49 protein-coding genes and 1 pseudogene (1 of these 50 only partly in view) are annotated in these 53,813 nt (G+C 68.2%); 34 read left to right on the top strand and 16 right to left on the bottom strand.

The genetic code is table 11. The features are described 5' to 3' along the window. Nucleotides 1–533 precede the first annotated feature (533 nt). Both Q0840_RS16440 and Q0840_RS16435 read left to right on the top strand, forming a co-directional pair. The gene (locus tag Q0840_RS16440) at nucleotides 534–6,869 is read left to right on the top strand and encodes a chitobiase/beta-hexosaminidase C-terminal domain-containing protein (protein ID WP_298461414.1); all 6,336 of its coding nucleotides are present in this window, start codon (nucleotides 534–536) and stop codon (nucleotides 6,867–6,869) included. A gap of 107 nt (nucleotides 6,870–6,976) precedes the next feature. Then, nucleotides 6,977–10,297 carry an S-layer homology domain-containing protein gene (locus Q0840_RS16435; RefSeq protein ID WP_298461411.1) on the top strand — a complete coding sequence of 1,107 codons (3,321 nt, stop codon included), beginning with the start codon at nucleotides 6,977–6,979 and terminating at the stop codon, nucleotides 10,295–10,297. 35 nt (nucleotides 10,298–10,332) lie between these two features. Here the strand turns inward: Q0840_RS16435 and Q0840_RS16430 are convergent, their stop codons facing one another. The 3 genes from Q0840_RS16430 to Q0840_RS16420 form a co-directional block, all read right to left on the bottom strand. After that, a complete protein-coding gene (locus Q0840_RS16430) occupies nucleotides 10,333–10,683 on the bottom strand; it encodes a hypothetical protein (RefSeq protein WP_298461408.1) in 351 nt (116 codons plus the stop codon). Beyond that, nucleotides 10,577–11,215 (bottom strand): DeoR/GlpR family DNA-binding transcription regulator, encoded by a 639-nt coding sequence (locus Q0840_RS16425; protein WP_298461404.1) that lies wholly within the window; start codon nucleotides 11,213–11,215, stop codon nucleotides 10,577–10,579. The genes Q0840_RS16430 and Q0840_RS16425 overlap by 107 nt, the downstream gene beginning before the upstream one ends. 565 nt (nucleotides 11,216–11,780) lie before the next feature. Then, nucleotides 11,781–12,077 carry a hypothetical protein gene (locus tag Q0840_RS16420; protein WP_298461401.1) on the bottom strand — a complete coding sequence of 99 codons (297 nt, stop codon included), beginning with the start codon at nucleotides 12,075–12,077 and terminating at the stop codon, nucleotides 11,781–11,783. Between Q0840_RS16420 and Q0840_RS16415 the strand changes: the two genes are divergently transcribed. The 3 genes from Q0840_RS16415 to Q0840_RS16405 all read left to right on the top strand — a co-directional run bounded on the left by Q0840_RS16415 (nucleotide 12,076) and on the right by Q0840_RS16405 (nucleotide 18,319). Beyond that, the gene (locus Q0840_RS16415; protein WP_298461399.1) at nucleotides 12,076–16,476 is read left to right on the top strand and encodes a discoidin domain-containing protein; all 4,401 of its coding nucleotides are present in this window, start codon (nucleotides 12,076–12,078) and stop codon (nucleotides 16,474–16,476) included. The two genes, Q0840_RS16420 and Q0840_RS16415, sit on opposite strands and share 2 nt — an antisense overlap. A gap of 96 nt (nucleotides 16,477–16,572) precedes the next feature. Continuing rightward, nucleotides 16,573–17,196: a hypothetical protein gene (locus tag Q0840_RS16410; protein WP_298461397.1), complete on the top strand. Its 624-nt coding sequence runs from the start codon at nucleotides 16,573–16,575 to the stop codon at nucleotides 17,194–17,196. Between the two features lie 112 nt (nucleotides 17,197–17,308). Further along, nucleotides 17,309–18,319 (top strand): WxL protein peptidoglycan domain-containing protein, encoded by a 1,011-nt coding sequence (locus tag Q0840_RS16405; protein ID WP_367183147.1) that lies wholly within the window; start codon nucleotides 17,309–17,311, stop codon nucleotides 18,317–18,319. Nucleotides 18,320–18,658: 339 nt separating this feature from the next. Here Q0840_RS16405 and Q0840_RS16400 read toward each other — a convergent pair. The 3 genes and pseudogenes from Q0840_RS16400 to Q0840_RS16390 all read right to left on the bottom strand — a co-directional run. Next, nucleotides 18,659–19,190: pseudogene (locus tag Q0840_RS16400) on the bottom strand (transposase); the annotation flags it as partial. Nucleotides 19,191–19,496: 306 nt separating this feature from the next. Further along, complete coding sequence (locus Q0840_RS16395; RefSeq protein ID WP_298461392.1) at nucleotides 19,497–20,135, bottom strand: response regulator transcription factor; 639 nt, start codon at nucleotides 20,133–20,135, stop codon at nucleotides 19,497–19,499. Beyond that, the gene (locus tag Q0840_RS16390) at nucleotides 20,132–21,367 is read right to left on the bottom strand and encodes a sensor histidine kinase (protein WP_298461391.1); all 1,236 of its coding nucleotides are present in this window, start codon (nucleotides 21,365–21,367) and stop codon (nucleotides 20,132–20,134) included. Before Q0840_RS16390 ends, Q0840_RS16395 begins: the two co-directional genes overlap by 4 nt. 174 nt (nucleotides 21,368–21,541) lie before the next feature. Between Q0840_RS16390 and Q0840_RS16385 the strand changes: the two genes are divergently transcribed. From Q0840_RS16385 to Q0840_RS16335, 11 genes are all read left to right on the top strand, one after another. Further along, entirely contained in the window at nucleotides 21,542–22,639 is a 1,098-nt protein-coding gene (locus Q0840_RS16385; protein ID WP_298461388.1) for an FtsX-like permease family protein, read from the top strand. Continuing rightward, complete coding sequence (locus tag Q0840_RS16380; protein ID WP_298461386.1) at nucleotides 22,636–23,325, top strand: ABC transporter ATP-binding protein; 690 nt, start codon at nucleotides 22,636–22,638, stop codon at nucleotides 23,323–23,325. The genes Q0840_RS16385 and Q0840_RS16380 overlap by 4 nt, the downstream gene beginning before the upstream one ends. A 5-nt stretch (nucleotides 23,326–23,330) precedes the next feature. Beyond that, nucleotides 23,331–23,666, top strand: coding sequence for a hypothetical protein (locus Q0840_RS16375; protein WP_298461383.1), 336 nt, complete (start codon nucleotides 23,331–23,333; stop codon nucleotides 23,664–23,666). A 646-nt stretch (nucleotides 23,667–24,312) separates the two neighbouring features. Next, nucleotides 24,313–25,413 (top strand): site-specific integrase, encoded by a 1,101-nt coding sequence (locus tag Q0840_RS16370; protein WP_298461381.1) that lies wholly within the window; start codon nucleotides 24,313–24,315, stop codon nucleotides 25,411–25,413. After that, nucleotides 25,410–25,751, top strand: coding sequence for a helix-turn-helix transcriptional regulator (locus Q0840_RS16365; RefSeq protein ID WP_298461378.1), 342 nt, complete (start codon nucleotides 25,410–25,412; stop codon nucleotides 25,749–25,751). Before Q0840_RS16370 ends, Q0840_RS16365 begins: the two co-directional genes overlap by 4 nt. 250 nt (nucleotides 25,752–26,001) lie before the next feature. Then, nucleotides 26,002–27,243, top strand: a complete 1,242-nt coding sequence (locus tag Q0840_RS16360; RefSeq protein WP_298461375.1) for a recombinase XerD — start codon at nucleotides 26,002–26,004, stop codon at nucleotides 27,241–27,243. 291 nt (nucleotides 27,244–27,534) lie between these two features. Beyond that, nucleotides 27,535–28,002, top strand: a complete 468-nt coding sequence (locus Q0840_RS16355; protein WP_298461372.1) for a hypothetical protein — start codon at nucleotides 27,535–27,537, stop codon at nucleotides 28,000–28,002. A gap of 4 nt (nucleotides 28,003–28,006) precedes the next feature. Continuing rightward, on the top strand, nucleotides 28,007–28,774 hold the full coding sequence (locus tag Q0840_RS16350; RefSeq protein ID WP_298461369.1) for a hypothetical protein: 768 nt from the start codon (nucleotides 28,007–28,009) through the stop codon (nucleotides 28,772–28,774). Nucleotides 28,775–29,352: 578 nt separating this feature from the next. Further along, nucleotides 29,353–29,580 carry a DUF2188 domain-containing protein gene (locus Q0840_RS16345; protein ID WP_298461367.1) on the top strand — a complete coding sequence of 76 codons (228 nt, stop codon included), beginning with the start codon at nucleotides 29,353–29,355 and terminating at the stop codon, nucleotides 29,578–29,580. Nucleotides 29,581–29,662: 82 nt separating this feature from the next. Beyond that, on the top strand, nucleotides 29,663–30,049 hold the full coding sequence (locus Q0840_RS16340; protein ID WP_298461364.1) for a DUF732 domain-containing protein: 387 nt from the start codon (nucleotides 29,663–29,665) through the stop codon (nucleotides 30,047–30,049). 368 nt (nucleotides 30,050–30,417) lie between these two features. Continuing rightward, the gene (locus tag Q0840_RS16335; protein WP_298461361.1) at nucleotides 30,418–30,639 is read left to right on the top strand and encodes a hypothetical protein; all 222 of its coding nucleotides are present in this window, start codon (nucleotides 30,418–30,420) and stop codon (nucleotides 30,637–30,639) included. A 168-nt stretch (nucleotides 30,640–30,807) separates the two neighbouring features. Here Q0840_RS16335 and Q0840_RS16330 read toward each other — a convergent pair whose 3' ends face one another. From Q0840_RS16330 to mobC, 3 genes are read right to left on the bottom strand one after another with little or no spacing between them, the layout of a single operon-like run. Then, nucleotides 30,808–31,710 (bottom strand): hypothetical protein, encoded by a 903-nt coding sequence (locus Q0840_RS16330; RefSeq protein ID WP_298461358.1) that lies wholly within the window; start codon nucleotides 31,708–31,710, stop codon nucleotides 30,808–30,810. Between the two features lie 43 nt (nucleotides 31,711–31,753). Beyond that, a complete protein-coding gene (locus Q0840_RS16325) occupies nucleotides 31,754–33,484 on the bottom strand; it encodes a relaxase/mobilization nuclease domain-containing protein (RefSeq protein WP_298461355.1) in 1,731 nt (576 codons plus the stop codon). Next, entirely contained in the window at nucleotides 33,481–34,023 is a 543-nt protein-coding gene (mobC, locus tag Q0840_RS16320; RefSeq protein ID WP_298461351.1) for a plasmid mobilization relaxosome protein MobC, read from the bottom strand. The genes Q0840_RS16325 and mobC overlap by 4 nt, the downstream gene beginning before the upstream one ends. A 228-nt stretch (nucleotides 34,024–34,251) precedes the next feature. Here mobC and Q0840_RS16315 point away from each other — a divergent pair, with 228 nt between their 5' ends. From Q0840_RS16315 to Q0840_RS16305, 3 genes are all read left to right on the top strand, one after another. Continuing rightward, nucleotides 34,252–34,593 (top strand): hypothetical protein, encoded by a 342-nt coding sequence (locus Q0840_RS16315; RefSeq protein WP_298461348.1) that lies wholly within the window; start codon nucleotides 34,252–34,254, stop codon nucleotides 34,591–34,593. Nucleotides 34,594–34,979: 386 nt separating this feature from the next. Continuing rightward, complete coding sequence (locus Q0840_RS16310; RefSeq protein ID WP_298461345.1) at nucleotides 34,980–35,642, top strand: competence protein CoiA family protein; 663 nt, start codon at nucleotides 34,980–34,982, stop codon at nucleotides 35,640–35,642. Next, nucleotides 35,633–36,850, top strand: coding sequence for a hypothetical protein (locus Q0840_RS16305; RefSeq protein WP_298461342.1), 1,218 nt, complete (start codon nucleotides 35,633–35,635; stop codon nucleotides 36,848–36,850). The genes Q0840_RS16310 and Q0840_RS16305 overlap by 10 nt, the downstream gene beginning before the upstream one ends. Nucleotides 36,851–37,060: 210 nt before the next feature. On the opposite strand, the gene Q0840_RS16300 is transcribed toward Q0840_RS16305, so the two are convergent. Together Q0840_RS16300 and Q0840_RS16295 are read right to left on the bottom strand one after the other, a co-directional pair. Continuing rightward, entirely contained in the window at nucleotides 37,061–37,444 is a 384-nt protein-coding gene (locus Q0840_RS16300) for a GntR family transcriptional regulator (RefSeq protein ID WP_298461339.1), read from the bottom strand. A gap of 400 nt (nucleotides 37,445–37,844) precedes the next feature. Beyond that, nucleotides 37,845–38,123, bottom strand: a complete 279-nt coding sequence (locus tag Q0840_RS16295; protein WP_298461336.1) for a hypothetical protein — start codon at nucleotides 38,121–38,123, stop codon at nucleotides 37,845–37,847. A gap of 405 nt (nucleotides 38,124–38,528) precedes the next feature. Between Q0840_RS16295 and Q0840_RS16290 the strand changes: the two genes are divergently transcribed. Both Q0840_RS16290 and Q0840_RS16285 read left to right on the top strand, forming a co-directional pair. Next, the gene (locus Q0840_RS16290; protein WP_298461333.1) at nucleotides 38,529–38,744 is read left to right on the top strand and encodes a hypothetical protein; all 216 of its coding nucleotides are present in this window, start codon (nucleotides 38,529–38,531) and stop codon (nucleotides 38,742–38,744) included. A gap of 46 nt (nucleotides 38,745–38,790) precedes the next feature. Next, entirely contained in the window at nucleotides 38,791–39,057 is a 267-nt protein-coding gene (locus Q0840_RS16285) for a hypothetical protein (protein WP_298461330.1), read from the top strand. A gap of 66 nt (nucleotides 39,058–39,123) precedes the next feature. Here the strand turns inward: Q0840_RS16285 and Q0840_RS16280 are convergent, their stop codons facing one another. Both Q0840_RS16280 and Q0840_RS16275 read right to left on the bottom strand, forming a co-directional pair. After that, nucleotides 39,124–39,288 (bottom strand): hypothetical protein, encoded by a 165-nt coding sequence (locus Q0840_RS16280; protein ID WP_298461327.1) that lies wholly within the window; start codon nucleotides 39,286–39,288, stop codon nucleotides 39,124–39,126. Next, entirely contained in the window at nucleotides 39,285–39,566 is a 282-nt protein-coding gene (locus tag Q0840_RS16275; RefSeq protein WP_298461324.1) for a hypothetical protein, read from the bottom strand. The genes Q0840_RS16280 and Q0840_RS16275 overlap by 4 nt, the downstream gene beginning before the upstream one ends. Nucleotides 39,567–39,808: 242 nt before the next feature. Here Q0840_RS16275 and Q0840_RS16270 point away from each other — a divergent pair, with 242 nt between their 5' ends. Then, nucleotides 39,809–39,967, top strand: a complete 159-nt coding sequence (locus tag Q0840_RS16270; RefSeq protein ID WP_298461321.1) for a hypothetical protein — start codon at nucleotides 39,809–39,811, stop codon at nucleotides 39,965–39,967. 190 nt (nucleotides 39,968–40,157) lie between these two features. Here Q0840_RS16270 and Q0840_RS16265 read toward each other — a convergent pair whose 3' ends face one another. After that, nucleotides 40,158–40,976 (bottom strand): PRC and DUF2382 domain-containing protein, encoded by an 819-nt coding sequence (locus tag Q0840_RS16265; RefSeq protein ID WP_298461318.1) that lies wholly within the window; start codon nucleotides 40,974–40,976, stop codon nucleotides 40,158–40,160. 913 nt (nucleotides 40,977–41,889) lie between these two features. Here Q0840_RS16265 and Q0840_RS16260 point away from each other — a divergent pair. From Q0840_RS16260 to Q0840_RS16240, 5 genes are all read left to right on the top strand, one after another. Further along, nucleotides 41,890–42,231: an STAS domain-containing protein gene (locus tag Q0840_RS16260; protein WP_298461315.1), complete on the top strand. Its 342-nt coding sequence runs from the start codon at nucleotides 41,890–41,892 to the stop codon at nucleotides 42,229–42,231. 104 nt (nucleotides 42,232–42,335) lie between these two features. Continuing rightward, entirely contained in the window at nucleotides 42,336–42,734 is a 399-nt protein-coding gene (locus tag Q0840_RS16255; RefSeq protein ID WP_298461312.1) for an ATP-binding protein, read from the top strand. 563 nt (nucleotides 42,735–43,297) lie between these two features. Then, the gene (locus tag Q0840_RS16250; RefSeq protein ID WP_298461309.1) at nucleotides 43,298–43,828 is read left to right on the top strand and encodes a hypothetical protein; all 531 of its coding nucleotides are present in this window, start codon (nucleotides 43,298–43,300) and stop codon (nucleotides 43,826–43,828) included. After that, nucleotides 43,821–44,276 carry an ATP-binding protein gene (locus tag Q0840_RS16245; protein ID WP_298461306.1) on the top strand — a complete coding sequence of 152 codons (456 nt, stop codon included), beginning with the start codon at nucleotides 43,821–43,823 and terminating at the stop codon, nucleotides 44,274–44,276. The genes Q0840_RS16250 and Q0840_RS16245 overlap by 8 nt, the downstream gene beginning before the upstream one ends. Before the next feature lie 148 nt (nucleotides 44,277–44,424). Next, nucleotides 44,425–46,341, top strand: coding sequence for a SpoIIE family protein phosphatase (locus Q0840_RS16240; protein WP_298461303.1), 1,917 nt, complete (start codon nucleotides 44,425–44,427; stop codon nucleotides 46,339–46,341). Between the two features lie 35 nt (nucleotides 46,342–46,376). Here Q0840_RS16240 and Q0840_RS16235 read toward each other — a convergent pair whose 3' ends face one another. Next, the gene (locus Q0840_RS16235; protein WP_298461300.1) at nucleotides 46,377–46,814 is read right to left on the bottom strand and encodes a GNAT family N-acetyltransferase; all 438 of its coding nucleotides are present in this window, start codon (nucleotides 46,812–46,814) and stop codon (nucleotides 46,377–46,379) included. Nucleotides 46,815–47,569: 755 nt separating this feature from the next. On the opposite strand from Q0840_RS16235, the gene Q0840_RS16230 reads away from it, so the two are divergent. Together Q0840_RS16230 and Q0840_RS16225 are read left to right on the top strand one after the other, a co-directional pair. Beyond that, on the top strand, nucleotides 47,570–48,118 hold the full coding sequence (locus Q0840_RS16230) for a SigE family RNA polymerase sigma factor (protein WP_298461297.1): 549 nt from the start codon (nucleotides 47,570–47,572) through the stop codon (nucleotides 48,116–48,118). After that, entirely contained in the window at nucleotides 48,115–48,744 is a 630-nt protein-coding gene (locus tag Q0840_RS16225; RefSeq protein WP_298461294.1) for a hypothetical protein, read from the top strand. The genes Q0840_RS16230 and Q0840_RS16225 overlap by 4 nt, the downstream gene beginning before the upstream one ends. Nucleotides 48,745–48,803: 59 nt before the next feature. Here Q0840_RS16225 and Q0840_RS16220 read toward each other — a convergent pair whose 3' ends face one another. Then, a complete protein-coding gene (locus Q0840_RS16220; RefSeq protein ID WP_298461291.1) occupies nucleotides 48,804–49,280 on the bottom strand; it encodes a peptidoglycan-binding protein in 477 nt (158 codons plus the stop codon). Nucleotides 49,281–49,360: 80 nt separating this feature from the next. Between Q0840_RS16220 and Q0840_RS16215 the strand changes: the two genes are divergently transcribed. The 5 genes from Q0840_RS16215 to Q0840_RS16195 form a co-directional block, all read left to right on the top strand. Then, the gene (locus tag Q0840_RS16215) at nucleotides 49,361–50,233 is read left to right on the top strand and encodes a hypothetical protein (protein WP_298461288.1); all 873 of its coding nucleotides are present in this window, start codon (nucleotides 49,361–49,363) and stop codon (nucleotides 50,231–50,233) included. An 839-nt stretch (nucleotides 50,234–51,072) separates the two neighbouring features. Then, the gene (locus Q0840_RS16210; protein ID WP_298461285.1) at nucleotides 51,073–51,729 is read left to right on the top strand and encodes an ATP-binding cassette domain-containing protein; all 657 of its coding nucleotides are present in this window, start codon (nucleotides 51,073–51,075) and stop codon (nucleotides 51,727–51,729) included. Between the two features lie 146 nt (nucleotides 51,730–51,875). Next, nucleotides 51,876–52,958 (top strand): hypothetical protein, encoded by a 1,083-nt coding sequence (locus Q0840_RS16205; RefSeq protein WP_298461282.1) that lies wholly within the window; start codon nucleotides 51,876–51,878, stop codon nucleotides 52,956–52,958. A gap of 70 nt (nucleotides 52,959–53,028) precedes the next feature. Next, entirely contained in the window at nucleotides 53,029–53,601 is a 573-nt protein-coding gene (locus tag Q0840_RS16200) for a hypothetical protein (protein WP_298461280.1), read from the top strand. Nucleotides 53,602–53,748: 147 nt separating this feature from the next. Then, nucleotides 53,749–53,813: the beginning of a hypothetical protein gene (locus Q0840_RS16195; RefSeq protein WP_298461277.1), read on the top strand. The gene runs 349 nt beyond the window's last position; 65 of the gene's 414 nt are visible here — the first part of the coding sequence; the start codon lies at nucleotides 53,749–53,751; the stop codon falls past the right edge of the window.

The following is a 53,813-nucleotide window of genomic DNA, read 5'->3' as shown; positions in this document are numbered from 1 at the left end:
GGATCATCCTCACCGGCCCGCTCCGCCGCGTCCGCACCCGAGCCCGGCACGTGGCCGCGGCGGTCTGCGGGTCAGGTGGGCGTGAACCAACGCGCCGAGGAGCGCCAGCCCGTTCACCACAAAACAGCACCCCAATGTCGCAGCACGCCGGTTGCTAACAGTGCGACGTGCCGACAACGGCCACGGCGGCCCGCCTGTCGTCGCTGTGCGTGACCTCTTCGTTCATCCCTCGTGGCTACGCGTTGCGGGCACCACGTTCACGCGCTTTGGAGCGTCCACCGCCAACCCCGTGCGTAGCAGCCGGAGATGGTTGACATTGCCCGTTCCGCCGTGGCACTCTCCGACGTAAGATGGTGACGTAAACATTCTGGCCCGCCTCGGTCATCCGGCGCCTCGGTCATCCGGCTGGCGCTCCGCCAATCTCTTGCTTCTCCGCGATAGGCGCGGGGAACGCCCCCAAAGTCCCGTCACGGCGCCTGTATGCGCCGTCGGCCCACCCGGTGTTTTGCTGGCCCGACTCATGGAGAACTGCAATGACGCAGCGAACGGCGCTGTTTCCCACATCGGACGAGGCGCGGCGGCGCCCCTCGATGACAGCCGCGGCGGTGATGGCCAGCGTGCTGGCCGCCGGTGTCTTCCTGACCCCGTCGGCGGTCGCGGCCGAGGTGACGCCCGACGCGGGCGGCGTCCGCGCCGCGGCGCTGGTCGGCTCGCCCACCACGACACTTCCTGCGACGGTCGTGATCGGTGGTCAGGCGGAGCCTGTCACGTGGTCGGCCGTCGACACGTCGACGCCTTACAGCACACAACAGGTGCTGGGGACGCTCGACGGTGGTGACACCGTGGTCGGCCGTGTTGAAGTCGTGCCGGACAGCCTGGTCTACTTCATCGACTCGGGGAGCACGGACTCGTCAGAGTTTGCCGCCGTCGAACAGCTTGCGGGCGGCGAGGGCGGGACGCTCGTCAACACGGTGAGCGACCAGCAGTTCCTCGACGGGGCGACGTGGGGCTACGACGTCGCGGGCAGCCCGGGGGACAGGGACGACTGGGTATCGAAGACGGACGCGGGCAGCTCGAAGGACGCTACCGGCCTGTACGCCGACGACAACCCAGCCGACTACGTGCTCACCCTCGACCCGGGCAAGTACTCGGTCACGGTCGGTGCCTACGAGTGGTGGAACTCCCCGGGGCGCGTCCAGAAGATCGAGGTGGTCTCGCCCAGCGGCACCGTTACGACGGTGACGCCCGGGATGGCGCTGACCAGGAACGCGATCGTCACGGCGAGTGCGGGTTTCGAGGCAACCGAGGCCGGGCAGTACCGGCTGCGGTTCACCGAGGTCTCCGGCGGCTGGCCGGTCGTCAGCTGGGTCGGCGTCGCCGCGGTGGACAGTCTGACGGTGGCCCCGGTCATCGACCCGTCGTCGGGCACGTTCAGCGGGTCGAAGACCGTGACGATCACGAGCGCGACACAGGGCGCGGAGATCTTCTACACCCTGGACGGGTCGACGCCGACAACGGACTCCACCGCGTACACGGGCCCCTTCGCACTGACCCAGAGCGCGACGATCAAGGCCGTCGCGGCCGTTGGGGACGACGTTAGCGACGTCACCACCGCCCAGCTGACGATCGATCAGTGGGCCGCCACAGCGACGCTGTTCAAGACCGAGGGCGAGACCGTCGTCGACGACGTCAAGGTCATCTGGGACGCGGTCGAGGGCGCGGACCGGTTCGTCGTCCTGCGGGACGGGCAGGCGGTCGGTGAGGCCACCGGTGACACGTTCGACGACTACGACCTGCCCGTCGGTCAGTCGGTGAGCTACACGGTCCAGGCGTACCGCGGGGACACACTGCTGGCGACGTCACTTGCGGCGACGGCGACGCCGTTCACGCCGGCCGGGACCCCCGTCGTTTGGGACAACACCACTGGGGGCAACGACCTGGAGCGCCCCCGTGGCGTCGAGGTTGGTGACACCTACTACCTGTACACGACGACGTCGTCCGGCGGCGCGGTCACGATTCTGGAGTCGACGTCCGCCGATGGTTACCAGTTCGGAATGCCGAGAGAGCTGGTCACCCTCGAGGACACCAAGCTTGAGGGCCTCAGCGCCCGCCTCAACCCCGAGACGGGGAATGTCGTCATCGCGGCGCACGCAGAGAACGCGGCCGACTACACCGAGGCGCGGCTCCTCCTGGCCGAGGTCGTCCCCGGCGGAGAGCTCACCGTCACCCACGACGCGCGTCCCCTGAACCGCGACTCGCGGGACATGTCGATCTTCGTCGACGAGGACGGGACCGCCTACGCGATCTCGGCGACGAACACGAACGCTGACATCGCGATCTACCAGCTGAACGAGAACTGGACCGACGTCGCCGAACTGGTGACGATCGCCTTCCAGGGCGAGCACCGAGAGACGCCGACGATCGTCAAGCACGACGGGACCTACTACTTCTTCGGTTCGCGAGCCTCCGGCTGGTACCCGAGTCAGGCGATGTACGCCTCCGCCGAGTCCCTCGACGGTCCGTGGAGCGGGCTGCGCGAGATCGGCAACGCGGCGACCTACGGCACCCAGTCGACCGGGGTCTCGGATTTCGGCAGCGGCACCTACGCGCTCTACGGCTGGCGGTGGGGCTCGAACTTCGCCCAGCCCGAGCCCACCGGCAACTACTCGCGCCTGCTACCGCTCAGCTTCAACAGCGGGTTCGCGACGATGGAGTACTTCACCAGCGTGGAGTACTACGCCGACCACGGCCTCGTCCCGGTCCAGGCGGGGGAGTACGTCTCTCTCGGCAAGAGCGTGACGGTCTCGGTGGACAATGCCCCGGCGAACAACGACGAGTCGGTGATCACCGACGGCGCAGACCTCGCCGGCACCGGGTTCTTCCGCTCCAGCGGCGAGGGAGCCGCGGACGCCTACCCGTTTGACGTGGTCGTCGACCTCGGCGTCGCCACCCGGATCAGCGAAATCGATACCACGACCTTCCTGTACAACGGCTCCGAGGCCGCCTACAAGTACACGATCTCGGGAAGCCTCGACGGCGGGACGTACACCGCGCTCGTGGACGGCAGCCAGAACACGCGTGTCGGCTACCTCATCGACCCGGTCACCGACCCCAACCCGTACCGCTACGTCAAGCTCACGGTGACAAGCGCGGCGAAGGTCGCCGACGGCGGCGGCGTGACCGGCTGGGGCGACGGGCTGTACGAGGTGGCGGTCTTCGGCGAGCCCACGAGCATGCCGCTCGCGGACCTGCGCGGCGGCACCTACTACAGCGCGCAGAGCGTCACCCTGAGCAGCCCCGACGCGTCCGCGGAGATCTACTACACGCTCGACGGCTCGACGCCCACCGCCGCGAGCACGCAGTACACCGGACCCATCGAGCTCACCGAGGTCGGCGACCACGTCCTCAAGGCGGTGGCCGTGTCCGGCAGCACGAGCAGCCCCGTGCTCACCGCCAGCTACTCGATCCGCTCCGGCAACACGCCGGTGAGGGTGGTCGGCACGCCGGCCTACGCCGTGGTGGTCGGCACCGAGCCGGACCTGCCCGAGACGATCGAGGTCGAGACGGCCGACGGCGGCACCTCGCAGGCTCATGTGACTTGGGACCTGGAGGGGCTGACTTTCACCAAGCCGTACAAGACGTACACGATCTATGGCCAGGTAGAGGGGCTCGACGGCTTCGTCACCGGCACGATCGAGACGCTCGCGCCGAACACCATGTGGTACGTGGATTCGGGTACCGCGGGCACCACGTCGAGCGCCTTCACGGGTGCTAAGTGGCTTCTCGGAGACGCCCTGCTCAACGACGTCTCCGACCAGGCGAAGACGGCGACGAACAGCTGGGGATACTCCGGCCAGGACGGCACGGTGCCTGAGGGCACGACCAAGGAGCTGAACGGCCACTACGGGCGCAACGGCGCCGGTAACCCGATCACCTACACCTTGCAGCTGAGCGAGGCCGGGGACTACACGGTCGCGCTCGGGATCCAGGAGTGGTGGTCGGCCGGTGACCGCCAGGTGCAGGCGACACTGGTCGACGCCGCCGGGGTGACCCACCAGATCGTCCAGAGCAGCGTGGGTGACATCTCGGCGTCCGATCGTTCATACAGCATGGCCGGCACGTTCACCCTGCCCGAGTCCGGCGTGGGTACGGTCCAGCTCCGGTTGACCAACCTCACCTGGCAGGGCGCGACCGTGACGTGGTTCGCAGTCGCCGAGGGTGCCCAGACCTGGGACCTGAGCGCAGACACGGTGGCCGCGCCGACGACCGCACCGAGTGCGGCGGCGATCTACGGCAGCGCCCAGCAGATCACGATCACGGCCCCGGAGGGCGCAGTCGTCTATTACACGACGGACGGCAGCACCCCGAGCCGGGTCAACGGCACGCGGTACGACGGCCCGTTCACGCTGTCCAGCTCGGCGGTCGTCAACGCGGTCGCGGTCGGCAACGGTGTCTCGAGCACCGTGACGACGGCCTCGTACACGATCGTCGTCCACGAGGGGGACTACACCTCGGTGCCGGTGGGGCAGCCATGGTTCGACACCGCCGGCAACACCATCCAGGCGCACGGTGGCGGCTTCCTCGAGCACGACGGGTGGTACTACTGGGTCGGTGAGGACAAGTCCCACAACGGGGCGTCCTTCAACGGCACCAGCCTGTACCGGTCGCAGGACCTGCTGAACTGGGAGTTCGTGGATCACATCCTCCTGCCCGAGGCTGAGGGTCTGGACTGCGGTGTCCTCGGCGCGGCGACCTGCAAGGTCGAGCGGCCCAAGCTGCTCTACAACGACGCGACCGACATGTTCGTCCTGTGGGGCCACTGGGAGACGGCTGACTCCTATTCCGCCTCCGAGGTGGTCGTCGCGACGAGCCCGACCATCGACGGCGACTACCAGGTCCTCTACCACGGTCGCCCCGGCGAGGGTGAGGTCTGGGACCTCGAGCAGGAGCACGCGATCGAGGCGCTGATCGCGACGGAAGGTTCTTACGAGGCTGCCGAGCAGGCCTACATCGAGGCGGGCAACACGCCCAACGGGCACCAGTCGCGCGACATGACCGTGTACGAGGACCCGGACGGTGGCGCCTGGCTCATCTCGGCCGAGGCGCACGAGCAGCTGCGCATCTACCCGCTGACGGACGACTACCTCCACGCGGACTACGAGAACTCCTACCCGCTGTTCAACGGGGAGAGCCGCGAGGCGACCGCGGTCGCCGAGGTCGACGGCGTGTTCTACCTGTTCACGTCGGGTCAGTCGGGGTGGTACGCGAACCAGCTGAAGTACGCATACACCACGGACCTGTCGAACCCGGACGGGTGGTCGGAGAACATCAACGTCGGCAACAACACCACGTTCAAGAGCCAGCCCACGTACATCATGGAGCTGGACACGACGGACGGCGGCAGCTCGTTCGTCTACATGGGCGACCGCTGGGTGCCGTCCGCGCTCAGCATGTCGACCTACGTCTGGCTGCCGATGCAGATCGACCCGGCCACGCACGACGTGACGCTTGAGTACACCGACGCATGGTCGCTCGACACGGAGACCGGTCAAATCGACGCGAGCGGCAGCACTTTGCTCTCGGAGGGCAAGCCCGTCAGTGCCACACCCTCGGGGAGCCTGTCGCCCGGGTACACCGACGCCGTCGCCGATCCGGGCGAGGAGCCGCTCGCCAGCGCAGCGGCGGCAGCCAACGACGGCATCGACTACACGACCAGCCCGTACGACAACAGCCACTACTTCTACCCAGGCGACACCACCACGTACACCTGGCAGGTCGACCTCGGTCAGCCGGAGGACCTGAGCCGTGTCGACATCAGCTGGCGCAGCTACAACGGCTCGGAGGCCTACAGCCAGTACGTCCTGTCGGGCAGCAACGACGGGGTGACGTGGACGACGTTGGCGAACCGGTCCTCCAACCGGACGGTCGGGTTCACGTCTGACACGGTCACGGGTCAGTTCCGCTACGTCCAGGTCGCGGTCGACGGTGTGACCAATGACCACAACGGCAGTGCAGCGGGCTGGGCTGCCGGCCTCGTCGAAGTGCAGGTCTACGGCCCGGCGCAGGCTGAGCCCGTGGACACCACTGCGCTGGACGCGGCGATCGCGCAGGCCGAGGCGCTGGTCGAGCAGACGGAAGTCGTCTACACGGCCGAAAGCCTGGCGGGGCTGCGCGAGGCCCTGGACGGGGCGCTGGCCGTTCGCAGTGGTGAATCGTCCCAGTTGGAGGTCGACACCGCCACGGCGGCACTGACGAAGGCCATCGAGGCGCTGGTCGCGGCGACGACGCCCGAGGCTCCCTCGGCCGTGTCGGTGACGGCGGGAGACGGGTCGGTGCTGGTCAGCTGGGTTTCGTCGGCGTCGGACGGCGGGACGCCCGTCACCGGCTACACCGTGACGACGACGGAGGGTGGCGCCGGCTGCTCCACCACCGGCGCCACGACGTGCCGCGTCGAGGGGCTGACGAACGGCACGGCGTACTCCTTCATCGTGACCGCGACCAATGCGGTCGGCACGTCGGAGGCGTCGTTGCCCTCGGCCTGGGTCACCCCCGAGTGGGCTCCTGGGACGAACGACCAGGTCGCGCTCACGGTGAGCACTACCACGGCGTGCGTCGGGAACGCGCCCCGCCTCACGGTGCACCTGCAGAACAACGAGTCGGTGGCTGTGCTCGCACGGGTGACCACGCCACTCGGCGAGAGCAAGAAGCCCGTCCGGCTTGCACCCGGTGAGAGCACGCAGGTGACGTTCAAGGCGGGCGGGTCGCCACTGCCAGGGGGTACCGGAGTGGTGAGCTCCCACCGGATCGGGGGTGGCGCTGGCTTCCAGTCGGAAATGGAGGTGCGCTGGGACGTACTCGCCTGCCGCTGAGTCTGCAGGGGCACCTCAATCCGCACCGGAGGGGAGCTGGGCTGCCTTGAGCTGCCCCTCCCCTCCGGTGTCGGGCCGTGAACTCGTCAAAGACGATGGAGAGAGTGTTGAGACCCACACCACCCAGGACGCGCGGACGATCGATCGTCGCGGGCGCCACCACCGCAGTACTCGGGTTCGGGCTGCTGGCGTCACCGGCAGCCGCCGCCGAAACCTATCCCGAGCTCACCCCCGAGACGCTCGTAGCGAGCGACTTCACGCTGTACTTCGCGAACGTCGGTGCCCAGGTCGTCGACTCCGTCGCGGACGGCGACCACCTGGGGCTGTACCAGACGCTCACCGATCAGCCGTACAGCACCGACGCCCGCACGGGGCACAGCTGGGGCTACGTCGTCGACGCGACCTCAAACCCGGTGGCCAACACGAGCACCGGCAATGACCGGCTGGTGTCCCTCCGCTACGACGACGAGCCGGCCGGCGCGGACCTGCGCACGCGGCAGGTCGCCTACGCCTTTGACCTGCCGTCCGGCACCTACGACCTCACGGTCGGGTTCTCGGTGCCTTCCGGGTGGGGTGGTCGCCAGGTCGTCACGCGCGCCGAGGGCCAGGACCTGGAGACCTTCGACACCGGCACTGGCCCGCTCGAGAAGAGCTACGCCGACGTGCAGGTGTCCGACGGCACCCTCGACGTCGCCGTGGCCAGCCCTGTTGACCGGACGAGCGCCGACGCCGACCCGATGGTCAGCTACGTCATCGTGCGCGCGGATCAGCAGTGGACGGTCCCCGTCCTCGAGGCCCAGATCGCCCGGTTCGCCCTGAGCGACGAGGAGGCGGCCGGGTACGCCCCGGAGAGCGTGGCCGACCTGCGCGCAGCGCTCGACGAGGCGCGCGCACTCGCGGACGCCGGGTCGACGGACGTCGTCGCGATTGAGGCGGCCTACCGAGCGGTGGCCGTCGCCCACGCCGCGCTGCGACCGATCGTCACGTACGACTCCTTCCGTCCGGGCGAGCCATGGCTCGACACCGACGGACGGGTGATCCAGGCCCACGGGGGCCAGGTCGTCCCAGCCACGGACGAGGCGGGTGAGCGGATCTGGTACTGGTACGGCGAGGACCGCTCCAACGGCTACTACGACAGCCCCGGGGTGCACGTGTACTCCTCGCGCGACCTGTACAACTGGACCGACGAGGGACTGGCCCTGCGGGCGATGAGCTCACCGGACCAGTTCACGACCGACGAGTACTTCGCGGGCCTCTATGCCGACTACACCACCGAGCAGCGCGAGGTGGTGTGGCGGGACCTGTCCACCAATTCCGTCCGCACTGACGGCTGGGCGGCGCCGTCGATCCTCGAGCGCCCGAAGGTCATCTACAACGAGACCACGGACCAGTGGGTAATGTGGGTCCACTCCGATGGTCCGGATTCGCCCACGAGCACCTCGACCTACGCTCGCGCCGAGGCGGGCGTCGCGGTGGCCGACTCGCCCACCGGGCCTTTTCGATGGATTGACTCCTACCGCCTTAACAACGTCCCGAGCGACTCGGTGACGTGGTGCGGCACGGGCGCGGCGTTCGACCCCGCCGGCGGCATGGCGCGCGACATGAACCTCTTCGTCGACGATGACGGCACGGCGTACATCATCTACTCGTCCGAGGAGAACCGGACGATGTACATCTCCAAGTTGGACGCCGACTACACCTACCTGTCCGCTGCACCGCAGGACGCCGTCCAGGGGCGGGACTTCGTCCGGACTCTGCCGTGCAACCAGCGTGAGGCGCCGGCGATGTTTAAGTCTCAGGGGACGTACTACCTCATCACCTCCGGTGCGACCGGGTGGGACCCAAACCCGGCCCAGTACGCGACGGCGACCGAGGTCCTGGGTCAGTGGACCGACCGGGGCAACCCGATCACGGGCGAGGGCGCCGCCAACACGTTCCGGTCGCAAAGCACCTCGGTGATCCCCGTGGACCCCGCAACCGGCAGATTCATCTTCATGGGCGACCGCTGGACGCCCGACGACCTAGCCGCGGCCCCGTACGTGTGGCTGCCCATCCGCTTCGGCGAGGGCGGGACGGTCTCCCTCACCGCGCCGCAGGAGTGGGACCTGACCGACCTCGAGCCCTACCAGCGGTGGACGGTCGACACCGCGATGCCAGACCACGTCTGGCTCGGCGACACGCGCGACCTGCCGGCCGAGGTCCGGGTCACCACCGAAGGCACGTCGGTACAGCTACCCGTGACCTGGGACGAGACCACCGTCACCCAGCCGGGGGTGAGCAAGGTGCGCGGCGTGCTAGCCGACGGGCGCACGTTCACCCGGGACGTGCTCGTCGTCCCGCACGATTTGCGCTACGTAGTGAACGCCGGCGGCGCGGAGACGGCCGACTGGCGGCGCATCGTCGACGTCGCCGAGGCCGAAGGAGCGCTGCTCAACTCGCTGCCGGAGCAGCAGCTCGGAGCCGACCCCGTCACAGGGACCAGCTGGGGTTTCACCGGTGCCAGCGGTACCGCGGGAGACGCGGCGGGGGACATCTACAGCACCCTGCGCTATGCCATGGAGAAGCAGCCGCTCGTCTACACCTTCGGCGGGCTGACGCCCGGCACGTACACCGTCCGGGCCGGGTACCACGACCCGTGGCCACAGGCGAACCGCGCCGCCCGGGTCTCGGTGAACGGGGCCATGGTCGACGAGGAGCGGCTGTTCGCGAGCGCGTACACGTCCGGCACCTACGACGGCATCGTCGTCGGCGAAGGCGGGACCATCACGGTGACGATCGAACCTACGAGGTCACCGGACATCCAGGTCAGCTGGCTCATGGTCTCCGCCGTCCCCGCCCCGGAGCCCGATCCCAAGCCGCGGCCGGTGCCGGAGTTCGTCGACGTGAGGGCGGGTGATGCCTTCTACACGGACATCCGCTGGCTCGCCGAGCGCGGTCTGGCCAACGGCACCCGGGTCGGTGACCAGGTGTACTTCTACCCGGCGCATCCCGTCTCTCGGCAGGCGATGGCTGCCTTCCTCTACCGGTACTCCGGAGAGGAGTTCGTGCCGGACGGCGCACCGACGTTCACCGACGTCGGCCCCGACCACCAGTTCTACGTCGCGATCGAGTGGATGGCCGCGCAAGGGCTCGCCCAGGGGTACGACGACGGGACGTTCGGAGCAACGAAGCCGGTGAGCCGGCAGGCGGCGGCAGCATTCCTGCACCGGTTGGCCGGTGAGCCGGCCGTCGGCGGCACCGGGGGCTTCGTCGATGTGCCCGTCGATGACCAGTTCGCCGAGGCCATCGCATGGACCGCGCGCGCCGGTATCGCACAGGGTTACGACGGCGAGGTGTTCGGCAAGACCCGCCCGGTCACCCGGCAGGCGATCGCCGCGTTCCTCCACCGGTACGACACGTTCGTCGGCGTGCTGCGCATCGACGACTGAGCGTGCACCGGGCGGAGCGGGCCGGTGGATCATCCTCACCGGCCCGCTCCGCCGCGTCCGCACCCGAGCCCGGCACGTGGCCGCGGCGGTCTGCGGGTCAGGTACCACGGACTTCGTCGGCGGTGGGCGGGCTTTCCCAGGCAGTCGGCCCGACGCAGGGTACGGGTGCGAGAATTCGAGGACACCGAGGTGTACAGCGCGGTCGCGTACGCGTAGGAGTGGGCCGACCTGCTGTTGCCCGAAGACGCCCACTTGCTGCGGTCGGCCAGCACCACGACCTCACCGGCACACGCGATGAGGGCACGGTCGGTCTGCGCCTCCAGGAGGTTGGGGGTGGTCAGACCGTCGGCTCCTAGGCCGTGGACGCCAAGAAAGAAGCCGGTCAACCCGCAGTTGCCCCAGGGCGGCGTCGGCCACCGGCCCCACCAGCGCATCCGACGGCGTCCGCACGCCACCGGTCAGCACGACATCCAGACCCTGCGCGTCGCCGGACGACTGCGGCATGCGTCCGACGGCGTGCAGAGCGTCCGACACAGGCACGGAGTTCGTCACGACCGTGAGGGGGCGCAGGTGCGACGCAGCCGCGATGGGCTCGGCCAGAGCGTGCGTCGTAGAGCCTGCCGAAAGGGCGATCGACGATTCGGGGTGACGTGGGCCAGCGCTGCACGGGCGATCACCAGCTCCTGAGCCGCGGCCAGCCCGCGCTTCGTCGTAAACCTCTGCTCGTGCGCGGTGTGCTGGCGGGCTCACCGCGCCCCCATACACACGTCGGACGAGCCCCCGGCGGGCGAGCTCGGCGATGTCGCGGCGGACCGTCATGTCTGAGACGTCCAGCGCGGCCACGAGGTCGGTGACCCGCGCAGCACCGCGCGTGCGGACCTCAGCAAGGATCCGCTCCTGACGCTGGGTGGCGAGCATCCAAGCAGTATCCACGCTGAATCCACTGTCACCGAATAACGCATCCGGCGTGCGCCAGGGGACTTCAGCGCAGTCCAAGTCCCTTGATGGCGGTCGCTGCTCAGGAGCCAGTCGCTCTCGTCGCGCTCTCTGCCCGGCGATGAAGCCCGTCTACACCTGCTCCCCAGTTTGCTAGACAGACTCGCCGTCAACCACTACCGTCAGTGTTTACGCAAACAACGACAGCGTGAACATGCTTGGTGCACGACTCCCCGGAGTGCAACGAACGGAACCAACAGTGACGATGACGTCGCCTCTCTCTCCCGCTTCTGCCGGCGGCCCAACAGCCGCCCTTAGCAGCGTCCGTGCGGGAGCCGATCGCCGACTTTTCCGGTGGGCACAAGCGATCGGCCGCGTGTGACAACCGCGCCCGGCCCGCTTGCAGCGTCGAGGACAGTCGCCACAGATGATGCCGTTCCCCGGCGTGGTAACCAGCGCGTCAGTGGCCACAGCCTCCCGACGCTTCAAGCCGACGACGAGTCGGCGCTTGCAGCGGACCGACGAGTCACCCCCTCGTCGCCAGAACTTACGGCCACCCGAAGGCCGACGGGTACTTATGCACAGCAGCTGAGTGCATCGACACCGCCGGAAGGATCGTGAGCGTCCCGCTCACGATGATCGTCACTTCGTGACGGTCGAAACAAGGAGGGATGGAAAGAACAGTGAGAGACAACGCAGCCAGTTCCCCAAAGAGATTGGCGAGGTCCGCGAATCCACCAGCGCTGCCGACGCCGGCACCAAAGCGAAGGGAGTCGTTCATAAGAAGGGCGAGATCGGGAAGCCGGCGCACTTGCATGCTCTCCGGAATCACTGCGATCACCATGATCGCTGGGCTGAGCGCGCCCGCGATGGCTGAAGACGTGCCCCCCTCCGACGAATTCATCGTCGACAACGCGACGGGTCTCGCGTCTGATGGGCAGCCGATGGCCGGACCGGGCCTGGACAACCGCGACATCGACGGGTACTACTACTCAATCGGAGCTGCCCAGATCGATTCATCGGCCGGTGGCGACAGCCTCTACCTGTACAAGGGGACGGACTGGCGCGACAAGGAACTGGTCGGGAAGGTCGCCGGGCCGGACTCAACCTACACCCTGCCCGACGGCACGGTGACCCACCCGCTGGCGAATGCGAAACTCGAGCGAGTCGATTTCGAGCGCGCCCCGACCGGCAAGTACGTGATCTGGGCTCACTGGGAGCTCAAGGCCACCTACAGCGCGTCCGAAGTGATCGTCCTGGCTTCAGACACCCCTGAGGGCCCGTACGAAATCGTGGCAACACACGCCCGACCCGGCGCGAGCATCAACGTCGGCGGGACCGGTGAGGCCGGCACGACCGACTTCGCCCAGGCGATGGGTGATCGTGTCGGACAACTGCGCTCGGACTTTGACACCCAGAACGCCGCAGGCGTATACGACGGGACGCCGCAGGTCCCCGTGCATGGGCGGGACTACCCCCCGCAGATCTCGACATTCCCCAAGCCGTCCGGCCCCCAGTCTGGCGACTACGATCCCAACAAGCCCGCTTCCCGAATCGAAGATGGTCTGTACGGGACGTCGGTGCAGGAGGGGACGTGGTGGATCTACAACTTCAACGATCTCCGCGACGACATGACGCTCAAGGCGACGGCCGTTCGCATGACCCCCTACGACTCCTCGGCGTACGAGGCTGCCCAGGCGGCGGGTCTTAGCCCGAATGCTGGGTCGTACATTGTGCGTTACCCCGCGGCCAAGTCGGACCGGACCAAGGCTGCCGGTATCTCGACCGAAGGATACGAAGGCAAGCTCGGACAGGCATCCACCAACGACGGTATCGCCCTTCCGACCGATGAAGTGCCTGGAGGCGGCGGGCCGGGTGACACTGAGTCGTTCACCGCGTGCGGCGTGGCAGGTCTGTCCTTCAACGTGTCGTACCAGGAGACCGGCTCCGGACAGTTCGTCTGTGACGGCGACACCAGCAACGAGTCTCGCTGGTCCTCATGGAGTAGCTCCAACGCCAGCGCGACCTTCAAGTACGACGCGGGTTTTGTCACCCTCGACAACGCCCAGGTCGTTTTCTCGGAGCAAGCTCCCAGCGGCATCCGCGTGGAAGGACGCACGGCGTCCGGGTCGTGGGCGAAGCTCGGGGAGACGGACACAGGCGGGCAGGTCGGCACCTATGACGTCGCGCTGGGCGCTGAGCAGCCGGTCGACCGGGTGCGTGTCACGATGCAGGGCCAGTGGATGAAGGCGAACGAGATCACCCTCTCTGTCGTGGACGAGATCGGAGAAGCCTCCATCGACGGCATCACCTTCGGTGATTCGACGGTACGCGGATTCAAGTCCGGCACACCGGACTATTCAGTGGCGGTCGCGGATCTTGATGCGATCGGCGAGGTTGCTGCCGTCAACGCCAAGGGTGTGGTCGACATCGAGCAGCCGACTGCCGACAACGGCTACGTCGCCACCGTGAGTGTGGCGACCAGCGCCGATGATCCGGTGGTGAGCAGGACCTACACGGTCACATTTACCGAGCAGCCCGAAGGCGGGGCCGGCGCGTACGATCCGAACACCGAAGACAACACGATCCCGCTCTTGGACGAGATCGACCAGTCGGGTGTCGTGGCCGAACAATACAACGCGGTTGCAGACGACAGTGACCAGCGGCAGGGCCTGGCAGTTCCCGAGATCTCACCTCGAGTCGACGAGAATCAGGGCGTCAACAGCGACAGCGCTTCGGTCGTCGCCAACGCGGGCGACCGGGTGTATGTCACGGCCGACATCAACCTGCAGAACTACAAGGTGATCGTCACCACCGACGGGTCTGATCCTCGGACCAGCGACACCGCCTGGCAGTGGGACAACCGCTATCACGTGCCGGATGTCGGGATCACCGACGGGCTTGTCATCAAGGCAGTGTCGACGAACTTCGACGAGACGGAATTCTCCGACGTAGCGGAAACCTCCTTCACGCTCGCGGGCGAAGGAACGCAGGAATCCGCGGACGTGCCGGTGTTCGATCCGGTGATGACGTTCAAATCGGGCAACTACGCCCTCCCTGAAGAGGGCGGCATGTTCGGTTACGCAGAACTGCGCGTCTTGTCCCCGACGTACAACGCCGAGGTCTACTACACGATGGACGGCGCCGATCCGGTTCCGGCACGCTACGGCCAGAACATCGGCTTCGGCAGTCGTGACTACGCGATGTTCGTGGACGAGGAAAAGTTCGGTGGCGATGGAAAGCCGTATTTCATCACCGGACAGGACCACATCTACATGCGCGTGTGGGGAATGAACGACGACATGACAGCCGTCGATCCCACCAAGCAGTACGACATCAACGTGGCAGAGAGCCGTGAGGCGCCGCAGGCCATTCGCGGTCCAGGTGGTGAGTACGTCTATCTGCTCACCTCCGGCCAGTCGGGCTGGTACAAGAACCAGGCGAAGTATCAGCGCACGGAGGACATCGCTTCCGGGTTCGCCTCGGAACGTGATGGCAACGGGTATCGCAACGGAAAGGATGAGTGGACGAAGCTGCAGCCCTTCGCCGATAACACGACCTACAACAGCCAGGTCGGTGGTGTGTGGAACCTCGGCACGAAGGACGAGCCGGTGTACCTCTTCAACGGAAGTCGCTGGGCGCTCTTCGACCTGGGCGAGGATCTCGCGGACTCCACGACCGTGTGGTTGCCGCTGACGATCGATGACGACGCTGAAGGTCCTGGCGCTGCCACCGGTGAAGAAGTCGTGATTGGACACGATCGCGAGGGCACCGAGGTGAAAGCGGCGACGTATGCGCCGGCGCCGGGCTTGGTGAAGGTAGATTACTCGCAGAAGGTCCGCATCGACCTCGAAGCGGGCATCGTCGAAGGCGGCGATGGCACCGACGAGATCGTGAAAATCGCGACCGATGAGGCCAACCTCGGCGACATCGATCCGAACAATCACACTCCTCGCGTGATCGACTATCAGGATCCGGGGACGTTCTACGAGTGCGACAAGTTCGACCCGGCCGGGCTCTCCGGCGAGACCGAGTGGGTCACCTGCCCGGGCGGTGAGCTCGAGCAGCAGGGCATCATTCGGAACTTCGGAGTCGATCAGGCCTTCAACGGCCTCAAGACGGACGTCAACAACTACGACGGAACGGAAAGCATCTACAAGGGAAGGAACGAGAAGTTCTTCATCACGCTGGACCTCGGTCAGCAGCGCGACCTCACGTCGATCGCCCTGTCGTTCAAGTCGGTCTCGGGGTCGGACAACGCACACCGCTACGCGGTTCTTGGGTCGAATGACAACCAGAACTGGACCAAGATCGTCGACAAGACCAAGAACGACGTGCCCGGATTCATGGGGGACGACCTCTCGGGGAACTCGTACCGATACGTCAAGTTCCAGAACGCCCAGAGCTACGACGTGGTCCACGGGAGTGGCGGTGATTGGTCGCGGGGCCTCTACGAGCTGGAGATCAGTGCGAAGAAGCTCATCCCGCTCGACGTCGTCGCGCTGGAGGCCGCAGTCGGGCAGGGCGCGCTGTTGTCGGAGATGACCGATACCTTCACTGAAGAGTCGCTCGCGGCTCTGACGGAGGCGCTGGCACCTGCGCGGGAGTTGCTGGACACGCTCCAGCACGAAGGCGAGGAGACTGAGCACACCCAGGGCGACGTCGGTGATGTGGCCACACCACTTATCAACGCGATCCGATCTCTTAAGGGTGTCGATGCTGATTCCGGTGCGGCTTTGGCCGTGGTGGATCTCGCTGAGGCGATCGTCGACGGCGAAGCCGCCCTCGCACAGGCTGACGAGTACACTCATGACTCGGTGAGCACGCTGCGCGGGGCGGTCGACAACGGCAAGTCGGTGCTCGATCGTGCCGATGATCCCGCCACGACGCAAGCCGAGGTCGATGCGGCGGCGGGTGCCATCCGCACGGCGATCGATGGACTCGTGAGCGTCATCGACCTGCAGGTCACCGCTGCCAGCACCGTGAAGTGCATCGCCGGCAAGGCCGTCCTGACGGTCAAGGCCACAAACGATGCGGATGCCCCAGTGGGCCTCGTTGCGACGTCGTCGTTTGGTTCGAAGTCGTTCGCGAATGTGGCTGCTGGGAAGAGCGTGAGCCAGGCGTTCTCGACCCGGCTCACGACACTGTATGCCGGTGAGATCTCGGTGGCGGTGTCGCCGTCGTCGGGTGATGTGGGTGCTCACACGATCGCGGTTCCGTACGCGGGGATCGTGTGTAACTAGATGAGGTTGGGTGCCGGGCGCAGTGGCGCTCGGCACCCGCCTCCAAGCTCGTCAGAATGCTCGACCTACGGGTGGGGCTCAACTTGGAGAAGAACAATGGCAAATAATGGTGTTGTATTGCGGGCATCGGCCGCGGTACTTGGCGGGATTCTGCTGACGGGCGTGGCCGGCGCCGCGTTCGCAGAAGACATCGTGGGTGACCCGGATGATGTCGATGTGAATGTGACGATCGAAGAGATCACCGAGCCCGGGGTGCTAGCGATGACTGTCGGCGGGGACTCGGTGTCCCTCGTGGAGGGCGCGTCCACGGACCCTGGGGTGCGGGAGTTCCGCGGACAACTCCCCACAGTGACGGTGAGAGACACTCGCACGGCGGATGAGATTCCTGACGGGGCGTACTGGTATGTGATCGGCACGGCGACCGATTTCGTCGCCGACCCCGGCCAGGAGTCCATCAGCGCGGGGCACTTGGGTTGGACCCCTGAGGTGGAGGATCCGGAAGGCACCGGTGTGGTTGCTCCGGGTGACACTGTGGACACGGTGCTAGATTCCCCGCCGAACAACGTTGGTCTGGTCGGGCAGGAACTGCTCGCGATGGCGTCGACGTCGGAGGAGGCGATCGGGTCGTGGAACGCGACGGCGGATCTGCTGCTGAAGGTCCCGTCGACCGTGGCACCCGGTGGTTACGCCTCGACCTTGACCCTGTCGCTGTTTGAGTAGACGATCGGACCTGGGGCCGGCGTCCGTCGGCTCCAGGTCCCTCGTTGGAGTAGTTCCATTGTCTTCACAGGTCCTGAACGGACGAACGTCCACGATCAGCGCAGCAATCGGTGTGCTTGTTCTACTCGTCGTACTAGTGCTGCAGCCGGCACCCGCGGCGTTCGCCGAGGATACGTCCGACATTACGTGGTCAGTGAGACCTGCAAACCAGTCCGGGCCAGACGGACGATCCTGGGTTGAGCTCGCCCTCGACCCAGGGGATCAAGCCACCGACTACATTGCGGTGAAGAACTTCAGCGACCAGACCGTGGCCTTTAAGACCGATGCGGCTGACGGGTACTTCACCGATGCTGGCCGCTTCGACATGTTGCCCCCAGGGGAGCCCTCCACGGGGGCTGGAACATGGATCACCGTTCAGGACACCGTCACGGTCGAACCGACCGCGACTGCAATAGTCCCGTTCGTGGTCCGCGTTCCCGAAAATGCAGAACCTGGCGACCATGCGGCTGGTGTCGCTGTCTCTATTCGTAGCGAGATCCTGGACGAGGACGGCGCCCGGATCGGGATGGAAAGCAGAGTCGGCTTCCGTGTGATGACCCGAGTCACCGGCACGATCGACCCTGCGGTGGAGTTGGTTGTTCTCGATGCCCAGTACTCGTTGTCCTGGAATCCCTTCAGCCCGGGCCGTGCCAGCATTACCTTCGAGGCACGCAATTCCGGCAACGCCCGCCTGCTATTGCGGGGCACCGTCGACGCTGCCGCCCGCAGCACGTCTTTTCCTGGAGAATCAGAACCGGAGCAAGAGTTACTCCCTGGTGAATCGCGGACGCTGACGGTCACGGTCGAGCAGGCGTGGCCGTTGTTTCTCATCACCGGTGAGATCGACCTGACCCCGGCCGTCATTGCACTCGACGGGTTAGCGGTAGGCATGGACCCCACCGTCGAACCGATCTTGATCTGGGCGATTCCTTGGCCGCAACTGATGGTGTGCGGCGGTGTGCTTCTCCTTATTCTCGGACTGGTTTGGAGTCGAACCCAGTCCCGCCGTAAGACGGCAAAGCTTGTATCGCTCGCACGTGAAGAAGGCCGACGAGCGGCGCTTCACAACGAAGGGGACGCGTGATCTCGTTCACCAACGACTGGACCCAGAGCCTTCCCCTGACGCTCGACTCATCCGATGCGGGCCTCATAACCGGTGACACCAATGGTTTTGATCATGCGCCGAACAATCAGATTTAGATCAACGTGCTCATCACCGAGTCCACATGACCGCCACACTGCAATCAACTCGCGCATCCACAGGACTCGCGGGGCTCGCGGACCTCGGCGGTGTCGCGCTAGCCTCGATCTTTCATCGGGCCGTGGCGTGAAGGTGCGACACGGCGGCCCGGTGTCGTGCGGGCTGGGGCGCCGGTCCACTGCCGGGGGTGTGCTGGGGTCGTCGGGGTAATGGTCGGCGGTCTTAGCCGGGCGCGAGGGCGCCGAGCTTGGCGAGCCCGGCGAGGGTCAGCTTGGCGAATGGTGCGCGGGCCGCGAGGTGCAGGCGCAGGCGGCACCCGGAGCGGGCCACGGTCGCCGGGATGGTGAAGAGCCGGTAGCGGAGCTTCTTGGGTTCCTAGCGGCGGGCGTCGTGCTCGTGCAGGGCGAAGCATCTGCATCCAGGCGGTGATGTCGGCGGCGAGGGCGACGAGGGCGCACCAGATCCGGTTGGCGTTGAAGGAGTGCAGGGGCAGGTTGGCCAGGCCGGTGTCCTTGGCGATCCGGATGCGCGGTCCTCGACCCGGGCCCGGCGGCGGTCGCGTAGCTCCAGGTCCGCGAGCTGACCGCGGGCGGTGTTGGTGGCGAAGGCGGTGATCCGCATCCCCCTCGACGTCCTCGAACCGCAGCTGCGCGCCGGGGTAGGGCCGTTCCTTACGGACGATGACTCGCATCCCGGGCGGCAAGCCGGTCAGGTCCAGCGGGTCGGTGAGCTCGGCGACCCTCGCCCCGTCGCGGACGGTGTCGTGGGCGTCGTAGGGCCCACACCCCGGTCCGGGATGCGCCGCAGCAGGTCAGGGGAAGGTGGAGAGCAACCCACCTGCAACATCCACGTTGCGGGTGGGCCCAAGGCCAAAAGTACTAAGGCGCGACCATAAGACAACGAATCCGATCAAGTCTCATCGAAACACACCGCTGCGTCGGCGCATCACGGCTGGACCGTAAACGAAGGTGGTCTCAACCCGTCAACGCACCGCCTCGCTTAGCGATCTTGCTGGTCGCCCGGCGGGCTTGTCGAGCGACCGTCGCGGTACTTGGGCCGCTCAGCGGCGCAAGATGCCTCGCTTGGTCGCGGTAGCGACGGCGGCGCTTCGTGAGTCGACGTCGAGCTTGGCGTAGACGTGGGCCAGGTGGGTCTTGATGGTGGCTTGGCTGAGGAAGAGGCGTTGGCTGATCTGCTGGTTGGACAGTCCTTCGGCGACGAGCTGGAGCACCTCGAGCTCGCGGGGGCTGAGTCCGACTCCTGGAGCGCGGAGGCGTTCGAGCAGTCGTGTGGCGATCGCGGGTGCGAGGGCTGACCCGCCCGCTGCGGCGGTGCGGACAGCGGCCGCCAGCTCTTCGGGTGGTGCGTCCTTGAGCAGGTATCCGGAGGCGCCTGCGTCGATCGCGGCCATGACGTCCGCGTCGGAGTCGTAGGTGGTGAGGATGACCACCCGAGGCGCGCCGGGCGTCTGTGTGATCGCAGCGGTTGCTGCCGTGCCTCCCATGCCGGCTCCGAACTGCAGATCCATGAGCATGACGTCGGCGTCGCCGGCGGCGCAGCGCTGGACTGCCTGCTCGGCGGTGGAGCACTCCGCGACGACGACGAAGCCGGGCTCGGTCTGAAGCACCGCACGCAGGCCGGCTCGAACGACGGGGTGATCGTCGGCGATCACGATGCGGACCTCGGCCTCAGTCGTCATGACTGTTCACCGGACAGGGGCAGGGTCACGGCCACTGCGGTCCCGTGACCGGCCGCGGACTCGATGGCGAGAGTGCCGTGGAGCGCAGCCGCGCGTGCGCGCATCGCTGCCAGCCCGAAGCTGCGTGCGCTGTGGCCGTCGGACGCGTCGCGCGTGCCGTTCGGGGTGGGCATGGCGCCCCTGTACGCGCTGTCGAAGCCGCGTCCGTCGTCGACGGCGTCGAGGACGATCTCGGTGTCCATGTAGCTGAGCGTGAGGTGGATCTGGTGTGCGTCGGCGTGCTGGATCGCGTTCGCGACGGCTTGCTGGGCGACGCGTAGGAGGGCGACCTCGTGCCCGGTGGGCAGCGGGACGACTGTGCCGGAGACGGTGAGGTCCACGGGGATGCCGCTGCTGGCGGTGGTGCGCTGGCAGAGCTGTTCCAGGGCGTGGCGCAGCGAGCCGGACTCAAGGTCTGGTGGCGTCCAGTCGTGGACGAAGCGACGGGCCTCGGCCAGGTTCGCCACGGCTGCCTCGCGGGCGGTGACGACCTGCTGGCGAGCAGTGTCGGGGTCGGAGTGAATGGTGCGCTCGGCGGCCCGCAGGAGCAGCTGGATGCTGGACAGGCCCTGCGCCAGGGTGTCGTGGATCTCTCGGGCGAGGCGTTCTCGTTCGGCGAGGACGCCGGCGGCGCGCTCGGCGTGGGCGAGGTCGTTGCGGGTGGCGGTCAGCTCGGCGATCAGGAGCCGCCGCTGCTCGCTCTCGCGGTGCAGCGCCTCGTATCCGCGCACCGTGGCCACGACGACCGCGGCGCCGATGACCGGTCCCAGGACGCCGCCAATCTGCGGACCGTCAGCGTGCCAAGCGGACCCGCCGACCGCGACCAGGCTCGTCACGACCACCGCTGGTAGACCCCAGCGGCCGGCCAGGTGGAGCTCGAGGAAGAACAGTGGGAAGGCGAGCCACACGGCGTCCGGGGTCAGGATCACCAGCCAGAGCCAGGCGGCGAGCAGCACTGCCAGCCACACGGCGGCAGCGTGGGCGGACCGCTTGACCACCGGCATCAGCGCCCCGGCCGCGTAGATCCCGGCCGTCGCCGCAGCGGCCCACACGATGTCGAGGGAAGAGCTGCTGCCCGTCAGGCGCACGGCGCGCACGACCACGACCAGCAGGAGCACCCCAACCAAGGCGTGCAGGAACCCGCGCAGCGTACGCAGCGCGGGCGACAGCGAGGTCGGGTCCAGGGGGTTCACGTCCACTCAGCGTAGGTCGCGCTCGACCCGGGGCCATCGCTCAAAAGGTTGAGCTGACCCTCACCCCTGCGGCGTCGCAGGAGCCCTCTGGGGCGCGATGCGGTGGCCGCTCCGCGCGGCGCACGCTGAGGGAGACGACCTGCCGGTCGTCACCGCAGACAGAAGGGACGCGACGTGTTCGTCGCTTGGAGAGACCTGCGCTTCGCGCGGGGCCGGTTCACGCTCATGGGGGTGGTGATCATCCTGATCACCATGCTCGTCGTCATGCTCTCGGGCCTGACGGCCGGCTTGGGTAGGGAGAACACCTCAGCCGTTCTGGATTTGCCGGCCGACCACCTAGCCTTCGCTGCCCCGCTCGAGGACGGCGACGTGTCGTTCTCCGACTCCACCCTCGAGGCCGAGGCGTGGGAGCAGTGGGCGCAGGTCCCGGGTGTGGAGGCCGCCGAGCCGCTGGCGATCGTGACCACCCGCGTCGAGCACGAGGAGCGGACGGCCGCCGTGTCGGTCTTCGGGGTCCGCCCAGCTTCACCGCTGCTACCAGAGACAGACGCCGGCACGGCACTCGAGGCAGGGACCGTCGTGCTGTCGGCGGGCGCCGCCGAAGCGCTCGACGCCGAGGCCGGTGACACGGTCACCGCCGCGGGCCACGATCTGGTCGTCGGAGCGATCGCCGGGGAGGGCTCTTACAGCCACACCCCCGTGGTGTGGGCGGATCTCACCGACACCCAGCCGCTTCTGCGCGCTGACGACCCGAGCACGCAGGTCGCCACCGTCGTGGCCCTGATCGCCCCCGATATCGACGGCACGGACCTCGCCGCGGCCGACGAGCAATTCGGCACGAAGACCCTCCCACTGGGCGCCACCGCGTCGGCGATCGGGTCGTTCAGCGAGGAGAACGGCTCCCTGCAGCTCATGCGCGGGTTCCTGTTCGCGATCTCCGCGCTGGTCATCGGAGCGTTCTTCATGGTCTGGACGATCCAGCGCTCCGGCGACGTCGCGGTCCTCAAGGCGCTCGGCGCCTCCACCCGCTACCTCCTGCGGGACGCGCTCGGTCAAGCGGTGGTGCTGCTCGTCTTAGGGACCGCCCTGGGAACGGCCATCGCCGCCGGGCTCGGCGCGCTCGTCCAAGGCTCGGTGCCGTTCGTCCTGGACCCCGCCACCGTCCTGCTCCCGGCCGCCGTGATGGTCGTCCTCGGCGCCGCCGGCGCCGCCCTGTCCATCCGCCAGATCACCTCCGTCGACCCCCTGACCGCGCTTGGGAGTGCCCGATGAGCCTGCACCTGACCGACATCACCCTCACCTACCCCGACGGCGCGGGGCGCCTCGTCGCCCTGGACCACGTCACCTTGACCGTGCCCAGCGGGACGGTCACCGCCGTCGTCGGCCCGTCGGGGTCCGGCAAGTCCAGCCTCCTGGCCGTCGCCGCGACCCTGATCCGCCCCGACCAGGGCACGGTCACCGTCGCTGGCACCCCGACCGCGGACCTCGACCGCGACGCCCTCACTCGGCTGCGCCGGACCCTGATCGGCATCGTGTTCCAGCAGCCCAACCTGCTGGGATCACTGACTTCCGTCGAGCAGCTGCAGGTCATGGCTTACATCGACGGCACCACGCCGGCCGCGGCGCGAGACCGGGCCCGCGAGCTCCTCGTCGCAGTCGGGCTGGAGAAGGAGGCCGACCGCCGCCCGCATCAGCTCTCCGGCGGCCAGCGTCAGCGCGTCAACATCGCCCGGGCGCTGATGAACAACCCCGAGGTCCTCCTCGTCGACGAACCGACCAGCGCCCTGGACCACGAGCGCGGCGCCGCCGTCCTGGACCTGATCGCCACCCTGACCCGGGAACGAGGCACCGCCACCGTCCTGGTCACCCACGACCACGACCACCTCGAGACAGCGGACGCCGTCGTCGAGATGCGCGACGGCCGCGCATCCGCGGTCCTTGCCTCCGTTGGAGGCTGACCCCGGTGGAACGGCGCCCGGCCGGAGCCGGGGGACACGTCGGCGACCGCGAGTACGACGTGGCCTCCGGTGCGCTCGTCGTCCAGGTCGCCGCGAGCCACGGCACCGCGGGACTCCTCAAAGTCCTCTCGGTCCTCCACTCGCGCCGGGTCACCGTCCATCGCCTGCAGTACGAGCCGACGTCCCACGAGACGGCACAGATCACTCTGGAGTGCTCACTCGGGCCCACCACGCTGGAGACAGTGCGCCGGAGCGTCGCCAACGCTGTTCCGGTGCTGCGCGCGACGGCCCGGCCTCTGCCCAGCGCGCCCGCTCAACCGGTCAACGCGCAAAGTTCTTAGCTCTCCACCGTGACGCCCGGCGAGGTAGATCGCCCGCCGGCACGCTCGACGGCGCGGTAGATGGTGGAGCGGGAGACGGTGAACAGCGCGGCGAGTTCAGCGCTGGTGGTGCGCCGGTCGCCCGCACGATCGACCGCAGCGACTCCCCGGCGCGCCATCCCGCCCACACCCGATGCTCGACCGACTCCACCAGCGCCACCGCTCAACCTCCCGCACGAATCCTTCCCTGTGGTGCGTTGACGGGTTGAGACCGCCAAGATCAACGAGGTCACGATCGCCGGGGACGTCCGGCGAGGTGGGCCGACTGCTCGTCGACGGCATGTACGTCGAGGGCTCAGCCCCGCGGCGCGAGTGGGCTCATCTAGTGCCGATAACTTATCTTATGACATAAGGTACCCTGCGTATCTCAACAGATGCATCATCGCCCGCCACGGGCTGGCGCCTTCTATAGCAGCTTGCCATCGGCACGCTGACCTGCGGTTCGCTGCGGTGTGACGTCGTGCAGCGGTCGGCGGTGTGAGCGCGGCCCGGGACTTGATGACTGACGTTGCTGGTGTTGCGCGACGCGCTCACCTGCAAAGTTGCACTGTCGATGCATCTGTTGAACGATTGATGCATCTTTTGATACCGGGTTCTGGGGGTTCGGGTGGCGGTCGACGAGGCGGGTCGGGTGCGGCTGGTGGGCGCGGTCCCCCTGCTCCATCCGGAACAGCAGACGGTCGAGGAGATGCTGGACGGCTGGCGCAACCAGCAGCTGTCCCGGAACCTACAGTTCGGCACGATCGACCAGCGCATCCGCTACGTCCGACGCTTCATCGACCACGTCAACGAGTTCCCGTGGAGCTGGACGCCGGCGATGGTCGAGGAGTACTTCGCCGACCTGCGCTCGGTCCGGCGCCTGAGCCACTCCACGCTGCGGGGACAGCAGTCCGCGCTGCGGCACTTCACCTCCTACATCGCCAACCCGGACTACGGCTGGGACGGGATCTGCGAGCATCTCTTCGGCACCCACCCGGCCCAGGTCTTCTTCGAGTGGAACACCGCTCCCCACGTTCAGGAGTACGAGGGTCGCCCCAGCAAGCGCCCCTACACCCGGCAGGAGCTGCAGCGGCTGTTCGACCACGCCGACGACGAGGTCCAGCGCATCGCCGCCTCCGGGAGGAAGGGCTGGCAGCCGGCCTACCGCGACTCCGTCATGCTCAAGGTCGCCTACTCCTACGGCCTGCGGTTCAACGAGCTGCGCCACCTGCAGACGGTCGACTTCGCCACCAACCCTCACGCCCGGCGCTTCGGCCGTTTCGGGGTGTGCAAAGTTCGCTACGGCAAGTCCCGCCGAGCCTCCCCGCACAAGCCACGCAGCGTCCTGACCGTCTTCTCCTGGACTCCCGGCATCCTCGAGGACTGGTTGGCCAACGGCCGCGGCACCCTCGAGACGAACGACCTGTTCCCCAGCGAACGCGGTGGCCTGGTGTCGGAGTCGACGCTGATCCGGCGGCTGCGCCGCTACTGCGAGGAGCTCGACCTGCCCGACGGGCTCGACCTGCACTCCCTGCGGCGCTCCTACGCCACCCACCTGCTCGAGGACGGCTGGGACCCGATGTTCGTCCAGCACCAGATGGGCCACGAGCACGCCTCGACCACCGGGATCTACCAGTTCGTCAGCTCCGACTACCGCACGTCCACCCTCAAGGCCGCGCTGGACCGCACCGTCGGCGAGGCCGTCGGCACCCTGGTAGAACCCTCATGAGACGCACCGTCGACTACACCTGGCGCCTCGCCGAGCTGATGGCCGCCCGCGGCCTGCACAGCACCACAGACCTGATTCCCCTGCTCGCCGAACGCGGCGTCGAGCTCTCCCGCCCCCAGGTCTACCGGCTGGTCAACCAGCGTCCCGAACGCGTCTCACTGCAGTTCATCGCCGCGATCTGCGACATCTTCGGCTGCGGCCCCGAGGACCTCATCACCGTCACCGCCGCCGACGCCCGGAAGAGTAAGACCGCCGGCACCGCCCCGGCGCTGAACGTCGTTGACCTGAACCGGACGGCCCGGCCCCGCCGCGCCCGGGTGATCGACGATGACGACTGACCAGCCCGCCGGGCTCACGCCCCGGTCAACCACCCGAGGCCGGCCCCGCACCACCGGCGCAGTAATTTGCGCCCGCTGCCACCGCGCCGCCGGCAAGGCCCGCACCCGGTGGCCCGAGGGCCCCATCTGCGGGACCTGCTTCTACCGGGCCACCCGCACCCGCGGCACCTGCCCCACTTGCGGCGAGGACCGACTCCTCCCCGGTCCTCCCACCGAGAACGGTGCGCCGACCTGCGGACCTTGCGCCGGCATGGTCCAGGACTTTCACTGCACCCGGTGCGGACACGAGGGCGAGTTCTACCGCCGCGGCCGCATCTGCGCCCGCTGCGCCCTGCGCGAGGACCTCACCGCCGAGCTCGTCACCCGCGCGGCCGAGCCAGGCCCCATGCGACGGCTGGTCGACGCCCTCTGCGCCTCTGACAGACCGGAGAGCATCCTCGCCTGGAAACGCTCCCCCAACGTCCAGGCGCTCCTGCGTTCGCTCACCACCGGCGAGACGCCCATGACCCACGAGGGGCTCGACACCCTCGGCTACCGCCACCACGTCGAGCACCTCCGCGCCCTGCTCATCCACCACGGCCTGCTCGCCCGTCGCGACCCCTACCTCGCACGCTTCGAGACGTGGATCCGGGACAAGCTCGCCCCGCTGCCGCGGCACGTCGCGCAACCGGTCGAGCAATTCGCCACCTGGCACCACCTGAACCGCATCCGCGCCAAGGCCGCCGCCGGCAGCCCCACTCACGGACCGGTCCACGCGGCGAAGCAGCAGATCACCGAGACCATCAAGTTCCTGACCTGGCTCGACACGAGCCACCAGCGCACTGCGGGAACCTGCACCCAGCAGGACGTCGACGCCTACCTCGCCGCCGGGCCCACCACCCGCCACCTCATCCGAACATTCTTCGTCTTCACCCGGAGGACGCGCCTCAACACCGGCATCGAGATCGGCCACCGCACCGCGCAGACCAGTCCCACGCTCGCCCAGGACCAGCGGCTGGCCTGGCTGCAGGAGCTCATCACCGGAGACAGCCAGTCCCTGCCCTACCGCGCAGCCGGCGTCCTTCTACTCCTCTACGCCCAGCCCCTCGTCCGCGTCGCAGCGCTCCGCACCACCGACGTCGAGACACGCGACGACGGCCTCCACCTCCGCCTGGGCAAGCACCCCACACCGGTGCCCGCACCGTTCGCCGACCTGCTCGCCGCACACCTGAACAACCGGCCGAACCTCAACACCGGCGCCGGGCCCGACAGCCCGTGGCTCTTCCCCAGCACCCGCGCCGGACAGCACCTCCACCCCAACACGATCATGGACCGGATCCGTGACCTCGGCGTCAACCTCCGCGGCGCCCGCAACCGCGCCCTCGCCGACCTCGTCACCGAAGTTCCACCACCGCTCGTCGCCGACGCCCTCGGCTACAGCCACCAAATCACGTACAAACACGCGCGAGCCTCCGGCGAACCGTGGGCCCGCTACGCCGGGCGTGGCACTTGACCTTCGTCGAGCAAACTCCGGTCGCACCGGGGGCGGCAAGCAGACAATAATGTTTTCGACTTAATCGAGAGACTGGAGTCCGGCGCCATTCGTCGTCGCTACCACTGCAAACCGGCGCCTAATTACGCGGTCGTGTCGACAACAACTCGGGCCCCGGCCCGGCGCGCGCATTAAAATGTGTGCGAAATCAGGTCAGGATCGAAATGACGAGCACATCACGAAGGCTTGGACCAACCCCTTCGAGTGAATGAGCACGATGACCCTTCAACGCCGACCGTGACGTGGTCAAGTATGCCACCCGTCCACGACACCTTCCCGGAGAGTTCCATGCGACATGTCCTATCTCGTCGAGCAGCCGCGCTCGGCACCGCCCTTCTACTCACGTTGGGGGCTGCGCCCGCCAGCGCTGCCAGCGCCAGCACCGACGGCTCCTTGAGCGCCGCGTCAACGACACAGGCCTCAACTGCCGCCGCCACCATCACGCCCTGGACGACCTACGAGTGGCCCTTCAGCAGTCTCGCGACGTGTCAGGCTCGCGGGCGAACGGTCCTGTCCATCTACGGCGGCAGCCACCACGGGGCCATCCACTCGGTGCAGTGCAACAGCGGGACCGTACCCAACATGTGCGGAACGGTCATTCGCCTGCAGGTGAGGTACGTCAACAACCCGGGCGGACCGCTGGTCGCCGATCCGTCCTCCACCCTCAGCGCTGTTGCTGGTGACCGCCCGAACCCCGATTCGCTCGCGCTGGCCTGCTGACGTTGTGGACCTTCACCCGTGGGTTGTGCAGGCCGGCTCGCAGGCCGAGGTGACCGGTACGGTCGCCCAGCTCACCCGCGGGTACGGGGTCGTCGAGGACCTCTTCAGTGAGGTTCTCGGCGACCCCGGGCTCCACCCGGAAGGACCCTTTTCGGTAGCTGTGAGCGAAGACGCCCACGACGCTGGCCTGTGGCCGCGACTAGAAGGGCGACGAATCACGGTCACCGGGACCTGGGACGGCGCTATACTGGACACCGAGCAAGTCGCAAACGCTACGGCGGCCGCGCCGCCGGGCACCGTAACCCGAGCCGACTCCACGCCCCCTTTGACCCTGCCGGCTGCTCCCCTTCACGGAGACCACGAGCAAGATCTCCGCAGAGCAGAACTTGCTCTGTGGAATGACGGCACTCTGGTTTCGCGGCTCGAAGCGCCTTCTCGCAAACTCGTGTACGCCGCACACGACGTCGCGCGCGCGACTCGCATCCTGCACCCACTCCTGGGCGAGCATCTGGAGGTCGTGCCGAGCCGATGGGACAAACGGATCTTCGACCATAGAGACGCCGCGGTCCGCACGGCCGAGAAACAGGGCCTCTTGATTTACGTCGGCGAGTCGGTGCGGCCTGACGGCTACCGCCGCTGTTTCGTTGGGCTGAGATACGTCACCGACGAAATCGCCGACCTTCTTGCCGTCGTTCCGGACGAGCTGGTCAGCGTGCATGCCCTCCTCACCCCGGCAGGCCGCCCTCTGCCTCCCCGGCCTGAGGACCTGTAGCTCGCTGCGGACGCCGGTCGCCAGGGCGCGGCGCGGGTCGAGTTCGAGTACAGCCGGCGTCGGAACGTCTGACCCCCACTTCGCCGACTACAAAGTCGGCCGCGCTTTCATTGAGGGCCCGGCCCCACGACCAGACCGCAACAGATCGGCCTGGCGGCCTGGCGGCCTGGCTCAACGCGAACTCGCCGCAGTTTGATACGCAGACGTGCCAGTACGCTTGGGGCGCGTCGCTCGGTCTTTGCCTACCGCGAGTCGCAACTGTGGCCGGGCCGTCTCGCCGCCGCTCGCGAACATCGTGACGCTTGGCTGAACGGCTCGCGGCGCGAGTTGGGCTTCGCCACCCTGGTTCTGCAAGACGTCGTAGCCGTGCTCGACTAAACCGGCAACGCATGATCCGCCAGACCCGCATCACGATCGTCAGTTGGGATCCCGTTACGGCGACGGTTACCCCGGTCTCGGGGTCACCCGACACGGTGACACGCCGAGATACGGATGGCGCTGCTTGCGGATGCCTCGGGTAAGGATGGATTGTGTCCGCAGCAACTCACTGTCAGCCCGCAAGAGACAAGGACGACCTGATGGCCGACAAGAAGAACGTGCACACCGTTCCGACCGATGACGGGTGGGCGAACCGTCGCGAGGGCGGGAAGCGTGCATCCAGCACGCACGCCACCAAGGCTGAGGCGCAGGCCGCGGGCCGCGACGCGGCGAAGAAGGATGGCGTTGAGCACCTGATCCACAAGAAGGACGGCACCATCGGGGATCGGAACTCATACGGCAACGACCCGCACCCGCCGAAGGGATGACCGTCTGTAGGGGGTCCAGCGACAGGCGCCGCACCGTCTAAAGCGAGCAGCCGTGCCTCCGCGCGCCGCTAGGTTCCTTGACGTGCCCTCGTCGTCGATCCCGAAGCGCGCCGCAGCTCTCGTGCTGGCACTACTCTCGCTGGCCGGCTGCTCCAGCGACCCAGAGCCCGCCGAGGCTCCGGCGGCCACCGCGAACGCCACCACAGCGGCTCTGCCGCCCGAGGAGCTGTACGTGCAGACGGTGCGCCAGTCCAGCTACGTCGACGACGTCACCGACGAGACCCTGCTGATGGCCGGCGAAGAGACCTGCGGCGCGCTCGACCGCGGCGTCGAACCGCTGGAGGTTCTCGCCCTCGCCACGGAGACCGACCTCGAGGCCGGCAGCGTCATCTTCGGCACCGCGGTGGGCATTCTGTGCCGGGAGCACCTCGAAGCCGCCCAGGAGCTGGCCGAACAGCTCGGCGGGTAACCCGGCTGACACAGGCCCGACCCGGTGCCTTGTCGACCGTGCTCGATGTGGGTGCCGCGGGGCACCATCGGCAGCCATGGCCACACAGGAGATGCGTCGCTGCGCCGGCCCGTGCCGACGTCACACCCTTCACCGTCTGCGCCGATCGCGGTTCGGCGATCGCTGGGTCTGCGCCGACTGCGGTAAGCACCGTGACATCGGCATCAAGCAACCGCGATCCACCAAGCGCACGTAAGGGTGCACCGACCAGCGCGCCGCTCTGAGCCGGCAGCATCGCGTCCCCTTGCTCTCTGAGCACCCTGAGCACCCCTCGCCGACTTACTCCGTTCGGGTGAGCACCGTGGGTGGGCGATGGAACGCTGCCGACCATGAGAGGTAGCGAGATAATCGAGCTGGCGGCTGATGTACTGCCTCGACGGGTAGTGCGCACCGTCGGCTCGGCAACGCTCATCGTGCTGGTGGTCACTGGCACGGCCGACGACTTCGCGAGGTGGTTCGTTCTCGACCGTGCCGCGGCAGTTCAAGAGGCCGTCGTCACCCCGATGCTTGAGCGGCTCATGACCGCATCCGTGCCCGCCGACACGCACTAGACGCCTTGCCCCGGACGTCAGGCAGGTCGGTCGCTTGCGAGAGCATGACCCGGCTCAGTCCCGCGCGGGACGGGAGCTGGTCGAGGTCTTGCGCGCCGCGTTGAAGTTAGGGCTCGAACCCGCAGCACCTGGTGACGGGATGATCGCGCACCGTCATGCGGTGAGTCATCAGCGACCGAGGTCCTGGCTGCGGCCGCTGGTCCTGCTGACCCCGCGCACGACCCGAGCGCGCGCTGCCGGGTGGCTCGAGCGCATCGCCTCTGCGGTCGAGGTCGGGAAGTTCTGGGCTGTCTCTTCGACCGTCTGCCGGATCTCCGCGCTGCCGGTCAGGTCCGGGGCCGGCGCACGGGCATCCGCGACGTCGAGCGCGTCGTTGCCCGATCGCTCAGCCTCGCCTGACGAGCCCGCCCCAGCACGGTCGCGGTTCACCGCGGCGTCCTGCGCCGCGACGCGGTCCTGGTCGGCGGGAGCGTTGGCGAGGACGTCGTCGACGTCGCCGCGGGCGCGCTCGCCCGTGGCCTGCTGCTCCTTCTCAGCGTCCGCCTCGGGCTCTCTGCGTCCACCCTGCTCCGTCCCGGCGCCGGCAACGAACCGCCCCAGCACGTACTCGGCGAAGTCCCTCCGCGCGGGGTCCTGACGCACCTCGGCCAGCGGGTCGTTCTCGCGCAGCGGGCCCACGAACTTCAGTCCGCCGGCGAGGACGTGGTCGACGTCGACGCCGCGGTGCTCGAGCATCCCTTCCTTGAACTTCTCCAGCGCGACCGCGGCCTGAGCGTCGTGGCCTCGCCACTGATAGGCCGCGGCGAAGGTCTGCGCGACCCGCTGAGGGCTCGCCTTCTCCCAGAACGACGGGTCACCGACCTGACTGTGGAACGCTCGCGCGACGTCGCGGTCCGCGACAAAACGGCGCTCATGACTGTCCCGCCCCGTGCGCTGCCGCTCGAGCGCGACGCGGTCGCGCTCCGCACTCACCCGCGCCCCGCGCTCGGCGATCTGCCCTGCAGCCATCACGCCAGTGCGGACCATCCGGTCCACATCGCCCAGCATCTCGTCCTCTTCGTTGACGCTCATCGTCGCTCTCCCCCGTGGTGCGGTGCTGTGCGTTCGGCCGTGCTCATAGCTCGTGGTCCTCGCGCCGTCGGTCGCGTCGCGGGGTGCCGGTGGTGCGTCCCGGTGGCGCTGCGCTGGGGTTGGTACCCGAGGGCCGGCCCGGTCCCACGCCAGGCGCGTCGGGGAACCCCTGTCGCGCGGCGCGCGCTGCTGCGTCGACCGCGGTGTCGTCCTCCGCGCCGGGACTGCTGCCGCGCTGCGCCGGCGCCTGCACAGCCGGTGCCACGACGGTGTCGGCGGCGTGCTCGTCGACGTGCGCGCCCGGCGCCTTGCCGGCGGCGACGAGCTCGCGGCGCACGGTGACCAGGTCCATCCCGGTCCGGGTGCTCAGTCGGGCGCCGGCAACGAGCTCACCACGTGCGGTGTGGGCGTCCTGCACCGCCTGGGTGACGCGGTCGAGCTGGCGCATCACGGCGAACCACCCAGCGGCCGCGTTCGGCGACGCGGCCCGCGCCATCATGGCCGCGTTGCGTGCGAACAGCCCCGGCTCGGGGTTGGCGCCGCGCTGGTCCTTGTCCGGCTGGGCGGACCGCGCCAGGGACTCCGACGCGCGCGCCAACGCCCCCGGCCGATTGCCCTCCGTCTGCAGCGACCACCGCGCGAACACGAAACTCGCCTCGCGCGCGGCGGCCTGCCACGCGACCCGGTCGACCTGGTCGACCTTCGCCAACCGGGCCGTGAGCGCGCTTAGCTGCGCCGCCGCCTCCGGGGGCATCGCGCGCATCGACGTCCACTTCGACGCACCCGTCGGCGCCGTCGCGGTGGTGGCGTGCCGCCACACCGCGACCGCGTCCTGCCCCGCCGCGTCCGACCCATCCGGTGCTGCTCCCCACCGGGCGCGCAGCTGCCCCAAACCAAGGACCCGGTCGATCTTCGACGGTGCCCGCCACACCGGCCGCTCCCCCGGCGCCGGCGGCATCGCCACCGCGTACCCGCGCACCTGGTCGGTGCTCTGCGGTGCGTACCGGGGACGCACCAGCACACCGGCGAGCCGCACCGACCGCACGTACTCGGCCTCCGACGTCGACACCGCCGCAGCCGACCGCAGCCGCCGCGCGAGCGCCGCGGTGTCCCGCTCAGTCGCACCGGTGCGCTGCGCGCGCGCCGCCTCTGCCTGGCTGTACCCGGGCAGGCCGTTCTCGGCGGCGCGGTCCTTCACACGCCGAAGACCGTGCCGCGCCTCGATCGCGTCGACGACGGTGCGCGAGCGCTTGTAGTCGTTGTAGACCGACGCACGCGTGCCGTCCGCGCGGACCAGGTTCACCGCCAGGTGGACGTGGTCCCCACCGTTCCTCGTCGCGCCGTGATGCACCGCGATCCACTGGCACTGCGCACGCCCCGACGCCGCGGTCGCCGGGCCAGCGAAGTCCATCGCGTCGACGTACTCGGCAGCGATGGTCGCCCACGCCTCGTCGGTCAGCTTCCCCTCCGTCGGGTCCAGCGACAACGACACGTGGAACACGTGCTCACCGCGCGCGACCCCGCGGACCTTCTCGTCCTTCTCCGACGACAGCGGCAACCCCTGCTCGCGCCGCACCCGGCGCCAGTCACCGTCGAGGATGATCGACAGCTCCCCGTTCTTACCCGGCCCCCACTCCGTGCCGGCGTACTCCTGCGCGAGCGTCCCCGACGACCCGACCAGGTGCGGGTTGGTGTGCTCGTTCGCCCGCCCCGGCCCGGTCAGGTAGCGCACCAAGCTGTGCATGTTGCTGCCTTTGATGACCTTGCTGATCACGACGCGCCACCGTCCCCGGTGCCGGGGCCGTCATGCTCGACCCCGGCCTCCCACTCCTCGTCGTCATCGGCGTCGACGTCGACCGCACCGTCTGTGTCCGCGCTCGTCGGCGCGACACGGGACGTGAGCGCGTCGATGCGCTCCACGACGCGGTGCACCGCGTCCGCGGCGGCGCGCAACTGCGCGACCGTCACCGCCGGCGCCGGGTCCCCCGCAGCATGGGCGTTCGCCTGACGCGCCAGCTGGTTGACGTTCGCTGCCAGGCCGACCAGCACCCGGCGTGCGGCGGCGAGCTCCTCGCGCAGCTGCTCGTACCGCGCAGCCGCGTCCGTGCCACCGGTCACGACGGCGCGCATGAACAACGCCGGCACGCTGATCTTCTGCTGCCGCGCCAACGCCGTGACGTACGCCTTCTCCTCGGCGTTCATCTTCACCACCGTGCGCAGCGTCCGACCGCCCGGCTCGGTGATGTTGCGACGGCGCGCGCCGCGGCGCGCAACAGCGGTGGCGTCCTGCGCGATGCGGTCCTCACCGCTCATCGCCACGCCTCCGTCCCTGCCGTCTGTCAGCGCCGCGAGACGCTCACCGCCTGTCAGCCCAGTGCAACGACCACGCACCCGCGTGGACCACACACAGTGTGGCCTCCCTTGGGTCCGGCGCGCCAGCGCCGGACGCGGTTAGGGCACCTAACCGTATAACTTGCTCTGCTGTAGCAAGCACAGCGCCGACCCTGGCTGCTCCGCATGGAGCCGCGATACATTCGGGCTATGAAGAACGCGACAAACCTCGACCGGGCCGCCGTCCGGCAGGCCGCTCAGGCAGCACTCGACACCCGGCTCGCCGCCCTCGACACGGCCGTCGACGCCGCCAACCGCGTGAGCGACCTGGCCGCACAGCTCGAGGAAGCGGAAAGCGCGGCAAGCCGCGCCGTCCTCGATGCGCAGCGAGTCGGGTGGAGCACCGAAGAACTCCGCACCTTCGGAATCACCGCCCCCACGTCGACGACGCGGCGCAAGCGCGGCGCCGCACCGCGCGGCCGCGCCCGGCGCACAGCCGACGGCCCGCAGGACTCCCCCGCACCCAGCACGCCCGACGCCACCGCGCGCTGACCCGGTCCACGCCCGGCGTCATCACACCAAGCGCCTCGCCCACCTGTGGACGGCGCCGTGCTCCGCAACGGCCGGCCCCGCCCACAGCTGGACGACGGGACCCCACCGGCGCCCGCACCCAACCGGCGCGCGTCGCCGCCCGTAGGGACGTCGCGCGCGTCCGCGCCGGCCGTGCACGGTCTCGCGGTAAGCGCGGTCACCACCTCGGCGTCCCAGTCCTCCGAGCCGAGCGCGTCAAGGCTGTCTAGCGCAGAGCGCCCCGGGAGCGATGGCGGCCGAGGTGACGCCTCCCGGACGTGGTCCTTAACTCACCGGTTCCCCTGTACGGGGAAAGTTCACCTGATTGGGCCTGAACGGCGCAGCCGTCCCTGTGCTGGGATCCGGCCATGCTGCCCGCCGCGACAACGACAGATGCGCCGATCGTCGACGGACTGAGCGACGGCCATTCACACCGGCGCCGCGTGCACGCGGAAACCACCAGCGCGCAGGTTTTCGCCCGCGACACCCGCCTGCCACCCGGCTCCCCGCTAGTCCACCTTGAACGCGGGCAAGCCGACGCCGTTCGCGGCGCGGTGCGCGCCGGGTACCTGGTGTGCCCGATCGCTGACTGCCCCGACCCGTCGTTCGTCGTGCGCGGTAAGACCCGGCGCGACCACTTCGCCCACCGGCCCGGCGCCGTCAGGCACGCCCCGGAGACCATCGCCCACCACACCGCCAAGAACCTGATCGGCGCGTGGCTGCGCACCGAGCTGCCCGGCGCTGTCGTCCACGTCGACGACCAGGACATCGAGAACGGCCAGCGTCCCGACGTCCTGCTGACCCTGCTCGGCGGGCGCCGTGTCGCCTACGAGGTCCAGTTCGCCCACCTGACCCCCGACGAGTGGCAGCGCCGCCACGACGGCTACGCCGCCGCCGCATCCGCGACGTGTGGCTGTTCGGCGGTCACCGGTACGACCACCCCCCACGAGCCAAGCACCGGTCAGACGACGAAGTTCATCTGCACTCGGTCTTCGCGTCCGTGCTGGCGACCGGGCACCCGATGCTCTTGATCGACCCTGCGGATCAGACCGTCGCTCTGGGCACCGGCCCAGGAGTCGAGGAGCACCTGGCCGCTCGAGGCGTCGAGCCGCCCACCGGGCGGCACCACGCGCACGTGCACCAGCGCTGGGACTTGGACCACCTGCGAGCACCCGGCGGGGTCATCGACGTGCCCGGCACCCGCCGTCAGCTGGAGCAGGCAGCCGCCGACCACGCCGGCTGGGTCAGGCGGGCCGCGGCCCGCCGCGCCGAGCAGGCCGCTGCCGAGCAGGCCTTCGCCGAAGCGCAAGCTCGCCGCGAGCTCGTGCTTGCCGCCGCCCGTGACCTCGCCGCACGCATGGCGGAACGCGAGCTGCAGTGGGCCGCCGAGCGGGCCGCTGCCGAGGCGGCGTACGGACCGCTGCCGAGCGTGGTCGACGCCACTGGCACCGAAGCCGAGCTGACGCTAGGGACCGCGCCGTCCCAGTGGCGATGGCGGGTCCTGCACGCGCTCTGCGAGCAGGGCACCAAGCAGACAGACGTCCGCACGCTCGTGCACCTGATGGAGCCCACCAGCTTCACCGGACAGGACGCACATGACTTACTCAGTCCCTACCTGCGGACGCTGCGGCGCGCCGGGTGGGTGTGGTTCTGGGGTGTGCACGCTCCAGGCAAAGAACGGGTGCATCCCCTGACCCGAGTCGGGCAGCGGCCCGCGGCCGAACCCACCGCCAAGGCGCTGCAGCCGCGCGGACGATCCGGGCGGGTCAAGGGCCCGCCACCGCACGCTCACTCCCCCACTCCCGCCCGCGTTGGCGCGACAACGGCATCCTCGACCACGAGGGGCACCCCGGCACTGATGGTGCGACTGCATGCCGCAGCCTCCCGGCAGACGCCACACCACACGTCCCGGCAGCCGTCCCTGCTGCCCGCACCAACCCCGCCGGCCCCGCTCAGGCGGCGGAACGACGTCATCGACCAACACCCCGAGTACGCACAGTGGGCCGCAGCCCGCGACTGGAGCCGACTGCAGGCGACCGTCGAACATCGGCTACTCGACGACGCCCGGCTCGTGGTGTACCTGGCATGCCACCTGTCACAGTCCGGGCCCGTGCACACGCTCCACCTGACCGACGTCAGCGACGACGACTTCGACACGGTCCTGGCCGCGCTGCAACGCGCGGGCTACCTCGACGTCGAGGAGTACGCCGCTGGCCACCGCAGGTGGCGCGCCCGCTGAGCCGCGAGCACCTGATCGCTCACCGTCGAGGGCTACGGACAGCCCGGGCGGACTCCAGTAAGAAGGGGCGGGCAGGCAGGCGCGGATTCGCGCGCCGGGCCCTGACGGCACCCAGGCGGATCAGCACGAGGGATCGACGCATCTGACGCTCCGAGTCGTCGGGCTCGGTGTCCTGGCTGGTTACGTCTGGATCGGTCCCCTGCCTCTGGCTCACGGTGTCATTGCCTTGCGCAGTGCGGCGCCGGCGGCATCGAGGGTGTAGCCGAGGCGGTGCGCGGTGATGGCGTAGGTGCTTGCTGCATCGGCCAGCTCCTTGGCGCGGTCCTTGTCGTGTCCGTCGGTCTGCTCACGGTCGTCCGTCGGAGCGACCGTGGTGCCCTTCTTCCCGGCGGTGACGACTTTCCCTTCTCGCTCCAGCTCGCGGTAGGCGCGTGCCACGGCGCCGTTGGACAGCCCGAGATGACCCGCGAGGTGGCGGATCGGCGGTAGCCGCGTGCCCTCAGGCAGCGCCCCCGTCAGCACCAGTCGCGTGATCTGCGAGCGGATCTGCTCGTAGTGCGGGACCGGGCTGCGGGTATCAACCTCGATCTCCACTGCCCTCACACCTTCTCGGCCGGGGCGTGCCCGAACTGACGGGCGGCGGCGGTCCAGAAGGGGTTCGTCTGGGACGCCGCGACCACCACCAGCCCGACGATGATTACGACGAGCGCTAGGTCGCCGGCCGTGTCGATTCAGTACCCGAAAACTCGGTGTCAACACACGCGCTGACGCGATCGCTGTGGCCCGCCGCTACCTGTAAGCGCCCCCCTGAGCCGCCGATCTGCTGCTCACGGCTGGGCGGTCTCGACACGCGCGACCACCCTCCGCGGCGGGAGCCGCAACTAGGGCGTGTCACTCGCCGGCACGCCGACCCGAGCCCCCGGCTCCTGCGACGACGGCCTAGCCTCGATGGCTGAGATGCTGCGCGGGGTCGTCGCCCGCACAGCAGGACCGCTCAGATGGTTGTCTCGGCCTGGAATCCGCCGTCGAGACCCGGGTAGATGTTCCACACCCGAAGGTCCTTGCCGCCCTTGCCACTCTTCTCATGCAGCCGGACCACGCCGTCGCGGTCGGTGCCCTCACCCTCGATCACGTAGGGCGTGCCGTTCTTGTCGATCACAATAGACACCGTGCCCAACAGATCGGTCAGATCGCGCACCGGCTCGCCGTCCACGGCACTCACCGGGTACGGAACGCCGGAAACGACAGGTTCGGGCGTGCTGGCGAACGTCATGGTGAGCCTCCTTGCGGGCGTCGGCAGCCGCTGAGCCGCGGCGGCGCCCCGCACGCGGCCGCGGCGCCACAACTGTGCCACGACTACGGCCGCGAAGCGCCCATGCCGGTGCAACGCTGCCCGCCCCCCGCTCCTCTGCCCGCAAACCACCGGTTGCGGAGTCCGCTCAGTGACGCCAGTGAGATCGGCACCCGAGGCTAGTGACACCCTCGGCGGTGAGGGTCAGTCCCTTGCGCCCCCCACAAGCGCAACCTGCACCGAGATGGTGGACTGGCACGACGGTGGCCGCGAAATCACCGATCTGTCAACCGGGCCGTCACCACCGCCGACCTGCACGACAAGCCAGGGCGGTGGCACCCGCCCCACCGAATAACCATGGACCCCTACAGCTGGGAGGTAGACGCCATGAAGTTCGACAAGTCTCAGATCCTCGAGTTGCTGCGTAGCCGAGGTGACCAGGGCGCCGCCGAAAAGGCAGACGCCGAGTTGCCCGACCAGGTCGACACCGACCAGCACGCCGGGCTGCTTTCCAAGCTCGGCCTGGACCCGCAGGACCTCATCGCCAAGCTCACCGGCGGCGCCGGTGGCCTCGGCGGCATGGGTGGCAAGCTCGGGCTGTAGCCCAGGCCCTCACGACAACCCGTCACCCTCACCGAAGGAGATCCTCGTGGCCGACACGACCCGCGTCACCGACGACAGCATCAAGGTCCGCCAGCTCAGCCACTACCAGTTCAGCTTCCGAGCCGGCGACGCCGGCTCGGCCGGCACCTGGTACCTGCAGCTGGTGCTGGACCAGGGCGCCTGGGAAGAGATCATCACCCTCACCGCCGACGACGCCGACAACCTCCAGGACGTGCTGCGCTCCACCGAGACCGTGTACTACGACATCGAGCGGCGCCTGTTCATGTTCGGCGTCACCAAGCCGGGCACCTGATCCGGACGCGCACCACCAAGTGAGGGAGGCGGGGCAAGAGCCCCGCCTCCCTCACGCGTCGATCGCTCACGCACACCTGCCGCCCAGCACAGTTCCCCCGCGACGCTGATCCGGATCGAACCCGATCACCACCGCGTCGTCGGCGACGTAGGCGGAGCCGAAGACCAGCTCGAACGCCTCGTGGGCCCGACCGGTGCTCGCCTGCCTGGTACCGCTCGCGACCGTGCTCATCCCTTCAACCCGCTCGTCGCGATGCCCGCGATGAAGTACCGCTGACCGAGCAGGAAGATGATCGCAATCGGCAGGACCGACAGGACCGACAGGACCGACCCGGTCATGATCAGCGCGTACTCGGCGTTGTACTGCCCGATGAAGCTCTTCAGACCGATCTGGATGGTCCACAGCTCGGGCCTGCGCAGGTAGATCAGCGGGCCGAGGTAGTCGTTCCACACGAACACGAACGTGAGCAGCGTCACCGCGCGACGCTCCCGCTCGTGCATCTTCTGCATGCCGACCTCAGCTCCGTGAACCACACTCAGCGGGACCCGGACCGGAAACACTCCATACGGAAGCCACACCAAACCCTCCGGTGGGCAAGCCGCAACACGAGCGACCCCGTCCGGGGCTACCACCCGAGATTGACCGGCCAACTCAGACCCGGTCAGCGCACCGGGCCACGATTCGCCGTCTCCGTGACCGCCACCGAACGGCAGCCGCCGCGCCGGACCAGGCCGAGGACTTCACCGACGACGTGCGCGCGCAGGCCGATGAGGTCGCTGACACCGCCAGCTCCGCTGCGTGGTGGGGCTTCTTCGGCATGCTGCTCGGCGCCGCAATCGCGGCCGTGACCGGCATGCTCGGCGCCCGCAGCGTGGCGACTCGCGAGGAGAAGCTGGTCGCCACCCGCTGATTGCTCGCTCTCGTGCGAAGGCATCCCTCGGGCCGCCAAGCCCCAGGGATGCCTTCGTTCCAGGAGGCTCTGCGCGCGGACCCGACACCGACGACTGCCCCCCGTGGGATGGGGGCAGCCGTCAACGGTGGCATGGTGGCCGCGCGACGAACCCGGTCACGACCGGGCGCCTGTCCGCGCGGAGACGGCGTCAGAGCCCGGGCGTGGTCCCGCCACGCGTGCCGGTGTCACCCTCGAGCTCGATCTGCTCCTTGCGGACGGACTCGGTGACGGTCTCCTGCTCGGTCACGACGTCCGTCTCCAGACGCACGCGCTCGACCGGGACGGCCTCCTTGGCGACCACGGGGCGCTCCTCGGTCAGGATCACCTCGTGCTCCTCCTCGCTGATCGCCGGCCCGTCCAGGGCGTCGCCGACGTTGGCGTCGGTGATCGGCTCACGCTCGAGGCGGACCTCCTCGCGGGTGACCGGCACGGTCACCGTCTGCTGCGCGGTCACGACGTACTTGCGCAGCCGGGCGCGGCCGGTCTGCACCTTCTCGGTGCCGACGTGGAGGCGCTCCTCGGAGCGGGTCATCGCGCTGTCCGTGGTGGGGCCGGACGTGTCATGGCCGACGGTGCCGTGGGCGTTGACGTCCTGGGTGGTGTCGTGCGTGCCCGTCGTCGTGGTGGTGTCGTCGGAGCCGGTCGTGTAGTCCAGGCCGTAGTAGCGGTAGAGTTCGACCTCCTCGGACTGGGTCAGGTGACCGTTGGAGTCCTCCACCCGCGGGGCGCCCTTGACCTTGGACTTGTCGTAGGGCACCACGATCTGGTCCCCGTTGACGGAGGCCTGGTTCAACGGGATGAATGACTCCCCCGTGCCGAACAGCCCGGTCGTGACCGTGACCCACTCCGGGTTGCCAGTCTGGTCGTCCAGGAACACCTGACTGACCTTGCCGATCTTGTCCCCGCCGTTGCCGACAACCGTGCCACCGGTAGTGAGCAGGTTCTGGATCTCGCCCGTGCTGATCATGGTGCTTCCTCCACTGAGTCGGGAACTGACGTCTTCACCACGGCAACGTAGGCCGCACCACGACGACCTGCGACCGCAGAGCAGCGCGCAGAGGCCGCCACTGACCTCCCTGTCTTCGTCTGTGAGCCGCGGCGTGCCCCCGGGGACCAGGCACAGACCAGGAGGCTCCAAGCGAGCCGACGGTTCAGCTCAGTCGCGCTGCTCAGCGGCTCAGGCCTCGTGTTCTCAACGTGTCGCCCGCACCGAGCGCCAGCGGAAGCCTCCAGTGACGCTCACGCCGAGCATTTCGAGAACGTAGCGACTCATCGCCTCTGTAGCCTCCGGACACGGTGACGGACGACGTGATGTCAGCATGGACGTGTCGCCCATGGCCCACCGTGAGCTTGGCGTGCCCTTATTGCGGTTCCTGCCCTGGTGACGATCCGGTTGGACGCCGTTCCTCGCGACGCAGTCTGCCCGGCTATCCACCCGGCGCCGGGAGGGCTGCACGCCCCAGCACTGCCACAACTCCGGGGTCACTTGGACGCCGGCCGTAGCGACGACCTACATGCTCGTGGTGGCTGGGGCGCGGACGGTGGGCCGACGCGCCCGGTTGATCCGCGAGCTGACCCGATCGTCCAAGCCGTTGTGGGAGTGGTAGCTACGGAGCCGTCATGGGGTCCACCGGGTGCGTCATCCACTGAGTTGAGGCCGCGCTCGGACTAAATCGTCGCGTCGCGGCTACCACGACGGCGCAGACGAGAGCCGTGAGCGTCGGCTGCGTGAGATGGTGAGCAAGCCGTGGACCTCGAACCCACCCACCTGGTGGACCTCGAACCCACCCACCTGGTGGACCTCGAACCTCCATCTGGGTGGCCCCGATGCGATCCATCGAGACCACCTTCGGTCTAGCGGCTGGGGGAAGGGCAGGACCGTGGACCATCCGCAGCCGACCACCCGGTTCGATCTGTCCGACGACTACGGCCATGTTTCCGTGCTGCGCCACGGTGGTCGAATCCGTGTGCTGTTCGCCGGGGAGATCGACCACCGGCTGCTAGACCGGTTCCCTCAGGTCGTCACCGCCGTGCGCGAGGCCCGTGAACCGGTGGATGTCGACTGCAGCGAGGTGAGTTTCTTCGGGGCAGCCGGACTTCGCATGCTGTTCGAGCTCAAGCACGCGGCAGCAGACAAGCGACTGGCGACTCTTGCCACGAACGACCGGGTCGAACTCGTCCTCCAAGCGCTCGACACGAGCGATCTGACGCTCGCGTACTGATGACCGGGCCGGCGCGCCACGACCGACGCCCGCGCCGCCGGTCGCGGGGCCGCTTCGGCAGGCGCACCCTTGGTCCAGCCCACCCCTCTGCGGAACTGGACCCCATGCCACTCACGCTCGAACCTCTTGCCAGTTCCGTGCGCGTCGGCCGCCACTGGGTGCTCGACCAGGCATCGACCGCCCGCGTTCCGCAGACCGCTCTGCCTGTGATCGAGCTGCTCGCCGGCGAAATCCTCACCAACGCGATCCTCCACGGGTCTTTAGGACAACCGGTCACCATCAAGGCGTGCCTCAGTGACGACCTCTTCGGGGTGGCAGTCCTCGACCGGTCCCCCGATCACCCACTGCTACTGCAACCCGACACCACCGCCCCAGGCGGCCGTGGGATCATGCTCATCGACATGCTGGCCACCGAGTGGGGCTGCCACGTACTCGATTCCCACGGCAAGTCGGTGTGGTTCCAACTCGCCGTTAACGTTCAGATGCGCCTCGGCCAGCCATGACGGATTCCCTGCGCTGCCTCTGACGCCCAGACCGGCCCGCCAACGACCGAATCTGACGTGGTCGAACGACCGCATCCGTATGCAGGGCGCATCCGCGCTGCTGCTACGCGATTCCCGGAGCCGACCTGCTCCACAAGAGCGTCGCGGGCTGGCTTACATCAGCAAGCACAGCTCGCGGTGGACGCGCTGCAGTGTGCCCTGAGTCGTCGGAGCACGCCCACCGAACCGTGCGTCGCCGAGCGCCAACGGCTCCTGGGGGTGAGAGCCTTCGGGCCAGCGTCCTGTTCGGGGTCTTCGGCCTCATCCAAGACACGCTCAACGCGTTCACGACCAAGCTACTGGCACTCAAGCCCAGCGCCCCGCTCAAGGCACCCGACCATCCTCCCGCCCCGCACGCCCGAAACCGCCGCACGCCGCGACATCAGCCGGTGTCCGAAAACGACCGTATGAGAGCAGCGCGAGCCCGCCGCATTGCGGGCACAGCTTGCAACCGAGCGCGTCGTTCAATCGGTGCCGAAGTTCGCGGTCGCCTCTGTCGCCATGCAGCGTGGGAGCATCGGCTAGTGAGTGAACAGGTGGCGCTGGTGCAGGTTCGGCTTGTGGGTGTGCCCCTGCCGCTGCGCGCCCGCTCGGTGGAGCACGGGCAAGACCTGCTCCGGAAGTTGGCGTTGGTCCAGATCGCGGCTGGCCAGCCGGACACCCGATCGGTGCCGCAGCGGCTGCTGGATGTTGCCGACGAGCTGGGCACTACCTACGGGTCATTCACCGCCGGCCCGACCGCTGAGATGGACGCCGCGCTGGACCGGGGCGTGGAGACGATGGACCTGACGTACGAGGTCCCAGCGCACGCGCGCGCGTTCATCCACCAGGTGGTCGAAGTTCTGAAGGACGCCGAGGAGTTCTGCCGCGCCGGGAAGTACCTGCTGACTCTGGCCGCGCCCCCAGACGTGGCCGCCTACCGTTCCTGGATATTCGGAAAGTTCGACCGCCAGATCGTCGGGGGCTCGCCGATCTCGTGGGCCGATGCCCGGCAGGCGTCGAACTCACGATGCGACGGACACCTGCAGGATCGCGCGGGGGCGCCCGATGCCTGAGAGCGCACCGCAGCCTTTGGTCCTCTACCCGATCCCGCAAGCTGTGGCGGCTGCACGGCGTTACGTCGCGGAGTGCCTGGCCGGCCTGCGCGCGACTGCGGTGCAGGAGTGCGCTGAGCTCGGCGTCTCAGAGCTGGTCACCAACGCCGTCCTTCACGCGCGCACCCCGTTCACGGTCACCGTCAGACGCAGCCAAAATGGGGTGGCTCGCGTGGAAGTCACCGACGGCTCCGCACTCTCCCCGCAGCAGCGTCGCCTCAGCGCGTTGGCGACGACCGGGCGCGGGTTGCGGTTGGTCGCGTCGTTGTCCTTGGACTGGGGGGTCACTCCGCTCCCAGCAGGCCAAGACCAGGGCAAGACCGTGTGGTTCGAACCGTTGGAGGAAATGACAGCGTCAGGTTTTGCAGAGGCGGACTGGGCCGCCGACATCGAGGCGCTGACGCAGTGAACGGCGCCAGCCCGCCCGGGAAGTTAGGCACTGAGGTGCGGTGGCGTGCGCCGCGGCGCCCGCCGCTGGGCACCGTTGTAGGGGTGGTCCCGGACGGATCCTCACACCCAGCGTGGTGGGGTAGCCGGGTTTCACGCCCGATACTGACATGCTGTACAGGCCCAACCGGGCCGCACCGCACGCCGAGTATGCGGCGCCGTTCACCGGAGTCTCGTTGCTTGATCCCGCGATCTACCGCAAGGTCCTGACCTCACTCCCCGCGCCCGTGCTCCTTCTCACCGCCGACCTCGTTATCGCCGAGGCCAGCGACAGCTACCTGGCTTCGGTGGACCGAACCCGCCAGCAGCTGATCGGTCAGAACGTTTTCGACGCCTTCCCTGCGCCCGCCGGCGAGCCATACCCTCTCGAGGCTTCGATCCGGAGCGTGCTGGCCACCGGCCGGACCCACCACATCCCGCTGCTGCCCTACGCCCTCTCGCCAGCAGCCGACTCCGAGGACGTCGTGCAGCGGCACTGGGCCGTGGTCAACGCCCCGATCCACGACGACCACGGGCGCCTGGTCGGGATCCTCAACGCCGTGGAGGACATCTCCGAGACCGTTCATCACCGCACCCAGAGCGAGCTGGCCCAGGCGATGGCCGAGGACCTGCGCCGTCGGACCGAAGACCTGTCCCTGGACGTGCAGCAGTACTCCACCGCTCTGGGTGCGGCGCGAGCCGATGAGGTCCGCAGCTCCTTGCGTCTGGCCGCCCTGGCCGAGGCAGCCATGCAGGTCGCGGCAGCAGAATCGCTCGAAGCGCTCACCGACGCCGTGGTCGGGCGCGGACTGCAGGTGTTCGGTGCTGACGGCGGCGCCCTGGCCGTGCCCGCCGGCCCGGACACCCTGCGCCTGCACATCACCGAGTCACTGGGCGAGCCGGCCCGTCAAGTCTTCGAGGAGATCGCGACCAGCGGCTCGTTGCCCGCCGCGGTTACTTTCCGTACTGCACGCCCGGTTCTGCTGGGCGACCGGCAAGCGGGCTTGTCCTTCTCGCCCGAGATGGCGCAGGTGTACGACACGGCCGGCAAGCACGCGTGGGCCTCCTTCCCGCTGCAGGTCGGCGCGACCGTCCTCGGCTCTCTCACCGCCAGCTGGGACACCGAGCAGGACTTCACCACCGGGGACGTCGAGCTCCTTCGCGCCTTCGCCGCCCAGTGCGCCCTCGCACTTCAGCGTCTACTGCACCGCGAGCAGGAACGCGAAGCCGCCCGCACGGCCACCCAGCTCGCGCACCGGCTGCAGATGTCCCTACTTACACCACCGATTCAGCCCGACCACCTGCAGATCGCCGTGCGCTATCAGCCCGCCCTGCGCAGCACCTCGGTCGGTGGGGACTGGTACGACTCCTTCACCCTCAGCGACGGCAGCACCCTGCTCACCCTCGGCGACGTCACCGGCCACGACCTACAAGCCGTCGTCGACATGGCCCAGATCCGCAACGTCCTGCGAGGCGTTGCGCACGTCAAGGTCCAACCGCCGGCCGCCATCCTGACCGCCTTGGACAGCGCCCTGCAAGACCTGGCGATCGCCACCTTCGCCACAGCAATCGTGGCCAAAGTCGAACAGACACCGGACGAGGCGGCTGCCGGGCTGCGGACGCTGCGCTGGTCCAGCGCCGGACACCTACCGCCCCTGCTCCTGCACGCGAGCGGCAGTGCCGAACTGCTCGAGCGCCCCGCTGACCTGCTCCTGGGCGTCAACCTGGGCGGCGACAGACACGACCACACCGTCACCCTGCATCCGGGTGACACCGTCATCTTCTACACCGATGGCCTCGTCGAGCGCCGCCACCGATCCCTGAGCGCCACCCTCGACGAGTTGCCAGAGATTGCCGCGTCCCTCGCCGCCGACGGCGCCGCCCTGGACGAGCTGTGCGACGCGCTGCTCCAACGCTTCGGCTCGAGCACCGACGACGACATCGCCCTACTCGCCCTACTCGCACACCCCGAGGACGCACCTCGAACTGTCGAGACCGGCCCCAACACCACCACCGACGATCTCTACGCCTACCAACCCGCGCCTTAACACCCCTCAAGCCCGCGTGTCTCAAATACGACCGCTTACGAGCGCGTGCGGCGCGGCAGCGCAGCTCGGAACAGGATCCCGACGCCTCCGGTGAACTCGACAGTGTGGAAGCGCGACGCCCGGGCCACTTCTTCGAACCCCCACGCGCGATGCAAGGCGACCGAGGCGAGATTCCGGCCGTTGACGACATACCAAGCCGCGTCGGCCCGCTCGCCGATCCACTCCATCCGCGCCTCAGTCAGCGCCGCGGCTACGCCGCGCCGGCGCCACGGCGTATCCACCGTGACACCACCCAGGTAGTGCCCCGCCCCAGCTGGCCCGTCGCTCCAGTCCCAGTAGTGGGTCTTCGCCCAACCCACCAGCTCCTCCCCCGAAGTCGCGACGACCACCAGTCGCTCGGGGTCGACGACGGCAGCGGCCAGTGACTCCACCGGCATCCGGGTCGACCGCACTCGCCACTCGAGCGCAGCCACCGCGGCAGCGTCGGCCGGGCCCGCCGCCCGGATCACCACACCCTCGACCGGCGCACCGCGCTCCCCCGGCCAGTGCGGCGCGTACCCCTGCTCTCCTGCACGTTGCGCCACGGTCTTGCCCTGGCACACATGTGTTGCAGAACGCCGAGATCGACCCTGCGCAACAGCGGAAAAGCCCTCCCAGGGTGCGTTGCGGATGGGTGTACCCCAATGCAACACCGCGACGTAAGCAGGGGCGGGTGTCGATGCTCCCGGGTGTCTGGTGCGAGCGGGCGACCGTGCCGCACATCTTCAACGCGAGGGCACCACCGCCCCGCTGACCCCCTGTGGAGGACGATCACGATGGACCGGTTCTGCGTTGAACACGACGTTACGGCGATCTACGACGAGATGGAGTGCTTCCGGTGCCCCATCGACAACAAGAGGATCGGCCGCATCGTGCGCACCCGATGAGCACCTCGGCCGCCGCCGCCGCCGCGCCCACGGCTCGCCGGGTTCGCAAACGACATCGAGCTCGAGCCGGAAGTCGGTGCCCGGTCACGTCGACGAAGTAGCCGCCCGGGCACCGCGCTCATGGCGTGGTGAGGGCGACTTCGGCCGCTGGGTCACTGCAGTGGCGCAGGGCTGGGTTCGAGGCCGGCCCGCTCGGTCAGTGCCGGTCGCCACAAGTCCTCGCCCACCTCGTGCAACCTTTTCGCCGTCAGATGTCTCTATATAGGTGACAGGACATCCACAACGATCTGGGGGCACGCACCGTGGCTCACGCCGACGAGCAGTTCGAGGAGTTCGTGAGACTCCACGGCGCTGCGCTGCTCCGTACCGCCGTCCTCCTCACGGGCAACCGCGACCAAGGCCAAGACACACTCCAGGACGCCCTCGAGCTCTACCTGCGCCGGCGACCGAAAGGGCGCGTGGAGTTCCCAGCGGCGTACGTCCGGACCGCGATGGTTCACCTGGTCCAGCGCCGACGGCTGGACCGCATCCTGGTCGGCGGCGGCCAGCAGCATCTCGACACGGAACCCGCGCGCAGCGCGGACGTCGACGGCATCGACCTGCGCCAGGCCTTGCTCGCTGCGCTCCGCACCCTCCCTCAGAAGCAGCGCAGCGCCGTCGTGCTCCGGTACTGGGAGGGATATAGCGAGGCCGAGACCGCGCAGATGCTGCGGTGCTCGGTCGGGACGGTCAAGAGCCAGGCCTCCCGAGGCCTCTCGAAGCTGCGCGAGACCTGCGCCGTCGACTTCCCCGAGCGCAGCCAAGGCGACACCACACCACTGATCCTCACCAGCACAGGAGACCTCGCATGAACGGCGACGAGTTCCGCAAGGCCGCCGACGCAGCTACCGCGTCGATCGTGTTCGACTCCCGCGCCGTGCTCGACGGCGTCTACGCGAAGAACCGCCGCCGCACCCGGGGCCGCCGAACGATGGCCGCGGTACCGATCGCCGCAGCCCTGGCGGTGGGCGGCGTCACCCTTCCGTCGATCATCTCCCCGAGCTCGAGCGAGACGGCCGTCGCGGCATACCGGTTCGACACCACGCCGGCCGACGCCCCCGTCGTCGCGGAGGTCGACGGCATCAAGCTGCACTACCTGCCGGATGGTGTGGCGGCCGAGCCGATCTCCCTGGAGAGGTCCCCCTACTTCGGGGGCACCTCGACCTCAGGCTGCTTCGAGGACGCGTGCGTCTCCGGGCTCGGAGTTTCGGTGACCCGCCGGCCCGGGCTCACCCTCGAGGAGCACGTCAAGGTCAACTGGTTCGGAGACCCGGTCGAGACCACTGTCGGCGGACAGCCGGCGCTGGCCAACGGCGTCAAGGCCGATGACGCCGCGGGCCTGGTGTGGTCCCCGGAGGTCGGGGTGGTCGTCGAGGTGCACTTCGGCAAGGGCCGGGCCGCCGAGCTCCGCAAGGTTGTCGAGGCGATGAGCCTGTGAACGCGAGCGACCGGGTGGGCGCGCAGGAGGCGCCCACCCGGTCGGTCTCTGCGGTCTGGTCAGTCCAGCCCGGGGTGCAATGCGTTCCAGGTCAGCTGTCCGATGATGCCGTCGGCGTACAGGCCGTTCGACGACTGGAAGTTGATGACCGCGTTGCGCGTGCCGTTGCCGAAGATCCCGTCGACCGCAATGTTGTAGCCGTGGTAATTGCGCAGCAGGCACTGCGCGTGTGCCACCGCGGCGTGCTGGGTCGAGCCGTAGGAGATGGCCGGGTGCTCGTCGCTGTAGTTGCACAGGCCCAGTGCACTGAACTCACCCGAGGTGCTCTGCGCGTGGTCGGACGGGTACCCGACGGCCATGGGCGTTCCGGTCGGCGACACCGCGGGCGCTGGAGCTGCGACGGCGACCGGGGCTGCTGCAGGGGCGGCGACGATCACCTCTGCGGCCACCGCCGGCGCTGCCGCCGCGGGCGTGGCCATGACTGCCCCGCCAGCGACCAGGGCGAGAACACCAAGGGACTTCCAGACAGCCTTCATCAGACTCCGATCAGCGATTGTTCGCGCCCGGTTGCGGCGCAATTCGAATACTTCCGCGTAGGTTGCAAGGTGTCTAGGCCGTGTCCTCGGTGAGCACTGACGCAATCGGCCCTGCCCCGCGGTTTTCTGCGGCATGGAGTTGTATTCGCTGTTCAGCAGACGTTCCATCGCAGCGGTTTTCTGCCGCAGGCGGCACTGGTGCCACATGGGGCGAGGCGACGGCACTGTTTCTCCAGCAGCCGACCTTCACCTCGGGCACCTGTCGGGTGTACGGCGGGACGCTGCGCGCGGTGGAGGGTGCCCTGGACGGATGCCTGCACGTCACATGCCTCACGCCTGCCTCGCTCGAGCACGCGCTGGGCGTGATCTACGGGCAGTCGCAAGACACGACCTGGAACCGGACGGTGGCGACCGTGGGCAGCTTCCTTCGGTGGTGCGCGGCATCAGGGGTCATCCCAGCATCGAGCGTCCTACCCACATCACTGCCGATGCGACGCAAGGTGACAGCGGAACGGAGTCGCGGCAACACAGACTTGCTCGCATTCTGCTTCGACGAGAACTTGCCACTTCGCGACCGGACGATCTGGTGCTTGACGTTCGACCTGTGCCTGGGCCCCGATGAGGTCCTCCAGCTCGACATCGAGGACATCGACGTCAAGAAAAAGGCGGTGCGCGTAAACGAGTCCTTGCTGTTCTGGCAGCCGTTCAGCAGCGGACTAGTCAGCCGGGTGGTGGCCGACCGACCGGCCGGACCAGTGTTTCTTGCAGACCGTGTCCGCCCGCCATCGGCTCGGCGCCTGTCCTACCGGCGAGCGGCAGAGAGCTGCCGGTTCTTCACCGGCCACCGACTCGGTGACTTCCGGTCCGGCGGGCTCACCTACCTGCAAGAGCGCGGAGCGCCCCTCGCCCTGATCCGCACGCGGAGCACGGCCCTAGCCCGGCCGGCAAGATGAGTTGGCTACGTCATGATATGTCGCACGGCGTTGCGTTGCGGTGTACCCACCGCAACGCCGCGACGTTAGCGACCCGTCTGTGCCTGAAGGCGAGCGGGCGACATCGCCGTGCTCGCCCGGGCGGTAGACGAGGTCCTCCCCATCGCTGCGAAGGGCCGCGCGCCTGTACGACTTTCTCCGGGACGCCTGGCTGCTTCTAGATCTAGAGGGCTCACGAGGGTGCAGTCTTTCCCGGACCGCCCAGAAATGGTCTCGGGCAGCAGGTTTTGGATAGTTGCACAGAGTGCGCCCCGCGTGACGAAGGCGCCCGCCGCGGCGGCCTCGGGTGTGCCTGTGGGTTGCGGTTCCGGTTGGGGCGCAGCCGTTGCGGCACGGCCGGGAGGACCTCCCCGGCCTCAGCCGTAGTCACCTCGGTCTGGGCGGCCCAGCGCCGCAGCGTCTCCCGAACCACCCCTCAACTGGGTCCCGATCTCGACGCTCCCCGCGGTGATCCGTAGTCAGCCACGTGGTCCCCGACCAGGCCAACCGAGGGTGCCTCGAACACCTAGTCGTACTTCTTGGGGATGTCGCCATCCTTCATCCGAGGAAGCGGCATCAGCGCCGCGACGGTTCACCCACGCTCGCACGCGCGCAGACGCGGTCGCCCACCGCAAGGTGAGGACGAGCGCTTGTGCACGTCGCATGACCAAGAGTCACCTCCTACCCACCCCAGTTGCCATGGTTTAGGGTCGACCAACGAGTCTTCATCGCCGCATCTGGGGGCCAAGCCAGTGACTGACGCGCGAATCGCCGCACATGGAATCCAATTCTCCTACGGGCGTGGCGCCCTTGAGCTCAACGTGCCACAATTCGCGCCCGGAGCTGGCATTCACCACATCATCGGCTTGAACGGCTCCGGCAAATCCACGCTTCTAAAATTGCTTAGCGGCGTCCTGAGTCCTCATCGAGGCGAGATTCTATTTGCAGGCCACTCCATCACCGAACCGTCCACCTTCCGCCAGTTCTGCCGCGACTCAGGATACTTGTGGCAGAACTTCCGGCTGCGTGGAGGGGTGCCGACGCGGACGTACTTGGAGTACAGAGCCTGGCTGCACGGGATAGAATCCGCTCAAATACGTGAAGTAGCCCTGCGGGCCCTAGCCGCGGTGGAACTTTCGGAGGCGGCAGAGAAAGCAATCGGAAGGCTATCTGGCGGGATGCAGCGTCGGGTTGGGATAGCCGCCGAGACACTCCACCTGCCGGGCCTACTCCTGCTTGATGAGCCGTCGTCCGGTCTTGACTATCACGCACGAGATCTTCTGTATGTAGCACTTGAGCGGCTCGTCTCCGCTGACTCCACCATCATCACTGTGGCGCACGAGCCAGACGAACTGTCCCGATACGACTCCACCGTCCATGTCATGGCCAACGGCACGCTCGCCACCCGGGAGACCTTTCGCGCCGGTGAGATCACGAGTGAGGTATTGCGTGAACTGACGGAAGGTGCGCAGAGGTGATTCGATCTAGGTATGCCGGGCGTGCAAGCCTGGAACTATCGACGGCGCGGGTTCCGGCCGTTGCGGTTGCGCTTTTGGGAAGCGTCCTAGTATTCGTGGAACCAGCCGCAAATTCACGTTGGATAGGTTTCTTCCAGGACACCGGAATGTACCTGACTGTGTTTTCCTTTGCGATTGCTGGCAGCCTGTTCGCCATCGCTGGTTATTACTCGGGCGCACGTTACTTGTCCCGCGCCACGGAGTTGGCTCGCTCAGTGCGGCCTAGTGGTTCCCTGCTAGGCTTTCATGCCGCTGGTGACTTGAGTTGGCTTTTGGCTGGCCTCGCCACCGTCCATACTGTGGCATACGCTCGCACAGCAGCATCGAGTGGCACGATCTCGGCCCTTGGCTGGAGTTTGACGATCCTGGGGTTTGCCTCCGCAACACTGTGCTACGCGCTCGGATTGCTTTTGGGGTCATTGTTTCGCCGCATGATCGGCATCTTCTTCGTGGCCGTGGTGCCTTACGGGCTCACGCTCTATGCCAACGGCGTTCTCTCGCTCAATCCCTCGCAGCAGCGCGTTGCGCGGCTCGTGGCGCCCTACATCGACCAGACGTGGGGACCATCCGCAGTTCCGTCAGACGGGCCTATAATCCTACTCGGGGCGTACTGCTTGCTCGTAGCGGTGACGTTCGCGGGGCTGGTTGCCCTTCGCCTGAACACCTATGGCGGCGCACCGGAACGGCAGGCGAGGCTTCCCCGCGTGGTCACGGGCGCATTCATCGGTGCAGTGGTTGCCGGTACTGTCACGGCGACCTCGGTGTCAGCAAGCGACTACTTCGAGAACCGGACGACCGGCTATGATTGCGCGGATGACGGCAGGATTTGCGCATGGCACCGCAATGACGCCGAGAATGTAACTATGTGGATTGCCGCCGATGAGCTTATAAGAAGCGCGCTCGCCGAAGTTCCTCACGAAGAGCTCCGCTTCGCGGAGTTCGGCGTTCCAGTGGACGACGGCTGGATCACCCTCTACCCCCCACTCGGCAAGGTTTCCGTGGGGGGGGTCGTCAGCATGATGCTCCCCGAGTATATCTCCCGCCTCACTGCCACCCAATGTGCACCAGAGCGGTCGGCGCTAGCGACCGCAGAGATGATCACGGCGGTCGGCGAAGCACTGGTCGACGAGGGGCGCGGGCCGACCGCTGCACGTGACGACGTTCGACGCCTGCTTGGCGCCTGTGAGTAGGGCCGGCAATGGAGCGGCACTAATCGCCGCTACCTGGCTGCGCCGAGGGAACGCCATCCCGGTTACTGTAATGACGTTGGTCTTGGCCGCGCTCGGACAGATTGTTCCAACGCTTGTCGCGACTCCGCAGTTCAGCGGTGCGCAGGCACCGGTAGCCATGCGGACGGTCGCTGCGATCATCGCCGGCGGCGTCTACGCCGGGCTTCTCGCGAGTGCAGATCCCATCGCGGAGTACCGATCGGCCCGTCGCGTCGGACTTGCCCGACGCGTGGTGGCGGGGGTGGTCCTGTGCTCCGGAGCGGTGGTGTTCGGCCTCACAGTGCCGCTTGGCTGGCATTGGGAAGCTTGCCGTACCTATGTCTTCGTGGCGACCGTGATGGCGCTCGTGGCCAGGTACGGCGGGCAGCTCGTGGCGGCGACCGTCTTCGCTGGCTACGTCGGAGCGTGCCTGTTCGTCGGTGTCCCGATCAGCGGCAACACTCGCTGGTGGGCCGTCCCGGTGCAGGCCGCCGAGGGCCCCTCCATTGGCATGTCGCTGCTGGTAGTCGCGGCATTCGTGGTTGTGCAACTGGTCTTCCGAAGTCCGGTGCTCCCGCCTGACCACCGAGGGGCCCACGCGCGCCGACAGGTAACGGTCCGATAACGGACCTAAGCCCTTGGTACTTCCTGATGGTATGCCTGAGTGTGTCGCGCCCGACGCCGTGCCGGCCCAGGGCGTGGTTTAGACCCACCATTCGACACCTGCTTGTGTCCGCCCTAGGGCATTGGCGCGCTAGCGACGGAGACGAATATGCACCGAATCGCCCGCTCTCTGCTCACCATGGTCGCCGCACCGGTCGTTGCAGCAACGGTGCT

Origin of the sequence: uncultured Cellulomonas sp. (assembly GCF_947494015.1) — a bacterium.
Taxonomy (GTDB): Bacteria; Actinomycetota; Actinomycetes; order Actinomycetales; family Cellulomonadaceae; genus Pengzhenrongella.
Note: the sequence above shows the minus strand (reverse complement) of the source record. Positions and strands in the feature narration are given on the sequence as shown.

Coding starts and splice junctions, on each gene's coding strand:
- Q0840_RS16440 (WP_298461414.1), top strand. CDS start 534: ATGACGCAGCGAACGGCGCTGTTTCCCACATCGGACGAGGCGCGGCGG.
- Q0840_RS16425 (WP_298461404.1), bottom strand. CDS start 11,215: ATGCTCGCCACCCAGCGTCAGGAGCGGATCCTTGCTGAGGTCCGCACG.
- Q0840_RS16415 (WP_298461399.1), top strand. CDS start 12,076: ATGATCGCTGGGCTGAGCGCGCCCGCGATGGCTGAAGACGTGCCCCCC.
- Q0840_RS16420 (WP_298461401.1), bottom strand. CDS start 12,077: ATGGTGATCGCAGTGATTCCGGAGAGCATGCAAGTGCGCCGGCTTCCC.
- Q0840_RS16410 (WP_298461397.1), top strand. CDS start 16,573: ATGGCAAATAATGGTGTTGTATTGCGGGCATCGGCCGCGGTACTTGGC.
- Q0840_RS16395 (WP_298461392.1), bottom strand. CDS start 20,135: ATGACGACTGAGGCCGAGGTCCGCATCGTGATCGCCGACGATCACCCC.
- Q0840_RS16380 (WP_298461386.1), top strand. CDS start 22,636: ATGAGCCTGCACCTGACCGACATCACCCTCACCTACCCCGACGGCGCG.
- Q0840_RS16365 (WP_298461378.1), top strand. CDS start 25,410: ATGAGACGCACCGTCGACTACACCTGGCGCCTCGCCGAGCTGATGGCC.
- Q0840_RS16360 (WP_298461375.1), top strand. CDS start 26,002: ATGGTCCAGGACTTTCACTGCACCCGGTGCGGACACGAGGGCGAGTTC.
- Q0840_RS16355 (WP_298461372.1), top strand. CDS start 27,535: ATGCCACCCGTCCACGACACCTTCCCGGAGAGTTCCATGCGACATGTC.
- Q0840_RS16345 (WP_298461367.1), top strand. CDS start 29,353: ATGGCCGACAAGAAGAACGTGCACACCGTTCCGACCGATGACGGGTGG.
- Q0840_RS16335 (WP_298461361.1), top strand. CDS start 30,418: ATGAGAGGTAGCGAGATAATCGAGCTGGCGGCTGATGTACTGCCTCGA.
- Q0840_RS16330 (WP_298461358.1), bottom strand. CDS start 31,710: ATGAGCGTCAACGAAGAGGACGAGATGCTGGGCGATGTGGACCGGATG.
- mobC (WP_298461351.1), bottom strand. CDS start 34,023: ATGAGCGGTGAGGACCGCATCGCGCAGGACGCCACCGCTGTTGCGCGC.
- Q0840_RS16315 (WP_298461348.1), top strand. CDS start 34,252: ATGAAGAACGCGACAAACCTCGACCGGGCCGCCGTCCGGCAGGCCGCT.
- Q0840_RS16310 (WP_298461345.1), top strand. CDS start 34,980: ATGCTGCCCGCCGCGACAACGACAGATGCGCCGATCGTCGACGGACTG.
- Q0840_RS16305 (WP_298461342.1), top strand. CDS start 35,633: ATGCTCTTGATCGACCCTGCGGATCAGACCGTCGCTCTGGGCACCGGC.
- Q0840_RS16295 (WP_298461336.1), bottom strand. CDS start 38,123: ATGACGTTCGCCAGCACGCCCGAACCTGTCGTTTCCGGCGTTCCGTAC.
- Q0840_RS16290 (WP_298461333.1), top strand. CDS start 38,529: ATGAAGTTCGACAAGTCTCAGATCCTCGAGTTGCTGCGTAGCCGAGGT.
- Q0840_RS16280 (WP_298461327.1), bottom strand. CDS start 39,288: ATGAGCACGGTCGCGAGCGGTACCAGGCAGGCGAGCACCGGTCGGGCC.
- Q0840_RS16275 (WP_298461324.1), bottom strand. CDS start 39,566: ATGCAGAAGATGCACGAGCGGGAGCGTCGCGCGGTGACGCTGCTCACG.
- Q0840_RS16265 (WP_298461318.1), bottom strand. CDS start 40,976: ATGATCAGCACGGGCGAGATCCAGAACCTGCTCACTACCGGTGGCACG.
- Q0840_RS16255 (WP_298461312.1), top strand. CDS start 42,336: ATGCCACTCACGCTCGAACCTCTTGCCAGTTCCGTGCGCGTCGGCCGC.
- Q0840_RS16245 (WP_298461306.1), top strand. CDS start 43,821: ATGCCTGAGAGCGCACCGCAGCCTTTGGTCCTCTACCCGATCCCGCAA.
- Q0840_RS16240 (WP_298461303.1), top strand. CDS start 44,425: ATGCTGTACAGGCCCAACCGGGCCGCACCGCACGCCGAGTATGCGGCG.
- Q0840_RS16225 (WP_298461294.1), top strand. CDS start 48,115: ATGAACGGCGACGAGTTCCGCAAGGCCGCCGACGCAGCTACCGCGTCG.
- Q0840_RS16220 (WP_298461291.1), bottom strand. CDS start 49,280: ATGAAGGCTGTCTGGAAGTCCCTTGGTGTTCTCGCCCTGGTCGCTGGC.
- Q0840_RS16205 (WP_298461282.1), top strand. CDS start 51,876: ATGTACCTGACTGTGTTTTCCTTTGCGATTGCTGGCAGCCTGTTCGCC.
- Q0840_RS16200 (WP_298461280.1), top strand. CDS start 53,029: ATGACGTTGGTCTTGGCCGCGCTCGGACAGATTGTTCCAACGCTTGTC.